This is a genomic window from Pseudomonas sp. TWP3-2 (assembly GCF_049897765.1).
Taxonomy (GTDB): domain Bacteria; phylum Pseudomonadota; class Gammaproteobacteria; order Pseudomonadales; family Pseudomonadaceae; genus Aquipseudomonas.
Genome location: NZ_JAFCWW010000017.1, coordinates 55,280 through 111,903, shown reverse-complemented (window position 1 = coordinate 111,903; position 56,624 = coordinate 55,280). Strand labels below are relative to the sequence as shown.

Genomic DNA, 56,624 nt, shown 5'->3' with positions numbered 1-56,624 from the left:
AAATATTCCGCTTCCCCGACCTTGGCCGCATTGAGGATTTCCGGACGCATCGGGTCGCCGTAGAACACCGGCACGCCGCCAAAACTGCGCGACAGTTCGATGGTTTCCACCGAGGTATCCAGCGCCACGAACTTGATGTTCTGCGCGCGCAGGATCCGCGCCACGATCTGACCCATCCGGCCCATGCCGGCGATCACCACGCGCGGTGCATCGGTGTCGATCTGACGGAATTGTTCCGGCACTTCCACAGGTTGCACTTTCGGGCTGACCAGCCGCGCGCAGATCAACAGCAACAACGGCGTGACGGCCATCGACAGGGTGATGGTCAGCACCAGCAGGTCATATAGACGTGGTTCGAACAGGCCCTGATCGCGGCCGATCTTGAACACCACAAACGCAAACTCTCCGCCCGCCGCCAGCACAATGCCGAGACGGATCGCGCTGACCTTGTTCAACCCACCGGCCAATCGCCCGACCACGAACAACAGCGGCAATTTCAGCGCGATCAACAGCAGCGTCAGACCCAGCACGGTGATCGGTGCGCTGAGCAGCAGACTCAAATTCGCACCCATGCCGACGCTGATGAAAAACAGCCCGAGCAGCAGGCCTTTGAACGGTTCGATCTGCGCTTCCAGCTCATGCCGGTATTCCGAATCGGCCAGCAGCAGACCCGCAAGAAACGCGCCGAGCGCCATCGACACGCCGACCTGATCCATCAGCCACGCCGTGCCGATCACCACCAGCAGCGCGGTCGCTGTAGAGACTTCCGGCAAGCCGGTTTTTGCCACGATGCGGAACACCGGACGCAACAGATAACGCCCGCCGATCACCACCACGGCGATGCTGCCGAGCACGCGCAAGCCGTGGTTCAGATCCTCGGCAGCGCTGGTTGTGTGGTCGCCGCCGGCCAGCATCGGCACCAGCGCAATCAACGGGATCGCGGCGATGTCCTGGAACAGCAGAATCGCAAACGCCAAGCGGCCGTGGGGGCTGGTCAGTTCCTTGCGCTCGGCAAGGCTTTGCAGGCCGAACGCAGTCGACGACAACGCCAGACCGAGGCCGAGCACGATCGCACTGTTCAGCGACTGGCCGAAGACAAACAGCGCCAACACACCGATCACCGAGCCAGTCAGCAGCACCTGCGCCAGACCAACACCGAACACCGCTTTGCGCATCACCCACAAACGTCGTGGCGACAGCTCCAGACCGATGATGAACAACAGCAACACCACGCCCAGTTCCGAGATATGGCTGACGCTTTGCGGGTTGCCGATCAGGCCCAGCACCGACGGGCCGATGATCACCCCGGCAAACAGATAACCGAGCACCGCGCCCAATTGCAGACGTTTGGCCAGCGGCACGGTGAGCACAGCGGCGAAGAGAAATACGACGGCGGCTTGCAACAGATTGCCTTCATGGGGCATGAGCGGGACTCCAGACACTCGGTACGGCGGGGGCGACAAGGATAAAGGCTGATCCGCCGGCACACCACATACTCCTGGAGATAGGGTGCGTCTGTCGCAATACTCCACAGAAAAATCAGCCATTCACAAGGAATGTTTCCAGCGCTCCGCAGTCGGAGTTCTGGTACTTAACACTCAAGAGGTTGACCCATGAACAGCAAAACCCTTATCGCCAGCCTGGCCCTTGTCGCAGGCATCGCCGGGATCACCCCGATCGTTCAAGCGGCCGAAACCTCAAACGACACCGTTCAACATTCGCCTGCCGGCGGGCGTGAACTGAAAGCCAACGACCGCGCGCCGGACGTTTATCAGCGTGAAGACAAAGCGCTGAAAGACTGGAAAAAACGTGGCCTCAAGGCACCGGTCGAGCAATCGCAGTGGGTGCAGATCAACGACAAGTACGTGATGGTGATGATCACCAACGGGACGATTGTCGAGATTCAGCCGGTGGTGCGTTAAGCCGGTTGCAACAATTGGCCATGGATGGCTGATTGCATTCGAGCACTGTTCGGGTAAAAACGTCGCCCTGATCTGTTGCTGCAGTAGTGCACGGCCACTTATATCCTGATTCAATAGCAGGACATACGGTCGCCGTTATTGCCCGGATCCAATAGCTGAAACGGAAAATCGGACTTTCCCTAAGGTAATGACGTGAAACGTGATACCCGCCTCGTTGTGCTTTTGCTGCTGGTCATCGGCTGTTCCCTGGCCTCGCTGACTGTCTGGAAGGTGCTGGCCTCTCGCGATCGAGCGCTGGAGGAAGTCGATGTCCACGGGTTGAACCTTACCCAAGCGCTTTCCACTTACTCCGAAGGCATCGTCCGCCAAAGCTCGCTGCTGTTGCTCGGACTCGTCGAACGCCTGGAAACCGAAGGCAGTGGCCCCATGCAGATCGAGCGGCTCAGGGCGTTAGTTGACCGCCAGGAACCGCTGATGCCCCAGCTCAGTGGCATCACCATCTACGACAATCAGGGACGCTGGCTGATGTCTTCCAATCGGCCGATTCCGTCCGGGGCGAACAGCAGTGACCGTGCCTATTTCATTCATCATCGCGATGACCCATCCCGCGAAACCTTCATCGGTCCGCCCATCCAGAGCCGTTCCAATCTGGAATGGGTAATCACCGTCAGTCGCCGTTTCAATGATGTTCACGGGGAGTTTGCCGGGGTCGTGGCGGTGACTCTGGGGGTGGAAAACTTTCTGCGCCTGTTTGGCAAAATTGACGTTGGGCAGGACGGGGCCATCGGGTTGTCTTACACCGACGGTACCTTGCTGGTGCGCTATCCGTTTCGCGAGCAGGACATGGGGCGCAACTTTTCCAAGTCGCCGATTTACGCGAAATATCTGGTGGATCGATCCGTTGGTACTGCGTCGTTCACGTCCAGTCTGGATGGCGTCGAGCGACTTTACGCCTTTCGCAAGAGTGAAAAACTGCCGCTGATCACGACCGTCGCGCTCGGCAAGCGTGAAGCCCTCACGGCATGGCGGATGGAGGCCTTGCTGTCGGCAGTAGTGGTCACGGGACTGCTGGGGCTTACGGGCCTGATTGGTTGGTTTTTGATGCTGGATATCCGTCGGCGCACCGAAGTAGAGGGGCAGCTGAGGGGCGCTCAACAACAGTTGCTTTCATCTAATCGGCAATTGGAGTTATTGGCACTCAAGGATGCGCTGACAGGTTTGGCGAATCGGCGCTGCTTTGATGAGACGTTGGCCCTGGAGGCGCGACGTGCTCAGCGCGAAGGCACGTATTTGGCGCTTTTGATGATTGATATCGACTACTTCAAACTGTTCAACGATTCCCTTGGGCATGTTGCCGGGGATGCTTGCCTGCAGAAAGTCAGTCAAGCGATTGAGGAGTGCGTACGTCGACCGTCGGATCTGGTAGCGCGTTATGGCGGTGAAGAGATAGGCGTGATCATGCCCAATACGGACAGTGAGGGCGCGCAGGTTGTGGCGCAACTTATCCTCGACCGTTTGCGCCAGGAGAACATTAGCCACGACACCAGCCCATTGGGTCGCGTGAGTGTCAGCATAGGGATTGCCGCCGCCACTGGTTCGCGTCTGGACCCGGTGCAAGGTTTGATCGAAGCGGCAGATCAGGCGTTGTATAGCGCCAAGGCGCTTGGGCGCAACCAGCTTGTAACAAGCTAAAAGGGCAGAGATTTATGCATGAATAGTAAATCTCTGCCCTGTGGCACTTGTGGTTGGTAATCCCAACCCCTTATAAGAGCAACCTTTCACTCGCCCTATGAAGGATGCACGTATGAGCAACGCCTGGAATGAAGGTTATTTCACCGATGAGGGCTACACCTACGGGTATAGCCGGGAAATCAACCCGGTTTTTCAGCGTTATTGCTTGTTGCTGCGTGGTTTTGCCAGTCTGGAGAGTACGGATGGCTATCACTGCGAACTGGGTTTTGGCCAAGGTGTTTCGATCAACATCCATGCCGCAGCCAATCCGGGCTCCTATGTAGGCACCGACTTCCATCCTGGCCAGGCCGCCCACGCAAGTGCATTGGCAACTGCCTGCAACAGTAATGCACGGCTGTATGACGACAGTTTCGAGCAGTTGCTGGCGCGCAATGATTTGCCGCAATTCGATAGCATCAGTCTGCATGGCATCTGGAGTTGGGTCAGCCGTGACAACCAGAAGCTGATTGTCGAATTCGCCCGGCGTCACCTCAAGCCAGGAGGGTTACTGTACGTCAGTTACAACTGCTTCCCGGGCTGGTCGCCTTCGGCTCCATTGCGCCAGCTGTTCAGCCTGCACGATCGCTTTGCCAGTCAGGCCTCGGCGCGCCCGGATCAGCGTATCGATGCAGCGCTGCAATTTTCCGAAGCGCTGCTGGCGGCCAATCCGAAGTACGCCCACTCAGCGCCGAGCCTTGGTGCCAAGTTGGAGAACATCAAGGGCCAGAATCGCCAGTACGTCGCCCATGAGTACTTCAACCGCAGCTGGGACTGCATCTATTTCACCGACATGGTGGATGCCCTCGCTGGGGCCAAACTCGACTACGCCACGACTGCCGTGCCGCTGGATTCGGTAGCCCCGCTCAACTTGAGCGCAGAAGGTATGGATTTTCTCGAGGGCATCGAGCACCCGATCATGCGCGAGCAGGCGCGGGATTACTTCGTCAATCAGAATTTCCGCCGAGATCTGTACGTGCGCGGCGCCACCCGACTGTCTGCCCCGGAGCATCGCGAGAGCATGCTCAACACCCGGTTTGTGCTGCTGCAAGTAGTTGCAAACGTGCCGGGTTCGGTCACCGGTCCTGCAGGCGAAGCTTCGTTGCAGGAAGAGATCTACGGCCCTGTACTGGAAGCGCTGGCGGCCAAAGCCTACGCACCGAAAACCCTGCGTCAGTTGTTGGGGGCGCTGCCTTCGATGGCTTATGACGACCTCGAACAGGCCATCAACGTGTTGATCGGTATGGGCGCTGCCGCCCCGTGCCAGAGCGAAGCGGCCGAGAAACTGGTGCAGGACCAGTGCAACACCCTCAATTTGCAACTGTGCAGACGCTCGCTGTTCAACAACAACATCCAGGTATTAGCCAGCCCGGTCACGGGCGGCGGCGTGCCGGTCAGCCGCTTCCAGCAACTGTTCCTGATATCCATCAAACAAGGCAAAAAGCTGCCAGGCGAATGGGCGCAGTTGGCTTGGGGCATTATCGGCAACCAGGGCACAGTGATCCTCAAGGACAACCAGCCGCTGAGCACGGCCGAAGAAAACATCGCCGAACTGACCGAACAGGCGCGAGTGTTTGCCGAGACGTCGTTGATCATTCTGAAGGCGTTGAAAATCGCGTAAGAGGTTGTCTGGTCCTGAAATAAAAAAAGGGGGACAAAAAAAGCAAAAAAAGGGGGACAGATTTATTTTATAAATAAATCTGTCCCCCTTTGGTTATCAGTTCTCGGAAGAAACGACTGTTTCTGAAAAAAGGGGGACAGATTTATTTTATGAATAAATCTGTCCCCCTTTGGTTATCAGCTCTCGGAAGAAACGACTGTTTCTTGACCGCCTTCAGCCTCTAGCTTCGCCCGATCAGCTTTGCTGATGTACTTGTCTTTGCTCTTTGGCGCGAGTTTCGCGCTGGCCTTTTTGGCGTTGGCTTTGAGGATCTGGTTCAATTTCTTGCGACGGTTCATGCGTTTTACTCAGCTTGTAAATTCTCGAATGGCGCCAGTTTAAACGTTAACCGGATCTCGTGGCGCGTCCTACAGCAACTGGCCTTTGTCCCACAGGTGCACCAGTTCCCCCGGCGCCTGATCTTCCGGGACTTTCAGGGTCATTTCGCCCGTGCCATAGCGCACTTCGATCTGATAAAAGCGCTGATCGCCACGGCCGGACTCGCTGCTGTCGAGCGTCAAGCAACCCTCCAGCACCGAGCAGATGCGCGTGCGCTGGGTGATATCGCACTGCGCGAACTCGATTTCCCGAGGTCGGGTCAGGCTGTGAATCGCCGCCATGCCGCCCTGACGCGACACGCGCACTACCGAATCGTCGCCCAGTTCGGGCAGGGTTTTCATACGGCCTCCTCGGATAATTCGATGCCGACCTGCGCCCAGCTCTGACGGACTGCCGCGACCTCTCTGGCGCTGAAGCGCCTGGCGGCGTGTGCGACGGTGAGTTGGGCGAACGCCTCGAACGTGGCGTCGCGGCTCAAGCGCTTGTCGCAGAGTGTGTCGTACCAGATACGCCCGGCCTTTTCCCAGGCGAAACCGCCCATGGCCCTGGCCGTGAGATAGAACGCGCGGTTGGGAATCCCGGAGTTGATGTGCACGCCGCCGTTGTCTTCGGTGGTGATGACGAATTTGCGCATGTGATCCGGTTGCGGGTCTTTGCCGAGTAACGGATCGTCGTACGCAGTGCCGGGGTGGGACATCGAGCGCAGGCCTTTGCCTTTGATCTTCGGTGTGAGCAGGTCAGCGCCGATCAGCCAGTCGGCTTGTTCGACGGTATGGCTGAGCGCGTACTGTTTGGTCAGCACGCCGAACACATCCGAGAGCGATTCGTTCAGTGCGCCGGATTGGTTGGCATAGATCAAACCGGCTTCGCTTTCGGTCACGCCATGCGCCAGTTCGTGGGCGATCACGTCCAGCGATCGGGTGAAGCGCTGAAAGATTTCGCCATCACCATCGCCGAAGACCATTTGTGCGCCGTTCCAGAATGCATTTTCGTAACCCTGGCCGTAATGCACGCTGCCGATCAAGGCAAAACCCTGATTGTCGATCGAGTCGCGGCCGAGCACCTTCCAGAAGAAATCATAGCTGGCGCCCAACGCGTCATAGGCTTCGTCGACCGCTGGATCGCCCGAGGCCGGTTGGCCCTCGGCGCGCACCTGCACGCCCGGTAACAACATTTTGTTTTGCGCATCATGCACGCTGCGCTGGGCCAGGCCGGGTTTGCCGTGTTGCTGCAGAACTGCCCGCTCCGGGAAACGCGACGTCGGGCCGGGATTGGGCAGCAGGCTGCGGACATGATTAAGGGTGACCATCGCCGCTGCACGTTGCGGCTCCGAACCGTGTGCAATGATTCGGTTGAGGATGTAGGGCGGGATGAAGCTGCGCAGCAATCTGGAGTCGGTCATCAGAGCTTCCCTGGCTTAAAACGATGTCGATAAGCATGTGAGCAGCGGCGAGAGTTTCCGTTCCGTGGATTGCCATCGGCGGCGGTTTCTGCGAAAAAGTCCGCCCGCGTCCCGACCGGGCCAAATGAATCGAGTAAACAACCATGACAGACGAACTGCAAATCATCGACCTGCAAATCGGCGAGGGCAAAGCCGCCGTCAAAGGTGCGCTGATTACCACCCAATACACCGGATGGTTGGAGGACGGCACCGAGTTTGATTCTTCGTGGAGTCGCGGCAAGCCATTCCAGTGCGTGATCGGGACGGGGCGGGTTATTAAAGGCTGGGATCAGGGGATTATGGGGATGCAGGTCGGTGGCACGCGCAAACTGCGGGTGCCGGCGCATTTGGGCTATGGCGAGCGGACAATGGGCAAGATTCCGCCGAATTCGGATTTGGTGTTTGAGATTGAGTTGTTGGAGGTTTTGACGCGGGAGGATTGAGGAAGGTGGTGATGAGAGGTCAGGCTGCTCATCACCATTCCTAATCGGGCGCTCACTTGGTCAGGTAAAAGCGTGAATATCGTCGAGCGTGTCTTCAACAACTCCTGCCAAGGCTGAGAAAGTTGTTTTGACGGTTTCGAGCGCAGGGATGACCGATTCTTTATCTACCTCGCCGTGCCTGCGCGCTATGTGCCCGAGCGCGGTCACGGCTGCTGCCACAACCAATTCGCTTTCGGCTTCGAGGTGTTTCAGGCACGTGTTCTGCGCCCAGATTCTGTCGGATTCGTTTAAGCCAATTGAAATTAATGCGGCGGCAGTTTCCGCATCCGAGCCACTGGCCAAGAGCCTCAGTGCTCGATCATGGGTCATCGTTGGGTCTTGATAGATCAGGCTCACTTTTAAACTCCCGCGAAAACAAATCACCCGCTGCATTCGTAAATGAACGCATCGGGTGTTTTTATCTGCTCTGCTGGTTAATCAGGCAACCATCGCCAAATTACCCAACACCGCAGCCACCGTTCCAGTCAGCCCCGGAAACCTGCGTTTAACTCTATCCAGCGCTGGCAATACGCGCTCCCGATCCAGTTCACCTCGATTCCGGGCAATTTCGCCGAGGGCGGTGACGGCGGAGGCGACGATGGATTCTCGTTCGCTGTCGACGAGGATCAGGCAGGCCTTCTGCGCCCATTGGCTATCTCGATCATTGAGGCCGATGGAGATCAGCGCGGCGACGACGTGTGCGTCGGTTTTTATTGTCACGGTGATGTCCTCAGTTTGATGGGTCGATGTTGTCGAGGGCGCGGTTGACGGCGAGTTCGCCGCCCATGACCACCTGGGCAATGCCCAGCACGGTGTTGCGGTAGGGTGCGTCGAGCAGGGCGGCGAAGTCGCTGAGCATGACGCTGGCCGAGGCCATGGATTCGCAGGCGTGGGCGAGGAGGGTTTCTTGATCGGTTTCGGGGGCGATCAGGAACATGGTGCTGGGTCTGCGCCGTTTCGGGGCTTGGGGTTTCAGGTAGTGGTCGAGTGCGCGTTCGGCGGCGTCGTGGAGTTTGCTTGAATCGAGGGTGGAGTAGGGCGAGGCTGGATCGGCTTCGGTTGGGGTATCCGCTTCAGGCGGATTTGGTGTCGGTTTGATCATGAGCTTAGAACCTTTAATTGAGGCCGGCACCGTCATTGCGACTAAACAAATATGGGTGGCAGCTATGCGCAGGTTAGTCGACCGGTGGTTCTAAGCATTCCCGGCGCGCCCGAAGACGCCCTGCGCACGGCTACCATTGAGCGCAGGCGAGTGAACACCTGATCAAAGGAGCTGCATGCAACTTAAAACCTACCGAGCGACTAAACCCGTTCACTGACCATTCAGTGATGCGATTCAAGTTACCGGCAGGCTCCAAGCCGCACAATCGGCGGATTCTGGCGTAGTTGTAGGCAAAGGCGCAAGGCGATGTAGCCTGCCGGATGATGCTGAAATGATGCTGCGTTTTTCCGGGCCTCATCGCGGGCAAGCCCGCTCCCACAGGATTCGGTGCTGTTCCCACATTCCAGGTACGACGCAAAATACTGTGGGAGCCGGGCTTGCCCGCGATAGCGGACTGTCAGGCGCCCAAGACGCTGAACAGCGGAATCCGGCCATTGAGCGAAGGGCGGTACTGCCAGCTCAGACGATCTAGATCAATGCGCTGCGCGAGGATCTGACCAAGCGTGGCGCTGGCGATGGCCATCGCCAGCATCTGCCCGGGACATTGATGCCGCCCGCTGCCGAAACTGAAACTGCGACGGTTCGGCCGATCCAGCAGAAACTCGTCGGGATGTTGATTGATCGCCGGATCACGATTGGCCGAGGCCAGCAGCACCAGAATCACATCACCTGCTTCGAGCCGAACGCCATCAATCTCGCAACTTGCCGCGACAAAACGCCGGGTGTTCTGCACCGACGGATCGAAGCGTTGCACTTCGGCCAACAGCTCATCCGGCGCTGCGCTGCGCAATCTCGGTTCGCGATGCAGGGCGAGCAAGGCATTGCCGATCAACCCGGCGCTGGCTTCGAACGTCTGCGAACACAGGCCAATCAGGTTGGCGATCAGCGCGTCCTCATCCCCGGAGAATCGCTGCTGAGTATTCGCAACGAACACATTCGGCTCGGCCAACAACTCAACGAAATACCCGCGCAATTGCTCCGCCGCGCGGTGCGCCGCGTCCAATTGCAGATCGTTGCTCAATGGCGACAGACACGCGACGAAATCCGCCGTCAGTTCACTGATCAGCCGAGCCTGCGTCGGGTTGAAACCGAGCAGCGCCGCAACCACGCACACCGGGCCGCGAAACATCGCCTTATATAAGCCGTCAGCGTCGGGCGTGATCAGCCGCGCGGCAACCAGTGCCTTGATCGCATCCATATCAACCAAGTCCAATTGCGGCTCGATCGCCGAACGTGGGCAACGCTGGCGCGCGCCGTCATTCATGCGCATCAATTGGCCGAAGACTTCACCGGCCGGTCCGCCAGCGATGGTTTTGGGTACTGGTTCTTGTGTAGGACGCACGTGGCAATCGGCGTGAGCCAACACCGCGCAAACCGCGCGCGCACTGCTGGCGACCCACAGCGTCAGTCCATGATGAAAGGTCAAACCGCCCTTGACGCGCAGCTCGGCGTAATAAGGGTAGGGATCGGCATGAGTCGCAGCGATGATCGGATCCATTGTTCGCAGCCTTGTCGGTGGGAAAGTGTTGCTACTATCTCCAGTCCGTCAGGGCCTTGATTCGTTCGGGAGCGAAGTATGTATGCACAACAGCACGACATCGGCGTCTCGCAGGTGGCCGCCGCCATCGCCGAGCCGGCGCGCACCAAAATTCTTTGCTCGTTGATGGACGGCCACGCGCGCACCAGTACGGAGCTGGCCGCCATCGCCGAAGTCAGCGCTTCGACCGCCAGCGCGCACTTGGCCAAACTTAAAGAGCTGGAGTTGGTGCGCTTGCACGTGCAGGGTCGGCATCGTTATTACAGCCTCGCCGACCAGCGCGTGGCCCGGGCATTGGAGGCGCTGATGGTGATCGGCCACAACCCTGCGCCGACTTTCAAGCCGCATACGCCGGATCGGCTGCAATTCGCCCGTACTTGCTACGACCACATGGCGGGGACGCTGGCGGTGTTGCTGCATGACCGCTTGCTGGCGGCGGGATGGCTGGTGGAGACCGATGAGCGGGCGTATCGCTTGAGCGAGAGCGGTGGGGCGCTGTTTGAGGGGCTGGGGATTGAGGTTGCGGACTTGTCGACGATGCGGCGCAGGTTTGCTTGCCCGTGTCTTGATTGGAGCATGCGCCGGCCGCATTTGGGCGGGTCTCTGGGGGCCGCGTTATTGCAAGTCGCGTTGAAGCGTAAGTGGGTGGTGCAGGATCTGGACAGTCGGGCGTTGGCTTTAACGGCGGTGGGGCGCAAGGAGTTGGTTTTGCGGTTTGGGGTTGAGGTAGCGGATGAAGGCAAGATCAAAAGATCGCAGCCTTCGGCAGCTCCTACGGGGGATTTGCGATCTAACTGACGAAGGGTCGTTTTGCATCTTGTCGAATTTGACTCGGCTCTATACTGTATATGCGAACAGTATAGAGTCAGTGCCATGCAAATCATCGACAAGCTCAGCATCCTCGCCGACGCCGCCAAGTACGACGCCTCCTGCGCCAGCAGTGGCGCGCCCAAACGCAGCTCGGAAGGCAAAAGCGGCTTGGGTTCGACCGATGGCATGGGCATTTGCCACAGCTATACGCCGGACGGTCGTTGCGTTTCGCTGCTGAAAATTCTCCTGACCAATTTTTGTCTTTACGACTGCCAATACTGCGTCAACCGCCGCTCAAGTGACGTGCCACGCGCACGCTTCACGCCGGAGGAAGTGGTGGCGCTGACCATGGATTTCTACAAGCGCAATTGCGTCAGCGGGTTGTTCCTCAGCTCCGGGATCATTCGCTCGGCCGACTACACCATGGAGCAGCTCAACCGCGTGGCCAGGTTGCTGCGCGAGGAACACGAATTCCGCGGCTATATTCACCTCAAGACCATTCCTGAGGCCGACCCGGCATTGATCGCTGAGGCCGGCCGCTATGCTGATCGACTCAGCGTCAACATCGAATTGCCTACCGACGCCAGCCTGCAAGTCCTCGCGCCAGAGAAGGACATCGGGTCGATCAAGCAAGCGATGAGCACCATCTATACCGGCGTGCAGACTGTATTGAATGAACCACGCTCGGCGAAGTTCGCCCCGGCCGGGCAGAGCACGCAGATGATCGTCGGCGCCGATGACACCGACGACAGCACCATCCTGCACAGTGCGCAGGCTTTGTACGGCAACTTCCGCCTGCGCCGGGTCTATTATTCGGCGTTCAGCCCAATCCCCAACAGCCCGAAAAGCGTGCCACTCGCGGCGCCGCCGCTGATGCGCGAACACCGTTTATATCAGGCCGATTTCTTGTTGCGCAGTTACGGCTACAGCGCTGGCGAATTGTTCAAAGGGCCGGGGCATCTGGCGCTGGATATCGATCCGAAACTGGCGTGGGCGCTGCAGAATCGCGAAGTGTTTCCGCTGGACTTGAACCGCGCCGAAGCCTCGTTGATCTCGCGCATCCCCGGCATCGGCCTGCGCACCACCGAGCGGCTGGTGGAGCTGCGCCGGCAGCGGCGGATTCGCTATGAAGATCTGACTCGCATGCGCTGTGTGCTGTCGAAAGCGAAGCCGTTCATCATCACCAGCGATTACCACCCGCAGCAGGCCGAAGTCACCAGCCAGATGCTTTATCAGCAGCTGCGCGACCGGCCGATGCCGCAACAGATGGGGTTGTGGGGATGATCAATCTCGATTGTGACGACCTGTTCGAGACTTGGCGCCAGCAGGCGCGTTGGCTGCTCAGCCATGAAGTCGACCCGAGTCTGGTGGGCTGGGCCACCGAAGGGGTCAGCGATCTGTTTGCCAACGATCATCACGTGCCCGAAGGGCAGGGGCCGTTTCAGGCGCGGATCCCGCGCGCACTGCTCGACACCCTCGAGCGTGCCGCTCGTTACCGTGGCGATCAGCGCTGGAGTCTGTTGTATGAGGTGCTGTGGCGCGTCAGCCATGGTGACCGCACGGCGATGATGGCCGGCGACAAACTCGGCAGCGAATTGCAGCGGCGGATCAAGCAGGTGCAACGCGAAGCCCATCATTTGCATGCGTTCGTGCGATTCATCGAGCGGCCGCCAGGCAGTGCGGGTCCGGAGTACGTGGCCTGGCATGAACCGGCCCACGACATTTTGCATAAGGCCAGCGAGCATTTCATTGCGCGCATGGGGCGTCATCGCTGGTTGATCGCTACGCCGCGTGATGGGGTTTATTACGATGGTGAGCAACTGGTGCATCAACGCGAGTGTCCGGTGGAGTGGCAGCAATTGGCACAGAACGTCGAGGATCCGCATGGGGAGCTTTGGCTGACGTACTACAGCCATATCTTCAATCCGGCGCGGTTGAACCCGAAAGTGATGCAGGGGCATTTGCCGGTGCGCTTCTGGAAAAATCTGCCGGAGGGGGAATTGATTCCGGGGTTGATTACGCAGGCGCGGATGGGCAAGCAACAGAATGGGCAGGCGAGTGGGATTGCCGGACGTTCCGGTAAGCGGATCGCCATGAAAGGCAGCGAGCGAAGCTAATAAAAAGCCCCCACCGGTTTTCCGGTGGGGGCTTTTGTACATCTGGTGTCAGATCAAACCTTAACAATCCAGCCCGCCGGCGCTTCAATATCGCCAGTCTGCACACCCGTCAGCTCTTTATAGAGCTTCTGGGTAACCGGACCCACTTCGGTCTCGCTATGGAACACATGCAGGTGATCGTTGTAGCTGATCCCGCCAATCGGCGTAATCACCGCAGCGGTACCGCAAGCACCGGCTTCTTTGAAGTCCGACAACTTGTCGATCAGCACATCACCTTCAACCACTTCCATGCCCAGACGGGACTTGGCCAGTTCGATCAGCGACAGACGGGTGATACCCGGCAGTACCGACGGCGAGTTCGGGGTGACGAACTTGTTATCGTGGGTGATCCCGAAGAAGTTGGCCGAACCTACTTCTTCAATTTTGGTGTGAGTCATCGGGTCCAGGTAGATGGCGTCGGCGAAGTTGGCTTTTTTCGCTTTCGAGCCTGGCATCAGGCTGGCGGCGTAGTTGCCACCGACCTTGGCTGCGCCGGTGCCTTGTGGGGCCGCGCGGTCGTAGCTGGAGATCTGGAAGTTGTGCGGGGTCAGGCCGCCCTTGAAGTAGGCGCCGACCGGGATGCAGAAGATCGAGAAGATGAACTCCGGTGCAGTGCGCACGCCGATGTTGTCACCCACGCCGATCACGAACGGACGCAGGTACAGCGCGCCGCCGGTGCCGTAAGGCGGAATGAAGCGCTCGTTGGCGCGAACCACGGCTTTACAGGCTTCGATGAACTGCTCGGTTTCGACGAACGGCATCAGCAGACGCGCGCAGCTGCGTTGCATGCGCAGGGCGTTCTGGTCCGGGCGGAACAGGTTGATCGAGCCGTCCTTGCAACGATAGGCCTTCATACCTTCGAAGCACTGCTGGCCATAGTGAAGGGCAGTCGAGCCTTCGCTGATGTGCAGCACGTTATCTTCGGTCAGGGTGCCTTTGTCCCACTCGCCATTGCGAAAGTACGACAGAAAACGTTTGTCGGTCTTGATGTAGTCAAAACCCAGCTTGTCCCAATTGATGCTCTCGTTACCCATGACACCCTCTATCACTGAACAACCGCCGGAACGGTTCAAGGCTTCTGACGTTTTTTTGGATGGGCACAACAATACTTCATTCTTGAGCGCTTGTGGCGAGGGAGCTTGCTCCCGCTCCAGTGCGAAGCACTGGCAAAACCGGTAACGCAGTGCACCGGATATTCGGTTTTGGCCGATTTGGGGCTGCTGCGCAGCCCAGCGGGAGCAAGCTCCCTCGCCACAGGGGTTGGCGTTTACAGATGTAAAGCGTGCCCCAAAGCACGCAACGCCGCTTCCTGCACCGCTTCACCCAAAGTCGGATGGGCGTGAATGGTGCCGCCGATGTCTTCCAGTCGCGCGCCCATTTCCAGGCTCTGCGCGAACGCTGTCGACAATTCAGACACGCCAACCCCGACCGCTTGCCAGCCGACAATCACATGATTGTCCCGACGAGCGACCACCCGCACGAAACCGGTTTTCGATTCCAGCGTCATCGCTCGACCATTGGCGGCGAACGGGAAGCTCGAGACGATGCAATCCAGTCCGGCAGCCGCAGCTTCGTCCGGCGTTTTGCCGACCACCACCAGTTCCGGATCGGTGAAGCACACCGCAGCAATAGCCGTCGGATTGAATTCGCGGGTTTTGCCGCTGATCAGTTCGGCGACCATCTCGCCCTGAGCCATGGCGCGGTGAGCGAGCATTGGCTCGCCGCTCAAGTCGCCGATGGCATAGACGTTGCGCATGCTGGTCTGGCAACGGCTGTCGATCTTGATCGCCGAGCCGTTCATGTCCAGATTCAATGCTTCGAGGTTGAAGCCTTGAGTATTGGGCCTGCGACCCACGGCAACCAGCACCTGATCCGCTTCCAGATTGAGCGTGTCGCCGTTTGGATCGCGCACTTGCAAGCTGCCGTCGAAACCTTCAACGCTGTGCTTGAGGTACAGCTTCACGCCAAGGTGCTTGAGCGCTTCGTGCACCGGTTGGGTCAGTTCGGCATCGTAAGCCGGCAAAATCCGCTCCTGCGCCTCGACAACGCTGACTTCGGCGCCGAGTTTGCGATAAGCGATGCCCAGTTCCAGACCGATGTAACCACCGCCGACCACGATCAGGCGTTTTGGCACAGAAGTAGGTGCCAGCGCTTCGGTGGAGGAGATGATCGGACCGCCAATCGGCAGCATTGGCAAGTTGACGCTTTTCGATCCGGTCGCCAGCACCAGATGCTCGCACTGGATGCGCGTGTCGCCAACCTCAACAGTCTTGCCGTCGATAACCTTGGCCCAGCCATTGATGACTTGAACCTTGTGCTTTTTCAGCAACGCGGCGACGCCGGTGGTGAGGCGATCAACGATGCCGTCCTTCCACTCGACGCTTTTATTGATGTCGAGGGTTGGCGCCGAGACGCTGATACCCAGCGCCGAATGCTGGCTGTGATGCTGCGTCTGATGAAACTGTTCAGCCACATGGATCAGCGCTTTGGACGGAATGCAGCCGATGTTCAGGCAGGTGCCGCCCAACGACTGGCCTTCAACCAGAATGGTCGGAATGCCCAATTGTCCGGCACGAATCGCTGTCACGTAACCGCCAGGCCCGCCGCCGATGATCAGCAGCGTGGTGTTCAAAGTTTGCATGCGTTACTCCACAAACAAAGTGGCAGGTTGTTCGAGCAGGCCGCGAATGGCCTGGATGAAGAGCGCTGCGTCCATGCCGTCGACCACGCGGTGGTCGAAGGAACTGGAGAGGTTCATCATCTTGCGAATCACCACCTGACCTTTGACGACCATTGGTCGCTCGACGATTTTGTTCACGCCGACAATCGCCACTTCCGGCAGGTTCAGCACCGGTGTGCTGACAATTCCACCCAATGCGCCGAGGCTGGTCAGGGTGATGGTCGAGCCCGACAGTTCGTCGCGGCTGGCCTTGCCATTGCGCGCGGCGCTGGCCAGACGCGAGATTTCAGCAGCGCTGTCCCACAAGCTGCGCGCCTCGGCGTGACGCACCACCGGCACCATCAGGCCGATATCGCTTTGCGTGGCGACGCCGACATGCACTGCGCCGAGGCGCGTGATCACCTGGGCTTCATCGTCGTAACGCGCGTTGATTTGCGGGAAGTCACGCAGGGCAACCACCAGCGCTCGCACCAGGAATGGCAACAAGGTCAACTTGCCACGGCTGGCGCCGTGTTTCTCGTTGAGGTGCGCGCGCAGCTCCTCAATCGCGGTGACGTCGATTTCTTCGACGTAACTGAAGTGAGCGGCGCGTTGGGTGGCGTCCTGCATGCGCTGGGCAATCTTGCGGCGCATACCGATCACCTGAATCTGCTCTTCATCGTTACGCTGGGCGTAAGCGGCAGATGCAGGCGCGGAGGCGTTGGACTGACCTTGCGCCAAATAGGCTTCGAGGTCGTCATGCAGCACGCGACCGGCCGGGCCACTGCCGCGCACAAGGCGCAATTGAATGCCAAGATCCAGCGCGTGTTTACGCACGGCGGGTGAGGCCAGTGGACGCTCATTCGCTTCGCGGGCAACCATCGGGCCTTGGCATACAGCAGCCGAACGCGGCGCGGCGGCTGGTTTGCTTTCAACGACGGCTTCAACTTTAGAAGCTGCCAGTGGCGCGGGAGCCGCAGTTGCCGGCGCGGCAGACTCTTTAAAATTGCCCGCGCCTTCAACTTCAATGCTGATCAGAATACTGCCAACCGCCATCACCTCACCTGGCTGACCGCCAAGCGCAATGACTTTGCCATGTACCGGCGACGGAATATCGACCATCGCCTTGTCGGTCATCACGTCCGCCAACACCTGATCTTCAACCACCAGGTCGCCGACCTTGACGTGCCACTGTGACAGTTCAACTTCTGCGATGCCTTCGCCAATGTCCGGCATCTTGATTACGTGCGTGCCCATTCAGACCTCCATGACCCGTTTCAGCGCCGCACCCACTCGGGACGGCCCAGGGAAATACGCCCACTCTTGCGCGTGCGGGTAGGGGGTGTCCCATCCGGTGACGCGTTCGATTGGCGCTTCCAGGTGATGGAAGCAATGCTCTTGCACCAGCGACACCAGTTCGGCGCCGAAACCGCAGGTGCGGGTGGCTTCGTGAACAACTACGCAGCGGCCGGTTTTCTTCACCGAGTTGACGATGGTTTCCAGGTCCAGCGGCCACAGGCTGCGCAGGTCGATGACTTCGGCATCGACGCCGCTTTCTTCAGCAGCCACTTGCGACACATATACGGTGGTGCCGTAGGTCAGCACGGTGACATCTTTGCCCGGACGAGTGATCGCGGCGACGTCCAGCGGCACGGTGTAGTAACCGTCCGGAACTTGCGCGGCAGGGTGTTTCGACCAAGGGGTTACCGGGCGGTCGTGGTGGCCGTCGAACGGCCCGTTGTACAGGCGTTTCGGCTCGAGGAAGATTACCGGGTCATCATTTTCGATGGAGGCGATCAGCAACCCTTTGGCGTCGTATGGGTTGGATGGCATGACAGTGCGCAGACCGCAGACCTGAGTGAACATCGCCTCGATGCTCTGGCTGTGGGTCTGGCCGCCGTAGATGCCGCCGCCGCAAGGCATGCGCAGGGTCATCGGCGCGGTGAACTCACCCGCCGAGCGATAACGCAGACGCGCTGCTTCGGAAATGATCTGGTCGGAAGCCGGGTAGACATAGTCGGCGAACTGGATTTCTGCTACCGGGCGCAGGCCATAAGCGCCCATCCCGACTGCCACACCGACGATGCCGCTTTCGGAGATCGGTGCGTCGAACACCCGCGAAGAACCGTACTTGATCTGCAGGCCTTCGGTGCAACGGAATACGCCGCCGAAGTAGCCGACGTCCTGGCCAAACACCACGACGTTGTCGTCGCGTTCAAGCATCACGTCCATGGCCGAGCGCAGGGCCTGGATCATGGTCATGGTGGTCGTGGTCATGGCGGTTTCCAGCTGAATATTGTTGTTGTGATCGTTCATCTCAGACCCCCAACTGCTGACGCTGGCGCTTCAAATGCTCCGGCATCTCTTTGTAGACGTCTTCGAACATGGTCGCCGCGCTCGGGATCTGGCCGCCGGCGAGGGTGCCGTACTGTTCGGCCTGTTTTTGGGCGGCAATCACTTCGGCTTCAAGTTCGGCGCTGACGGCAGTGTGTTCTTCTTCCGACCAGTGGCCCTGCTTGATCAAGTGCTGCTTGAGACGGGCAATCGGGTCGCCCAGCGGGAAGTGGCTCCAGTCATCGGCAGGACGATATTTCGATGGATCATCGGAAGTCGAGTGCGGGCCGGCGCGGTAGGTGACCCATTCGATCATGGTCGGGCCGAGGTTACGGCGGGCGCGTTCGGCAGCCCAGGCCGAGGCGGCGTAGACCGCGACGAAATCGTTGCCATCAACGCGCAAGGACGCGATGCCGCAACCAACGCCGCGTCCGGCGAAAGTGGTGGCTTCACCACCGGCGATGGCCTGGAAGGTCGAAATTGCCCACTGGTTGTTGACCACGTTGAGGATCACCGGCGCGCGGTAAACGTGGGCAAAAGTCAGGGCGGTGTGGAAGTCCGATTCGGCGGTGGCGCCGTCGCCGATCCAGGCTGAGGCGATTTTGGTGTCGCCCTTGATCGCCGAGGCCATGCCCCAGCCCACGCCCTGAATGAATTGGGTGGCGAGGTTGCCGGAAATGGTGAAGAAACCGTAGTCCTTGACCGAGTACATGATCGGCAACTGACGGCCCTTGAGCGGGTCGCGCTCGTTGGACAGTAACTGGCAGATCAGGTCGACCAGCGGCACGTCGCGCGCCATCAGAATGCTTTGCTGGCGGTAGGTCGGAAAGCACATGTCGTCGACGTTCAGCGCCAGCGCCTGAGCGCTGCCAATGGCTTCTTCGCCGAGGCTCTGCATATAGAACGACATTTTTTTCTGACGCTGGGCGACCACCATGCGGTTGTCGTAGATGCGCGTCTTGAGCATGGCGCGCATGCCTTTGCGCAGGATCTCGACCGGCACATTTTCAGCCCATGGGCCGAGAGCGTTGCCCTGGTCGTCGAGCACGCGGATCAGACCACGAGCGAGGTCGGCGGTGTCGGCCGGTTCAACGTCAATTGGGGGTTTGCGCACCGTGCCGGCATCGGTCAGATGCAGGTAGGAGAAGTCGGTTTTGCAGCCTGGACGGCCCGATGGTTCGGGAACGTGCAGACGCAGCGGTTCATACGCTTGGGTCATGGCTTCTACGCTCGATCTTGTGAATTTCTTGTAGTGAGCTGGCAGTCATTCTCTTGTAGGAGAAATCTTGTCCTACAACAATCATAGGCGCGGGCAAGAAGAATATTTCTCTCTGTTTCGTTGCACTGGAGACGATTTGCAGATAGAAATTCTGCATAAACATAAAAAACAGGTGGTTTTGTCTCATGCGCAAACTGGACCGTACCGATATCGGCATTCTCAACAGCCTCCAGGAGAACGCGCGCATCACCAACGCCGACCTCGCCCGATCGGTGAATCTGTCGCCAACGCCGTGCTTCAATCGGGTCAAAGCCATGGAAGAACTCGGCCTGATCCGCGAGCAAGTGACCCTGCTGGATGCCGATCTGCTCGGGCTGCATGTCAACGTGTTCATCCACGTCAGCCTGGAAAAACAGGTGGAAGAAGCCTTGCAGCATTTTGAGGAAGCCATCTCCGATCGCCCGGAAGTCATGGAGTGTTACTTGATGGCCGGCGACCCGGATTACCTCATCCGGGTGCTGGTGCCGACCATTCAGTCGCTGGAACGCTTCATGATGGACTTTCTGACCAAAGTCCCCGGTGTGGCGAACATCCGTTCAAGCTTTGCACTCAAGCAGGTGCGCTACAAGACTGCATTGCCGTTACCGGCCAATGGTCTGATTCTCGGGAGCTGAACGTTCGGTTTGGGTCAGAGGTCGTCATAGCCGTAATCCAGATTGGCAGTGCTGAGTGTCTCCCCGACCGTAAAAGGCTGCAGCCAGGGTGCAGGCTCATTGTCTGGATTGAAAATCAGCGTTGAGCCAAGCATTCCATGCGGCGCGTTTTCGGGAAAGTTGATGACTGGCTCCGTCGGATGTCTGCGTTTCCAACGCTCCCACAAATAGTCGAGATAGCAGTGGTGCAAGAAGAAAACCGGGTCGTTTGGTGAAGAGGCTTCGCCCATATTGCCGCCCACCCAGCCATGCACGACGTTGTGCATCAATTCAGTAAGGTTCTCCCAGCCGTTCGGTACGGACCAGTAGGGTGTCAATTCCCGGACCGACTCGACATCTTGTGCCGATGGCAGTGGCGGGCCATCCGCGCCGAAATTCCGGCGCAGGCCCGCATCTCCCGGTTCGCCATCCCAGACCTTTATTCCAAATAAACGCTGCTCGAAGGCAAACTGGCCAAAGGTCACTCGCTGGCTTTGTGCGGGGTCGCCATCTCTGCCCATGAAATCATCGGTGAACGGATCGTCTGACCCGCTCATGCTCCAGTTCCAGTAAGGCAGGGTGATGCTCGGGTTGTCGGCCGCGGCTTGAAGTTCCAGTTCAAACTGGCGAATCAGGATGCGATGCCAAGGGAAAAACAGGGGAGTGCGGTGCGGGTTGGGAAAGATCGGGTTGCCTCGCCCCATGGAATTTTTGTGAATCTGCACAAAGTCATCGTAGCGATTCTGCTGGCCAGGACGCAGTACGCTAGGGGTGTGGTTTTTCAGGATCAGAACGGCATTTACGAAAGCGCGTTTCTGCTCAAGCGTCATGTCACGGTGGTTACGGCGAATATCCATATTGCCAAATCTCCAGTGGTTGATTGCCCAATGAAGTCTGCCTGTTGGCTGAAACTGCGAACAGTTCATGGCATTCGACGCGAGGTGTAAGAAAAGCATCAGCCGCAATAACGGCGATGTTTTTTCTTACACTGAATTGATGGGGATCTTCAGATACACCACGCCATTTTCCTCAGCGGGCGGAAGATTCCCCGCCCGAACATTCACCTGAATCGCCGGCAGTAACAGGGTAGGCATGCCCAACCCGGCATCGCGTCGGGTGCGCATTTCAACGAACGTCGCTTCATCGATGCCGTCATGCACATGGATGTTGCTTTTGCGTTGCTCGCCGACCGTGGTCTGACATTGCGCCTGACGACTGTCGGGCGGGTAGTCGTGACAAACGTAAAGCTTCACGCCAGCCGGGAACGCCAGCAGTTTGCGGATCGAGTTGAACAACTGATGCGCGTTGCCACCGGGGAAGTCGCAGCGGGCGGTGCCTACATCGGGCATGAACAGGGTGTCGCCCACCAGAATCTGTTCGCCGTCGATCAAGTAAGCCATGTCCGCCGGCGTGTGGCCGGGGACGTGCAGCGCGGTGGCCTTGAGGTTGCCGATCAAAAACGACTCGTCAGGCGCGAACAGGTGATCGAATTGCGAACCATCGACGCAAAATTCCGGTTCCAGATTAAACAGCGCCTTGAACACGTTCTGCACTTTGCTGATCGATTCGCCGATGGCGATCTTGCCGCCCAGCTCGCGGCGCAGGTAAGGGGCTGCTGACAGGTGATCGGCGTGGGCATGGGTTTCCAGCAGCCATTGCACCTGCAACTGATGCTCGCGGACGAAGGCGATGATTCGGTCGGCCTGCGCAGTGCAGGTGCGGCCGGCCGCGCCGTCGTAATCGAGCACCGGGTCGACGATTGCGCATTGCCCGCCATCAGCTTCGTAGACCACGTAGCTGTAGGTCGAGGAGGCGGGGTCGAGGAAGGCTTCAATCAACGCGGGCATGGACATGAACCTGTGCAAGAAGGGCGAAAAATCAGTCAGGGTTGCAACACTTTATGTTTACACATAATGTCCGCAGCTTAAGTGACGTTGAAGGCATCGTGCAAATGCAATCCAGTCTGACCGAATGTGAAGTCGCCCAACTGCGTGCGTCGGCCTCCAAGGCCTGCTCGCTGCTCAAAGCGCTGGCCAATGAGGATCGGCTGCTGATCCTGTGTCAGTTGACCCAGGGCGAACGCAATGTCGGCGAACTGGAGAAAATGACCGGCGTGCGCCAGCCGACCCTGTCCCAGCAACTGGGCATATTGCGCGATGAAGGACTGGTCGCGACCCGTCGGGAAGGCAAGTACATATTTTACGGTCTGGCCAGTCACGAAGTGATCCAGGTGATGAAAACCCTCTCCGGACTCTACTGCGGGGCCGTGCTCAAAAGCTGGGCGTAACTGACCCGGCATCCCTTGCGTGCAGCAAAAGGAACAAGCAATGAACGATCAACACTGGGGCCCATCCATCAGTGCGGACATCGTGGTCATCGGCGGCGGCACTGCCGGCATCGGTTTCGTCGCCAGTCTGCTCAAGCGCGAACCACATCTGAAGATCACTGTGATCGAGCCAAGTGCCGAGCATTACTATCAGCCAGCGTGGACGCTGGTCGGTGGCGGTGCTTACAACGTGAAAGACACCGTACGCCCCATGGGCTCGGTGATGCCACGTCAGGCCAAATGGTTGCAAGCGTCTGTCACCGGCATCGACCCGAACCAGCGGCTGCTGACCCTCGATGACCAACGCAGCGTCAGTTATCAAAACCTGATCGTCTGCCCCGGCCTGCGTCTGGCCTGGGAGAAGATCGAAGGCTTGCAGGAAAGCCTCGGCCAGCACGGCGTGACCTCCAATTACAGCTTTCAGCACGCAAGCTACACGTGGGAACAGGTACAAAAACTCAAGTCCGGCAAGGCGCTGTTCACTCAGCCCGCGATGCCGATCAAATGCGCCGGCGCGCCGCAGAAGGCGTTGTACCTGTCCTGCGATCACTGGCACAAACGTGCTGTGCTGAACAACATCGACGTGGAATTCAACCTGGCCGGCGCGGCTTTGTTCGGCGTGGCGACCTTCGTGCCGCCGCTGATGAAGTACATCGAAAAGTACAACGCACGACTGGCGTTCAACGCCAATCTGGTCAAGGTCGACGGCCCGGCGCAAACCGCATGGTTTGACGTCAAGGACGCTGATGGGAATGTCACGCGCCAAGCGAAAACCTTTGATCTGTTGCACGTCGTACCGCCGCAAGTGTCGCCGGATTTCATCGCAAACAGTCCTCTGGCCGACGCTGCAGGTTGGTGCGAAGTCGATCCGCACAGCCTGCAACATCCGCGTTATCCGGACGTCTTCGCCCTCGGCGATATCTGCGGCACGACTAATGCGAAAACCGCCGCCGCGGTGCGCAAGCAAATCGTGGTGGTCGCTGAAAATCTGCTGGCCTTGCGCAAGCAACGACCGCTGCCGCTGAAATACGACGGTTACGGTTCCTGCCCGCTGACGGTGGAGAAGGGCAAGGTGATCCTCGCCGAGTTCGGCTATGGCGGCAAACTGCTGCCGACCTTTCCCCTCGACCCGACCGTGCCACGCCGTTCGGCCTGGTGGCTGAAGGCGACGTTGCTGCCGTGGTTCTACTGGAACGGCATGCTCAAGGGCCGTGAGTGGCTGACGCGCGTGTCCAGAGTCGATTGAGAAAATCCTATGTTGCTGGCAAGTCTGTTTGGCGTGTTGATGGGATTGATCCTCGGGCTGACCGGGGCCGGTGGCGGCATTCTCGCGGTGCCGGCGCTGGTGCTGGGACTTGGCTGGAGCATGACGCAAGCGGCGCCGGTGGCGTTGTTTGCCGTGGGCAGTGCGGCGGCGGTGGGCGCCATCGACGGCTTGCGCCATGGTCTGGTGCGCTATCGGGCGGCGCTGCTGATAGCAGGACTCGGCGCGGTGTTTTCACCGCTGGGCATCTACTTCGCCCATCAGTTGCCGGAAAAAATCCTGATGATTCTGTTCAGCCTGCTGATGGTGATGGTTGCCTGGCGCATGCTGCGGCGTGAACGTCAGGCGCCGGGGCCGAGTGACCATGGCCATGCCAGTTGGGGCCAGAAGAATTGCATGCTCGATGAAGAAACCGGGCGCTTCGACTGGACTGCCAAATGCACCGCGACTTTAGCGGCGTTAGGCGCGGTGACCGGCGTGGTCTCGGGTCTGCTCGGGGTTGGCGGCGGCTTTCTGATCGTGCCGGCGTTCAAGCAACTGACCGATGTGCAGATGCGCGGGATTGTCGCCACGTCGTTGATGGTGATTAGTCTGATTTCGGCGATCGGGGTGATCGGCGCGTTCCATGCCGGGGTGCGGATTGATCGACTCGGGGTGGCGTTTATCGTCGCGAGCATTGTCGGGATGATCATCGGCAGAAAGCTGTGCGCGCGGGTGCCGGCGCGGGCCTTGCAGGTCGGGTTTGCAAGTGTGTGTCTGGTGGTGGCGGGGTATATGCTATTTCGAGCTTGAAGCAACCCTTGTGGCGAGGGAGCTTGCTACCGCTGGACTGCGCAGCAGGCCCTTTTTTAAAAGAGCGGCCGCTGCGCGCCCGAGCGGGAGCAAGCTCCCTCGCCACAAAAACAGCGCTACAACACCAGATGCGGCAACCACAGCGACAGCGCCGGCACGTACGTCACCAGCATCAGCACCAGGAACAGCACCGCGTAGAACGGCAGCAAAGCCTTCACGGTGCTTTCAATACTGACCTTGCCTACCGCTGATCCGACGAACAACACCGCACCCACCGGTGGCGTTATCAATCCGATCCCGAGGTTGACCAGCATGATCATGCCGAACTGCACCGGGTCGACGCCGATGCCGAGGATCACCGGCATCAGGATTGGCGTAAGGATCAGGATCAGCGGCGCCATGTCCATCACCGTGCCGAGCAACAGCAGCATGACGTTGATGCACATCAGGATCACGTAGCGGTTGTCCGACAGGGTCAGGAACATCGTGGTGATCTTCGCCGGGATCTGCATCAGCGTCATGATGTAGCCGAAGCTGGCGGCAAAACCGATCAGGATCATCACGATGGAAATGGTGCGCACCGTGCGGTGCATCAGCTTGGGCAGTTCACTCCATTTGTAGTCGCGATAGATGAACATCGTCACGAAGAACGACCACAGCACAGCGATGGCCGCCGACTCGGTGGCAGTGAAGATCCCCGAAAGAATCCCGCCGAGGATGATTACCATTGCCATCAGGCCCCACAGCGCTTCGCCGCAGATTTTCAGCGCGTGACGCATCGGGATGACTTCGCCTTTGGGGTAGTTGCGTTTACGCGCGAAGATCAGGCACAGCACCATCAGGCACGCGCTCATCAGCAGGCCCGGAACCACGCCGGCCATGAACAGCGAAGCAATGGAAACCGTGCCACCGGCCGCCAGCGAGTAGAGCACCGAGTTGTGGCTTGGCGGCGTCAGCAATGCTTGCACCGAACCGCTGACTGTCACCGCGGTGGAGAAGTCGCGCGGGTAGCCCTTGCGCTCCATTTCCGGGATCAGCACCGAGCCGACGGATGCGGTGTCCGCCACCGATGAACCGGATATTGCGCCGAAAAATGTCGAGGCCATGATGTTGACCAGTGACAGCCCGCCACGCACAAATCCCACCAGCACCCCGGCGAACGCCACCAGCCGCCGCGACATGCCACCCTCGGCCATGATCGCCCCGGCCAGCACGAAGAACGGGATCGCCAGCAGCGAAAACTTGTTCACCCCGCCAGCCACTTGAATCATCAGCGCCTGAAACGGGATGTCGATCCACCACGCGCCGATCAGCGCTGACAGGCCGAGGGCGTAGGCCACCGGCATGCCGATCAGGATCAATGCGATAAAACTGCCGAGCAGAATCAGAGCGTCCATTAAGCGGCACCTTCACTTTCTTCAACCAGATCGAAACGCACGACCCGCCGATTGCTCTGATCACCGAGCAAGAGTTTTTCCAGCACGAACACCAGCGTCAGGGCGCCGCCAATCGGGATCGGCATGTAGGTGATGCCGACGCGCAGAGTGGGCAGGGCGCTCATGAACTGGTTCCAGGTCGACATGCACAGTTTGGCGCCCCAGATGGTCATGAACAGGCAGATGGTCGCCATCAGCAATTGCGAGAAAATGCTCATGGCTTTGCGCAGATTCGGTGGCATGCGGTCGGTGAGCATGGCCACCGCCATGTGCGCGCCGGCGCGGTAGCTGGCGGCGGCGCCGATGAAGGTAAACACCATCATCAGCAGGATTGCAGTGGGCTCCGGCCAGCTTGAACCGGTGCCAAGCACGTAGCGGGCAAACACGCCCCACGGGATCATCAGGGAAATGGCCAACACCGACAGGCCGGCGACCCAGATGCAGGTCATGTACAGCTTGTCGTTGAAGCGCAACAGCAAATTCTTCATTGGGGTCCACCGTAACCGGGCACTCACGGGCGTCAGTCAACGCCAGCGGTGCCGGGCCTTTGCTTGAGGGGAGGGCGGGTTACTGCACGGCTTCGATGCGCTTGATCAGGTCGGCATAAGGCGCGCCGTATTTCTCGCGGACCGCTGCGGTGGCCTCGTAGAAGGGTTTCTTGTCGACGGTGATGAACTCGACCCCGGCAGCCTTGAGTTTTTCTTCGCTGCTGGCCGACTTGGCATCCCACAGCGTGCGTTCCTCAGCTTGCGCAGCCTTGGCGGCTTTCTTCACCAGCGTCTGCTGATCGGGGGTAAGTTTTTCCCAGGTGATTTTCGACATCACGATTGGCTCGGGCAGGATCAGGTGCCCGGTCAGGCTGTAGAACTTGGCGTTCTGAAAGTGGTTGTGTTCGAGCAGGGTCGGCGGGTTGTTTTCCGCGCCATCAATGACGCCGGTTTGCAGGGCGCTGAAGATCTCGCCGGTGTCCATGGCGATGCCGTTGCCGCCCATGGCGTTGATGGTGTCGATGAACATCGGGTTGCCCTGCACGCGGATTTTCATGCCCTTGAGGTCTTCCAGTTTGCGCACCGGTTTCTTGGTGTAGATATTGCGCGTGCCGCCGTCCATCCAGGCCAGGGCTACCAGGCCAAATTCGGAATTGGTGATCTTGTCGAGAATCGCGTCGCCAACTTCACCGTCGATGACTGCGCGCATGTGCGCCTGGTCGCGGAAAATGAAGGGCATGTTGAACACGTTCACATCCGGCACCACCGGACCGACGATGCCGAGGCTGACCCGGGTCATTTGAATCGCGCCGACTTGCGCCTGTTCGATGACTTCTTTCTCTGACCCCAGAACACCGCCCGGGAAATATTTGAAGGTCAGTTCGCCATTGGTCTCCTTGGTCAACGCCTCGCCCATGCGTTGTTCAGCGACCACGGTTGGATATCCGGCGGGATGAATATCGGCGAACTTCATTTCCAGTGCATGAGCAGCACTGGCGAAGGTGAAGGCGAGCGGAAGTGCAGCGGCGAGCAAGGTGCGTTTGAAGTCCATGGGGCGAGTCTCCAGTCTTGTTATTTTTGTGTTCAAGGCACAGCAATGCAGCAGAAGCGGTTACAGCGAATCGTTGAAAGTCGGCTCCGGCAAGCCTTTGACGCCGGGGCTCAAGGCGAACACGCCGCCGGCCAGCGATTGCGGATCATGGTCATCGCCGGGGCGGATCGAGGCGACGAACAGGGTGTCCATCTGGCTGCCGCCGAAGGCGCACATGGTCGGCTTCCTGACGGGGACCGGCAGCGAGTAATCGAGGCGCCCATCGGGGGTGAAACGGTGGACGAGACCTGCGTCGTTGGCGCAGATCCAGTAGCAACCTTCGGCATCCACGGCGGCGCCATCCGGGCGGCCGAGGAAATGATTCATGTCGACGAACACCCGGCGATTCGAAGGCGTGCCAGTTGCCGTGTCGTAATCGAACGCCCAGATCAGTTGCACATTGGGGTGTGAATCCGACAGGTACATGGTTCGGCCATCGGGGCTGAAGCCGAGGCCATTGGGCACGATAAAACCATCGAGTTGCGCTTCGATCACATCGAGTCCGGCGCCGTAGCGATACAGCCGACCTTCGGGCGCATTGAGGCCCATGTTCAGCACCATGCTCCCGGCCCAGAACCGGCCCTGACGGTCGCAGCGTCCGTCATTGAGGCGCATATCATCGCGCGCATGCTCGACCCGGGCCAGACGCTCGCTATCGAGGCTGCCATCGTTATTCGGTTGCAGATGAAAGAAACCGCTCTCCATCCCGGCGACCCAGCCGCCACGTTTGTGACGGGCGATGCAGGCGAGCATTTCCGGGGCTTTCCAGGCGTGGACGTGGCCAGTCTCGGCGCTCCAGCGTTGCAGACCGCCGTTGGGAATGTCGACCCAGTACAGAGCGTTTTCCTCGGGCACCCAGACCGGGCTTTCACCGACGGCGTTGCGTGCGTCGACGATCAATTCAGCTTGCATACTCATTCCCTTGGTTCTTATTGGAGGGGATCAAGTCACCAGTGAGCGCGTCAGTCGCCGAACGGCCCGGCCGCGACGAAAGCGCCGCCCTGATAGATTCGCGCCGGGTCATCGACGGCCGGCATCGGCTGCGCTTCGACCTTTTCGCGAAACACTTCGGAGCTGTCGCGAGCCTCGAAACCGAGGTGGCTGGCGAAGCGGTTGTCCCACCACACGTCCTTGTTATCCGACATGCCGTAGACCACGGTGTGGCCGACATTCGGGGTGTACAACGATTTTTCGAGTAGCTGAGTGAGGTCGTCGAAACTGAGCCAGGTGTGCATCATTCGGCGGTTTTGCGGCTCCGGGAATGACGAGCCGATGCGGATGCTCACGGTCTCGATGCCGTAGCGATCGAAGTAGAAACTGGCCATGTCTTCGCCGTAGGACTTGGACAAACCGTAATAGCCGTCCGGCCGGCGCGCGGAGCTGGCGTCGAGCTGTTCGTCCTGCTTATAAAAGCCGATGACGTGGTTAGAGCTGGCGAAAATCACGCGCTTCACGCCATGGCGACGCGCCGCTTCGTAGATGTGGAACACGCCGCAGATGTTGGCGCCGAGGATCTCTTCGAACGGCCGCTCCACCGAGACGCCGCCAAAGTGCAGGATCGCGTCCACGCCTTCGACCAATTGGTGCACGGCGTTTTTGTCGGCCAGATCGCAGACGACGATTTCTTCGCGCTCATCAACAGAGGGGGCGAGGGCGGCGATGTCCGACAGACGCAAAACATTGGCGTAACGGCGCAGGCGTTCGCGCAGGACTTTGCCCAGACCGCCAGCGGCACCGGTCAGCAGCAGGCGGTTGAAGGGCGTTCGATCTGTGGGGGTGGTCGTCATGGCAATCCCTGAACTTGTTGTTTTGGATTTGTTGTAGGTTGTCGTATGACTGTGTCGAAGTATCGGTAGGGTTTCCGGATCTTGTCAACGCGACTTTTGGTGTAAATGACGGAAGGGGCATTCCCGTGCCTTCGGCTGAATATTTTCCCGTGGCGAGGGAGCTTGTCGGATCGCCGCACCGTCCCGCTCGGCTGCGTAGCAGTCGTGGCTTTTCTATAAAAAAGCAGGGGCGGCTTCGCCACCCAGCGGGAGCAAGCTCCCTCGCCACAGGTCTGTGATCGAACACGCCTTTCAATGAGTTACAACAACGAAATCGGATAGCTGATAAAGATCCGGTTCTCATCAAACTCGTTGGTGCTGAAGTCGCGGCGAATGCTCGCGTTGCGCCATTTGACGTTGAGATTTTTCAGCGCGCCGCTCTGCACGGTGTAGGCCAGCTCTGACTCACGGCCCCATTCCTTGCCATCGCTGGTGGCGGCGGTATGCACGTTATCGCCGCTGATGTAGCGGTTCATCATGGTCAGGCCGGGGATGCCGAGGGCGACGAAGTTGTAGTCGTGCCGTATTTGCCACGAGCGCTCTTTGGCGTTGTCGTAACTGGCGTTGTAACTGTCGTTGGCCAAGGTGCCACCGCTGGTGCCGTTGACGCGCATCCAGGCATCTTCGCCGCTGAGTTTCTGCAGGCCGACGTAGAAAGTGTTGCCGCCGTATTTCGCCGAGAGCATGGCGAACGCGGTTTTATTGTCGAGGTCGCCGGCCTGGGCGCTGCCGTCTTCCTTGCCGGTAAAGAAGCCGAGATTGGCGCCCAGTGTCCAGTCGCCGAGCGGCTGGCTGTGGCTGAAGTTGAAGTACTGCTGCTGATAGATATCGCTGAGTTCGGCGTACCACACGCCGACCATGGTGCGTTTTTCGTTGAAGCTGTATTCGCCGCCGCCGAAGTTGAAGCGATCGGATGTGAACGCACCGCGGCCGTTCATTGACATGTCTTCCATGCTCGCGTCGTTGCGCGGGCTGTTGCCACGAAACTGGCCGCCGTAGAGGCTCAGGCCATTGACCTCGGTGGAGGTGATCTGACCGCCGCGAAAGGTCTGCGGCAGGGAGCGGCCGTCGTCGGAGCGCAGGATCGGCAGCACCGGCATCCATTCGCCGACCTTCAGTTCGGTCTTCGAGACCTTGGCTTTCAGCGCTACGCCGAGCCGGCCGAAGTTGTCCGCCGGGCGTCCGTCATCATGGATCGGCAACAGCTGAGTGCCGCCAGTGCCCTTGCCGCCATCGAGCTTCTGCGAGTACATGCCGAGCAGGTCCAGGCCGAAGCCGACGGTGCCCTGGGTGAAGCCGGATTTGGCGTCGAGGATGAAGTTTTGTGTCCACTCTTCAGCCTTGCCCTGAGCGTTGTCCGGGTTGGTGAAGTTGCGGTTGAAGTAGGCGTTGCGCAGGTTCAGCGTGGCTTTGCTGTCTTCGAGAAAACCTTCGGCTTCGGCGTTCATCGGCAGGGTGAGGGCGAGGCTGCCACAGCTGATCAGGCTCAAGGTGCAACGGTTGGCGAGGCTGGAACGGGAAGGGCGGACGGAATTACAGACGAGTGTGCTCACTGTGACGCTCCCTTTTTCGATTGTTATTTTTATTTTTGTCATACGTCGTCGTACAACATTGAGGCGGATATTTGCGGGGTTTTCCGCGAATGTCAACTGGAAGTTATACGATGACTTGAATCGGAAAAATCTCGGTCCAACACAGAACCCGGCGGGAGCTGTTGTTGCCTACGCAGATGTGTGTTGCCGGTGAAATTGCGGCAAACTTCAGCCATCTTTCGTACAAGGCTTGGCAATGGATCAATACGCCCCGCGCAACTGGCAGCCCCACGAGCGGCCCAGCTTGCCCGGTTCCCCCTCGACGCCGTTGCACTCCAACCCCAAGCGCATCGCCTATGCGCTCGTTGGATTGCTGGTGGCATTGACCGGTGGCCTCGGTAATTCGCTGGTGGTCGCTAATCTGATCTACCTGCAAGGCGCGCTGGGGGCGACCACTGCCGAAATGGCCTGGCTGCCGGCGGCGTACGTGATGACCAATGTGTCGATGAACCTGTTGCTGGTGAAGTTTCGTCAGCAGTTCGGCTTGCGCGCGTTCACCGAGGTGTTTCTGGTGCTGTATGCGCTGGTGACCTTCGGCCATTTGTTCGTCAACGACCTGAGTTCGGCCATCGCGGTGCGGGCGGCGCACGGCATGGTCGGGGCGGCGCTGAGTTCGCTGGGCCTGTATTACATGGTGCAAGCGTTCCCGGCGAAGTGGCGGATGAAGGCGCTGGTGCTCGGGCTGGGTGCTTCGCAGTTGGCGTTGCCTATGGCGCGGCTGTTTTCTGAGGACTTGTTGCAGATTGCCGAATGGCGTGGCTTGTACCTGTTCGAGCTGGGCATGGCGCTGATCTCGCTGGGCTGCGTGTTTCTGCTGAAACTGCCGCCGGGCGATCGCTTCAAGACCTTTGAAAAACTCGACTTCCTGACCTTCGCGATTCTCGCCAGCGGCGTGGCTTTGCTCTGCGCGGTGCTGTCGCTGGGGCGTATCGACTGGTGGCTGGAAGCACGCTGGATTGGCGTTGCGCTGGCCGGCTCCATCGCGCTGATTTTTGCCGGACTGGCGATCGAACATAACCGCAGCAACCCGATGCTGATGACCCGCTGGCTCGGCAGCGGCACGATGATTCGGCTGGCGCTGGCGGTGGTGCTGATCCGGATGGTCACCTCGGAGCAATCCACCGGCGCCGTCGGCTTCATGCAATACCTCAATATGAGCAGTCAGCAGCTGCACAGTCTGTACGTGGTGATGCTGATCGGCAGCGTCGCCGGGCTGTTGACCAGTGCGCTGACCATCGACCCGAAACACTTGCTCCTGCCGCTGATCATTTCGCTGGCGCTGATGGCCACCGGTTCGGTGATGGACAGTTATTCGAACAACCTGACGCGCCCGCAAAACCTGTATTTCAGTCAGTTTATGTTGGCGTTCGGCAGCACGTTTTTCCTCGGCCCGACCATGGTTTTGGGCACGCGCAACGTATTGACCAATCCGCGCAATCTGGTGAGTTTTTCCGTGTTGTTCGGGATTTGTAATAACCTCGGCGGCTTGCTGGGTGCGGCGCTGCTGGGGACGTTCCAGATCGTGCGCGAGAAATTTCATTCCAGCCACCTCGTTGAGCATCTGACGTTGTCCGATCCATTGGTGGCGGCGCGGGTGCAGAGCGGCGGCTCGGCCTATGGCTCGTTGCTGGCCGACCCGGGCCTGCGCAATCTGGCGGGCATTCGCAGCCTCTCCAATGCAGCCGCTCGCGAAGCCAACGTGCTGGCCTATAACGATGTCTTCATGCTGATCGCGGTGATTGCGGTGCTGACCATGATCTGGATTTCCATCCGTGCGCTGTGGCTGATGAGCACCACCAAAGCCGTCGCCGCGACACCTTCTTCCGTACCTTCCAGCGGTGTCATTTCTTCATGACCGAACCGACTACCACGACCACCAATGCGATTGCCGCCACCCCCGAAGGCGTAGCGCCGCCGTCCTCGCCGAATACTGAACCGCGCTCGCTGCGGGTGCGGATCATCTCGTCGTTGGGTTTTGCCGCGATTGCCATCGTCGGTGTGTTGATCGTGCTTTACGCGTGGCAATTGCCACCGTTCAGCAGCGCGGTCGAGACCACCGAAAACGCCTTGGTGCGCGGGCAGGTCACGGTCATCGGCCCGCAACTCGCCGGCTATGTTTATGAAGTGCCGGTGCAGGATTTCCAGTTTGTGAAGGCCGGGGATTTACTGGTGCGCCTGGACGACCGCATCTATCAGCAGCGCCTCGACCAGGCGCTGGCGCAACTGGCGGTGCAGAAAGCCGCGCTGGCGAATGTGGTGCAGCAGCGTAACAGCGCCGAGGCGACCATCAAGTTGCGTCAGGCAGTATTGGCCGACAGCGAAGCGCAGGCGCGCAAAAGTGATGCGGATCTGCGCCGTAACAAAGAGTTGGTCAGCGACGGTTCGGTGTCGAAGCGCGAGTTTGACGTGACTCTCGCGGCCAGTGCGCAGACTGCCGCGTCGGTGGCGCAGGCCAAGGCCAATCTGGAAATCGCCCGCCAGGATCTGCAAACGGTGATCGTCAATCGTGGTTCTCTGGAAGCTGCGGTGGCCAGTGCCGAGGCGGCGGTGCAACTGGCGCGGATTGATTTGTCGAATACGCGGATCATCGCGCCGCGTGACGGTCAGCTTGGGCAGATCGGCGTGCGCCTCGGTGCCTACGTCAACTCCGGCGCGCAGTTGATGGCGTTGGTGCCGGACCAGAAATGGGTGATCGCCAATATGAAAGAAACCCAGATGGATAACGTGCGGGTCGGGCAACCGGTGCGCTTCACCGTCGATGGCTTGAACCACCGCAAATTCACTGGGCGGGTGCAGCATATTTCGCCGGGCACCGGTTCGGAATTTGCCTTGTTGCAGGCGGATAATGCCACTGGCAACTTTGTGAAGATTGCTCAGCGGGTGCCGGTGCGGATTACGATTGATCCGGATCAGCAGGAGATTGAACGGTTGCGGCCGGGAATGTCGGTGGTGGTCAGCATCGACACAGCGGCAGGTGACACTCAGCATCACTGATGCACCTTCATAGCCTGTGGGAGCAGCGGTGCGACGATTCGACTTGCCAGCGATGGCGGCCTTATAGCCGACCAATCGCTTTCGGATGTACCTAGGTTCACTGTGGGCCAGCCTGCTGGCGATTGCAGGCGACACGGTCTGACTGAAACACCCTTGCAAGCGTGTTAACATCGCCGCTTTTGAACGATTGACCCCGTTGAGAGCTGAACACTGATGGCCACCAGATCCGTTTTCTTCCTCCGCTTTTGGTGGAGATTTGTAAACGTAAGCATTCTCGCCATCAAGTCCCGGTAGCACTGGGCTCCAGGCCGGTATCATTACCTAGGACGCTTCTTTACGAGAAATTATGTAAACCGTGAGCTGAATTTACGTGTCATGGTTTACATTTTCTCCAGCTCCCATCATCCCCGCCCCCAAATGCACGCAAAGCAGATCACGTCCGGCGGTATCCTGCGTCGCGCAGCTTTTTGCATAAATTGCCACGCCGTCTACGCTTGTGCGGCTAATCGCTATCACGCGATCGCATTACGGTTAGGCAGACGCTCCATTGCCTAGACCCTTCAGAATTGACTGAGCAGCGGCCAACCAAGCGCCGCTGCGCGCAGGGATGCCCCGCCATGATCGAGTCGATTAGTCTCTCCAACATCGCCACCTACAGCGCCGCCAAGGCAGAAGTTATCAACCTCAAACCGATCAACTTCATTTATGGGGCGAATGGGGCTGGCAAGACCACAATCAGTCGGCTCATCGAAAAGCCTGGCATCTCAGCAGACTCCAGCATCACTTGGCTCAGAAATACGCCAGTACCAGCAATGATCTACAACAACGACTTCATTGCCGCCAACTTCATAGATTCCAAAGAGTTTCAGGGGGTATTTACACTAGGCAAGGCCGAGAAGGATCAGCTTGATCGACTCAAAGACCTCAAGGATGAAAGAAAGCGTCACGAGCAGCTGAAGGCCAAATCAATAATTTCTCTGGATGGCGAAGATGGAATGCCCGGAAAAAATGCTGAACTGGCCTCTTTGGAAACAAAGCTGGTGGGCCGATGCTGGGAGCAGAAGGTAAAGCATGATGAGCATTTTAAAGGCGCATTCACTGGTCTAAGGAATAACAAAGAAGCGTTCAAGGAAAGGGTTCTGCAGGAACATACGAGTAATAAGTCCGTCTTGGTGGAATTGGCTGATCTCCAAGCTAGAGCGGCAGTTCTATACGGCGATCAACCTTCGAAAATAGCGCCTGTTTCGATTTTGGATTTATCGCGACTGATCGCCTTCGAGACAAGTCCAGTTCTCTCCAAGAAAGTTATAGGTAAAGATGACGTAAGCATATCAGGCATCATTCAGCGGTTGGGCAATAGCGACTGGGTCAGGCAAGGTATGAAGTTCTTGGGGCATACGCACGAACAGTGTCCGTTCTGTCAGCAGGATCTACCTCACGACTTCGAAAGAGAACTTGCCGAATACTTTGATGAGACCTTTGAGGCTGATGCAAAAGCAGTATCCGCTCTGCGTAACAATTATTACCAGGCTGCAGAAGACCTATTGATCCAGGCGCGTGCTCTGCTGGCTTTGGATTGTGCTGAGTTGGATAGGGAAAAGCTTAGCCCAGAAATTCAGGCGTTGGAAGCTGTCATTCTCGTTAATAAAGGGCGAATGGACAACAAATTGGTTAGTCCAAGCACTGAGGTCGATCTTGAAGGGGTCGCAGATATCCATGCTAGTGTTGACAGTATTATCAGCGCCGCGAACGCGAAAATCATCGAGCACAACCGCCTTGTTGCTAGTTTTACTGCTGAGCAGAGCAAGCTCACTGACGAAGTGTGGAGGTATATTTTAGATGTCGAGCTCAAAAATACTTTGGCTGACTATGCCTCTGAGAAAGTAGTATTACAGAAGGCCGTTGCCGGAATTGCATCGAGTCGAGATAGGGCTTCGAGTAGCATTGGTACTGTAGATGTCGAAATTGACAAGATTGAAACCGAGCTCACAAGTGTGAAGCCGACAGTGACTGCCATCAATAAGATTCTCAGGGATTTCGGCTTTCGAGGCTTTTCACTCGATCCTGCCTGTGTGGGTAATTCGTATAGGCTGATCCGAGCAGATGGGAAAGATGCAAAGCAAACTCTGAGTGAGGGCGAGAAGACCTTCGTAACATTCCTCTATTTCTACCACCTGTTGAGAGGGAGTGTTACGACCTCGGGTATCACCAGTGATCGAATTGTAGTCATTGATGACCCTGTTTCGAGCCTTGATAGTGATGTGCTGTTTATAGTGAGTAGTTTAATCAAAGAGCTATTCGCTGAAGTCAGGAAGATTGGTTGCCATATTAAGCAAGTTGTGGTTCTTACCCATAATATACATTTCCACAAGGAAGTTACATACGATCAGCGTCGTAAGTCAGATCGATCTCTCGGTGATGAGACGTTCTGGATAGTCCGTAAGCCCAATGAGCATTCCTTGATTGAGTTTCACCAAAGCAATCCCATCAGAACCTCTTACCAGTTGCTCTGGGCGGAGTTGAAGAGAGTACCGTTGCCAGTGCTTACTTTGCAGAACTCGATGCGTCGGATTTTGGAAAACTATTTCAAGATATTGGGTGGTGTCGATACGTACCATTTGGTCGATCAGTTTGAAGGGATCGAAAAAACTCAATGCCAGTCGTTGATTAGCTGGGTGAATGACGGCTCTCATTACGCTCCGGATGAGCTCTATGTGGCTATCAGCGACACGATGGCTGCGAGCTATCTGAAGATTTTCTTCAAAATATTCAAGGCTGCTAAGCATGATGCGCACTACAAAATGATGATGGGCGATGCTTATGTCGATCTAGATCCGGATGAGCCTGCAGAGCATCAGGCGCAGATTGAGGCTGAGACTGGGGGAGATGAGGCGATTGTCGCTAGTGATGCAGGTGCTGCTGAGCTACCCATAGTCGTTTCTGGGCCAGCTCCACTCCCAGCCAGCATTGCCGTAGTGGCACCAACTACCGTGCCGATTGCTGCTAAGCCTGAGACCGACCAGCTTGGGCTCGATGGGGACATACCGTTTTAACGCCTGAACAGCCTCGGCGCGACGTTTGCGTTGAGGCTTTCAGTATACGAGCTTCTTTGTGGCTCATGAGCGCGGCTGTGTGCCTCGCCCAATTATGGCGGCAACTAGCGATCGTTGTATGATTCGTCCTTTTGGGAATGTATGAATCTTAGTGCTTTATATTTTCAGCGATGAATTGACCGATATTTTTGGTGAATCCTTCTCTGAAGCGTTGCGTGTAAATTTGCTTTGTTGCGCTGTTAAGTAATTCCAGACTTTCGTAGCTTAGCTCTGGCTTGGTTGCTGTTGATTCATAGAAATTTAGTTGGGGGACTGAGGGCAGGTCTAGCCTAGGTGAATTTAATAGAAGCCCACCTAGGATTTTCGCTACTTTTGCGTTGTCTCCTACGTTTCCTCGCAGAAGTCGGTTAATGCTAGAAATTACTAGGTCAGCAACCTGTATTCCTGGTGTTTTTTTGGAGTCGTGAAAACCGGAGCTTTTATTTAGTAGCTTGTTGAAGTCAAAACCGATCGATGAGCTGGAAACTTTTGAATAATCTGCTCCGTAAAGTTCTTTTCTTTTTTGTAGTTCGTCGCTGGGTATGCCGGGTGAGCTGAGATTGTCGCCGTAATTTTTTAAGAAATAGTTGTAGCCGTTTTTTATGTAAGGTATTCCTCTGGGTTCCTTTATGAAGCTGACTTCAACGGAAGCGGGCATCGTTTTAAAAAAAAGCTCCTCAAATACAGCAGGGCCCTTTTTCTTTATGTCAGTTTTTCTATCGTATATCCAAGTAAGTCTGGATAGTTCGCGAGGGTCAGTGTTGGCGTAGTAGGTCAGTGTTTTGTCAAGCATGAACGAGATTAATGCTGACTGAAGTATTATTTGGTTGTACTCTTGGGCGCTTGATTGCTCGATAAGGCTTGAAATGTTGTTTAATTCGCCTTCCAAGAGTGCAATGTCTTCTTTGCTGCGTTGGTCTTTTATACGCGTTATGTAGTTTTTTCTGGCCTGTATCTGTTCTGCTTTATGCTGCCCTGTCTGCTGGTCGTTAAGCAAAGAGCCATTTGTCGTCATTGCATGTGCAGTGCAGTTGGCGTTTTTGAGTTTTTCGATGAACTCGATAAAATATGAAGATTCGAGGCTTGGTATTTTTTCGATTTCTTCTTCAGGTTTTACGTTTAAACATTTTTTTAGATCCAGAAGAGCGTTTCTAACCTTTTTTTCGGCGTGGTGCGGTACGGTGACGGCTCCGACTGTGCACCATGCTTTATTTATTTTTTTGGGGTCTGTTTGTTCGCGAAATAGCCCTGATTCATCTATATATATGTTCATTGCTTGGAGTCTGTCCTTGTCATGTTGTGCGTCCTGGGTAATAAGTGGTTTTCGACTGGTTCGAGGTTGGAGCCTTTTGAGGTTAGAGAAGAGGTCAGCCAAGCAGATCCTTGACCCAGTACCTTCGAACGGTCGCCTCAGGCAAATTCAGCTCCCCACCAACCTGAGCTTTGGTCATGCCGCCGGCCTTCAATTCCAGCACTGCTCGGATCTTGTCAAGATTTGTAGGTTTGCCACGGGTGCGCTTGATCAGTCTTTCACCGGATTCCCAGTGCTGCTCCAAGCCCTGCAAACCTCCCTCAGCAATGAACCCCTCCAAATCCTTTGAGGCCTTCGCCATGACTTCGGTAGGTGATGACCCATCCTGAAGGGATTGGCATAGAGCGACAAGAGCGACTAGGTTGAAATCTAGAGTGATTGCGATTTGCTCAGCTTGGCCAAAGATGCCTGCGTTTTCCCTCGCTCCAGTCGCGAAAAATTGGCTTGGGAGCTGATCTCGGCGAGCTCTTCCTGAGCAGACCCTCGCAAATCGCGCAGGGCTCGGACGATTGCGGCTGTCTCGTTCTGCATGCTGACAACTCCCAAAACGAAGGATAGGGCCACAGTCCAGTGCCGGCAATAAATATCGAAATCAGGCAATAATGGCGGTCATCGTTTATGGTGACCGCACTGACGACAGTCTCGCTGCGCCTCGTCTGCATGGGAGGTGGGTTACTCTTGGAGATCTGGAGTTCGTACAGGGCTCCTATCATTTCACGGATATCCCTGACGCTTCACTTGTAGCTCGCGCAAGACCTGAGGCCACTCCTCAACGGTCGTGGCTTAAATCGACCGCTGCGGGTGACGGCGCAGTCTTCAGGCCAAGTCAAGCGTCGATTCCCGTTACCTATCCCAAGCCCGGAATGTCAGGCATTATCGAGCCAGATCGCTATGGCGATTTGCCCGTGGACCAGGTGAGGCGGAGGGTAAGGATGAAGGACTCATTTTCAAGGCGTCACGGTTTCTCGCAGGTCGATGAAGCCGAAATCACTGTCCGGGAAGACGCACCGCAAGCGCTGCAGGAGTATCTGATTCAATTGTGCTACGAATGTGGTCTCAAGCCATCAGACCTGCGCCAAATAGTCTGCCAGACATTGAAGGTCTTGCCCGACAAGCAGAACTGGAGCGAGAGGCCCAATATCCATGACGAGAACGTCCAGCTGCTTGAGCAATGCAAGTGGTTCAAGGTGTATGACGTCATTGAACGGCTCGATGACTACTTCGGCAATCGCAATTACGACGGCGACGTCTACGAGCACTTCACTACTGAGCTGAACGAGTTCTTCATCGAGCACGGCATAGGCTGGAAGCTGCTGGGTGGCCGCATCGAAATGCGTGGCTCTGAATCCTTTGAGCAGGTTTTGACCTCGGCGAAAGAAACTGAGCATCAACATGGGCACGTCACGGCCAACAAGGAATTGCACCAGGCGATTGCTGATCTCTCACGCCGACCGTCTCCAGACCCGACGGGGGCGATACAGCATGCCATGGCTTCGCTGGAGTGTGTCGCTCGGCAGGTCACTGGTGACCAACAAGCGACCCTCGGGAAGATCATGAATGATTCCCGAACGCTGATTCCAGCTCCATTGGATCAGGCTGTTATCAAAACCTGGGCGTACGCCTCGGAGTTCGGACGGCACATCCAGGAAGGGCGTGAGCCGTCTTTCGAAGACGCAGAGCTCGTAGTTGGCCTGTGCGCCTCGGTCAGCAGCTATTTGATCAAGAAATCGAAGTGACTTAAAGGACGCACAAGATGATCTGGGAGAGCTGGTACTGGAAGCAACCGCTGTTGGAAATGGCAGATCGTCTTGCGCACTTTAAGGCCTCCAATGATCTGTCCGACGAAGAAGTTGCCCAAGTGGAGCGCGACATCTTTATTGGCTTCTACTCCGTCAGGAAGCTCCTAGAGGCCCCAGCCAAGATCACAGACAAGACCCGCAGCCTTTCTATTCCCCTTCGCAAGCACTCAAATCTGAAGCGCGTGACTTGGCGTAACAACCACCGGCTTGAGGAGCTCTATGACCTATCCAAGGGTGGCCACGAGGTGCGAGACGTGTTGTTTGTTTGCGGGCGGATCATTCATAGCTTCGTCTTCGCGCCCTGTCAGTCCGAGGATGGTGGGCTGTACGGAGCATTTTTCAGCTCCGATCTCGACAAAGACAAACACTTGTACTTCATCAGTATTGATGAGGTGATTTCGTTATTCCGCGAAGTCGGAAATGATGACCCTTGCGACATTAAGTGGTCTCGTGACACTAATACTGGTGAAGAGACGCTAATCGTCAAGTGAACGCCGTAGCTAGGTGCTAGGTGGCCGGGGTTTAGGTCGATCGCGTAGAGACGGTCGGTAGATGGTTCTGCACCCTTTGAACATTTCCTGATAGACCTAGCTGTTTGATAGGAACGGTTGCCGGGCGAGCAGTACGATCCTCAGTTAACTTGCAGCAGGAAGATGATGTGATAGGGAATATTTTCAACGTTTTTTCCCGCAGGAAGGAAAACCAGGCAGCAGCCAGAAAACCACTGACCCCAGGATTCAGGCAACGGACGCTCATGCTGCTGCGCGACGCTGGCGACGGGAACCTTCTTCTGGCTCTTGAACATCTTCATGGAAAGCTGACCTACTTGGTGGGTCGTGTCTCTTTGAGCCAGCGTCAGGGCATGTCTCCTCAGGACGATACGCTGCAGTTCCTAACCACGTGTAGTGATGCCCACTTTCTGGACGCAGTTGAGTACATCCTGCAGGCAGATGCACACATGTGCCTGGGCGGGCGGCAAGAGGACGTCGTGACTCGACTGAACGAGTTCTTGAGCATTGATGACCTGCCTTACTTTGTCACCAAACAGGTATGGGAGCCTTGGCAGAGCGACGATTTTCGCAGTAGCCAGAGAATAAGGCTTCTTGAAGAATCGAAGGTGATCACCAAGGACAGTCAGGTGATCCATGAAACGGCAATTGAGCCGGCACTTCAGTTGCTCCGGCAACCCGCATTTCGCTATGCCAACACCGAGTTCATGGCCGCGCTTGAAGACTACAGGCATCGGAAATTCGGTGACTGTGTCACCAAGTGCAACGCCAGTTATGAGAGCGTCATGAAAGTGATCTGCGGCCAGAAGCGTTTCGGTTACAGCGAGGGCGATAGCACTGCAAAGCTTTTGAGAACCATCATGGCCCAGACGCAGATGGAGGGCTTTTGGGAGACACCGCTGATGGTTGTGGGCACGCTTCGCAACAAGCTGAGCTCAGCCCATGGCGCAGGAGAAAACGCGAAGGTAGTGCCTGAGCATGTTGCCAGGTATGCGATGAACATGACGGCGTCGGCTATCGTCTTCCTTCACGACCAGGCCTACTCAGGCAAGTAGGCTCTGAATGTCTGCCTAGAACGCCGGGGCCAAGATCTGTGCGCGGATTGAGGCTCGGGCCTAAGCAAGCTCGGAGGCTGGTGGGCAGTGATCACATCGCACCGTCTTGTTGATGTAGGTAGGGATGCAGTGATGGAAGTCCCGAATCCTTGCCGGATGGTAATGCGCTTTGATGCACTCTGCAGGAATGTCTGAGCGCACTACGTAGCACGGTGACGAGGATATCCCCAAAGGGCGTTTTGTCCGAAGCTGCCCCCATTCCGACAGTATCATTTTCGCTACTTCCAGCTTCTGCGCAGGTGGAATGAGCTCGATGGGAATGTCGACCTCCAGTACGGTCGGAATGCCAATTGTCCGCAACCGGAGCCTGTAGTCCTCCTCATAATGTCCTCCGCTCAGCTTCGCCGCCAGTGCCAAGAGGTACTCGCTGCCGTTGATAATGTAGTGACCGAAGTCCCTAACCATCTGGCGGTCATCCCCGGACAGCCAAGTCTTGCCCCGTTCACTTGACTCACGGTGCTGCATCTTCTCAATGGCCCGGTCGAGGCTGGCCGGCGGGAGATCTGCAAAAAGCTGTCGAAATTTCTTGATGATCGAGTCGGCGTTTTGTCCCCGAAGCCCATGGTCGTAGTAGCTCGAAAGCGACTCTGGGCGGCAGCCATGAAAGGCTTTGAAATGTGTGTAGTACGAGGACATCCGGTCGCAGAATTCAGGCACCAGGTCATGGTGATCCGGGAGCCATTCCATGACGTCCGACCAGCACTGTGGCCTGCGCCGCTCCAGTACCGCTACTAGTTTCGGCGTCAGCAGCAGCGGTTTTGCGTATGACCGGATGTGTTGTAACCATGCGCGTCGATTGCGCCAATCCAAAACTCTATGCGTCATCTCAACCTTCAACTCCCTGATCCTTCAGCTTCGGCACTCTACGTCTCGACCACTCTTTGGTACAGGGCTGCAACAGGATGCATGGCCATCAAACCGTGGATAGTCATGCCCAGTACCGGCTCTCGCGTAGCTGTCGATATTGTGGCATAAAGCTATCAACGTGACAGGTATTGGACTTGGCGGGTTAGCTTTCCAGGCACCATTTGGCGGCTAGGTGACATGCCATAGGCGCGCTATGCGCTTGGGATTACGGAGTAGCTGCGTGGGAAGGACGTTCGCATTTGTCGATGAGTCGGGCAATCACGACTTGGATACCTCCAAATCGGGTAGCTCAGGTTTTTTCGTGGTGTGCTCGATTATCATTACCGAGAAGGATCTGCCTCGGGCTTACGAGCTTGCTGGCGGGGTGAGATCCACGCACTTCCAATCTGGGGAGATCAAGTCCAGCAGGCTTAAATCTAAGGACGCGGATCGCCGCAAAAGGATTTTGGTGGATCTTGCCGAGCTGCCGCTCAAGCTATATTTCACCGTCGTCGATAAAAGCCGGGTCTATCAAGACGGTGGCCTGCAATTCAAAAAATCCTTCATCAAGCACGTGAATAATCTCTTGTATTCGCGCCTGTTCGACCATTGCCCGGATCTGCACCTGACCGTCGATGAGCATGGTGGCCCGGAGTTCCAGACCAGCCTGAGGAAGTATGTTGCTGAGCGATACTCGGGCGATCTCTTTCGTGACTCGGCATTCACGACTAAAAGCAGCAAGGACGATGTTTTGATCCAGGTTGCAGACTTCTTCGCCGGCACAGTCGCCCATATCTACGAGGGGAAGGCCAGCGGCGAGGTCGTTGAGGTATACAAGAACATCTTGCGCCACCGCACGATAGGCCTCCTGGAATGGCCGCCGCGCTACCAGTCGCTGATTCCTCCCCCCATGGATGAATCAGCGTATGCAGACCATCGTGTTCATCAGCAGGCGCTGAAGCAGGCGGATAAATTCCTCACCAAGGTGGGCAAGCATCCCGACGAGGACGAGCGCCTTCAGCTCTGCATCCTGGACTACCTGCGCTTCAGAAGCGAATTCGTCGGCGATGAATACGTCTCTACCGGGGACATCGCCAAGCATCTTGCTGAAAGGGGCTTCCAAGGGCTTTCCGAACAGAAGATCAGATCCAGTGGGATCGCGAAATTACGTGATGCTGAAGTGATTATCGCCAGCGCCCCTAAGGGCTACAAAATTCCCCGGTCGAGGGCTGACATCAACGATTTTCTGGAGCTGGCATCGAGTCAGATTCTTCCGCTTCTTGATCGGGTCAAAAAGGCCCGCGATGTATATAGACTTAGCAGTGTTGGGGACTACGACATCCTGGGGTCAGACAAATTTTCTGAAATCAGAAAGCTGCTGCTGTCGCTTGAGGCGCTTTAGTGGTGATTTGGTTAGAGAAGTGGCCGGCTTCGCCTGCCTCTATCGGTCACCAGCAATGGCTGTAGCGCCCGCCGTCGCCTAGTCAATGCATCTTGCTCAGAGCTTCTCTACCCCATGCCAAATGGAATTGCCATGCAACCGAATGACCAGGCCCCTCACGACGACGTACTAGACCCGGCACAGCTTAAGCGCATTGAGTCTGTTCACAAGGGCTTTCTTTATCAGCATTTGTATGCTGTGGGCTGCCTACTCCTGGCGCAATCTTCCGGCGTACGTGAAGTGCTGGTCGAGCGGGACGAGGATGTGGAACTCAACACTGAAGCTGGCCAGGTGTACGTCCAGGTAAAAACGCGCTCGAAACCCATTATGCCGGTTGACGTTTCTGGGGCGCTGGAGCGCTTCGCGCTCATCAAGCAGGAGCATGAGGCAGGGCGGCGGCCTGGTGTAGCCCAATTCGTCTTCGTCGCGAACCAAGTGTTAGGGGACACCCTCCGGTCTGAGGTTGACGAGCAGAAGACACCTGCTGACTTGCTCTACCTTTCCCCTGGTTCAAACGCGTCGCGCCCAGATTGCCTTCCTCCTGCCTGGGCATCTCTGGAGGAGGCTGCTCAGTGGTGTACGGCAGAGGCTGAAAAGCTGAATTTTTCGCTCCTATCGCCTTCCTCCCTGACCTGGAAGATGGCGGGCCTAGTGATGCTCGCGTGTGCTGCTGGGGACGGAAACGCTCGGCATGTTTTCCACACCTCAGAGTTGCCGGCCCTCTTTGAGCAGTTGATTGTGCAACTGCAGGACTTTCCAACTCCGCCTCCCTCTTACAGGCCGCAACAGAATGAGCCTGAGCTCTCTTCAGCGGAGCGAGTGCGCATAATCTGTGGGTTGTCCGGTGCTGGTAAGACCACCTGGGCTGCTCATGCTGCTCTGCACAGTCCTGAATCATGCGCTTATTACGATGTAGGTGACCTACCAGGGCCCGCTCTCGCAAGCTCGATTGTGCGGGAGCTCGCCTCCAAATACATGAAGCGAGCCCCAGATGGTATTCGGAAGATACTGTTGCCAGGGGCGAGTGGTTACGAGGCGATTCGTTCGTTCGACAGGTTCTTGGAGCAGGCTGAGGCGCCTCTGGTTGTTGTTGTAGACAACGCCCATCGTGTACCTGCAGCGAACATCCGCGATCTCTTGAACGCGACTCGGCACATCCGCTTCATTCTTCTTTGCCAGCCTCATGAAAATGTACGTGAACTCGAAGCCGTCATGGCGTTACGTCGTGAGACTTTGCAGGGCTGGGATCTCGATACGGTTGCTCAGGTTGCCAATAGCGCGGGCGCTTACGGCAGTCCTCAGGCACTCGAACTGCTCCGGGCCTATTCTGGTGGTCTCCCGCTGTACGTCGACAGTGCCATTGCGGTTGCCCAAGCTGAATACGATGGAAACATTGGAACGCTCTGCGTTGACCTTGCCCAGCAGGCAAACGTCGCTGAGACCGCTCAGGAGATTATCCTGGCGCGTGTTTACGACGGTTATGATGCAGTCACGCAGAATGCCTTAGCAGTCGTCAGCTTGGCCGACACCGGGTTAACGCAAGAAGAAGTAGTTCGCCTGCTCCAAGCGACCCTCAAGCTGTCACTAGGTGGCGCAGCTGCGGCAATCAAGAAAATCCAGGCCACAGGGACAGTTGAGGTGTTTGGAGCCAAAACACTCAAAGTCCATGATGCCGTCCGTGCTCTAGGTTTTCGTCATCTGGAGCTCATGGGTGAGTCCGTGGTCACTACCGCCTTGCTGACGTTGAAGGAATTGCTGATCCAAGGCCTGGAAAAAAACCGTGACACCTCGCGGTTTTCACTTCTGACTCGGGTGTTCATTAGGCTCAACGACGTAATGACGCTCATTGGTCTGGCTGGCGAAGAACTGTTCTACGAGATGGGTATATCAGTGGATATCACCTCAAACTTGAAGCACGCGCTTGAGTCTGGTGATCTGAACCCCCACCAGGCTTTCTGGGCGCTTGATGGGCTTGTGTTTTCCACCATGCGAGAAGGACGCTTCGATGAGGTGGCTGATCCCTTGCTCGCGATGGAGCAGCTTCTCAGCGAACACGGATTCGAGTTCCGCGAGCAGGTCGCATGGGCGATGCGAAAAATACTGTTTGCCTCAGATCAAGGTCGTGAGGACGAGGTGAGGCAGGGAGTGGCGTACGCCACGCCAAAAATCCCTGACGCTGATTACCAAAGGGTATTTGACTACAACCACGCGGTCGCTCTGTGGAAGTTGAAGCGCCACAAGCAAGCCGAAGCGTTGTGCAAGAAAGTAGTTAATGAGTACTTTGAGATTTTGGGTCTGACGCAGAGGGAGGTCATGGGCAAGAACTCCGATGTGCTATGGAAGGTGATCAAGCAACCTCCACAAGTCCATGAGCACATCAAGCACCTTGCCGATGCCTTGGAGGTGTATGCCAATGCCCTAGACGCTCAGGGGTTGGACGCGCGTATTCAGCGCATCCATGCCATGAAATTTTATGGAATGGTAGAGGGATACGAGTCCATTGTGCGGGTTGGTCAAGACTTGGCGGATGAGTTTGTAGGGGCTGAAGACTTCGTCGGTGCCAAAGAAGTCATGGAGCAGCATGTCCTGCCGGTCGTTGCACAGGCTGGCCTAATCGGCAGGATGGTTCAGGTCAGGAGCCAGTATGCAGTAATACTGGCGTTATCAGGTGACCATCGGGGTGCGGTCTCTGAAATGGAACGTTTGCAGCCTTACCATGAAGGATTAGAGGAGCACCAGCGGAAAGAGATTGAGCACCAAACTGCCTATATCGGCCACATAATCCGTGAAAGTAGGCGCCTATCGGTTAGGCCCATGATGAGGGCCGTAGGCCGCAATGAGCCGTGTCCATGTGGGTCTGGGGTGAAGTTCAAGAAGTGCCACGGGAGATAGCGCGAAAGGCTTGCACTCTTTGACCAGGCGACGGGGATTTCCAACGGTTCTAGTCTGGAACTGGCTCTGTACGGGCTTTGTGGCGCCCTGGCATGGTGCCGGCTTGGGGCGTCAGGAGCGTTGAACACCAATCATCACCTCAATTCGCCCTCCAGTACGATTGTTAGATTGTGTGGACGGCAGGGCCTAACTCATTCAGCTTTGAGGTGCGCGGGCTCGGCGCCAGGCTGGGCCATTCTCGCAACACTCGATTGCGTCTTCTAGGGGCGTGAACGTTCCCCACATGGAAAGTCGATCTCAGCTGCCGCCATCCAGGCTGCGCAGCATGTACTTAGTACCCCTTGGGTTGACGCTGTGAAAAGCGGTCTTGGGAGCTTCGATTTCAGCTTCAGCCTCGGCTGTACTGAGATCGCCGCCTCGCGCCTGTAGAGCTCGACGAAGGTCTGATTCAGTGTCTTGCCATGTTTTAGATTCGATAAAAGGCAGATCCCACCAGTCGGCTACTTCCAGTGCCTCTCAATGATCATTGGGCGTGTTGAAAAAATTGTCGCGCAGCATAGGGTTGAGCACGCCCAGGTACTCGTAGATTGCCCGCACCTTTTCTACAAACGCCTCGTCTGGCGATCGCCCCCTCGCATGGTGCTTTCAATGGACTGCGATGATTATTGATGAGCTTCCATCAATGGTATGAGTGATTTTAAGGAAATTAAGGGGGCAATTAGAGATCGACGAAACCATCATTCAGCAGGGCAAAGCAAGAAATTTCAGGACGAGTTTCGGATCGTCTATCAGCTTTCCCGTTTCCAGATCCGTCCCACCGTCGACGTTGAAATGCCCAACGTGTCGGATGCTTGTTTTTGAGTCATGCCATCCGCCTTGCAGCGAAGCACCGCTTCTATCTGTTCTTCAGAGGTACGTCGACCGGCGATACCCGGTATCAGAGCACCCTTATCAAACTGGCCAGGTAACCCATCGACGACTCCCAACTCCAGGAGTGTCTTTGCTTCCTTCCCAAGCTGTTTGAGAAAGTCCTCGGGTGAAAGCTGCTTTTCATAGCTTGCCGCGATGACGAGAAGAGTGATGGGGTCAATGTCTAGCCCGGACGCGAGTGTTTCGAGGGTATCCAGTGTGATGCTGCTTTTGCCGTTCTCTACGTTATAGACGTGTCTGGCATCAACAAGACCAAGGAAATCTTCTCTCGCGAGCCCGCGCGCAGATCTGACCAAGCGGATGACAGCGGCGAGCGGATCTCTCAATGGCATTACAAATCCTCAAATTCAAGGATAAAGCCACGCCGAACAATCCCAATCCATGTAATATACTTCCGGTGTGGGATTTTGGCTGAGAGCCCGCCCATTTTTTCAGAACTGCTCATGTGCCAAATCAGTAGCATCCCGCAAGCAGCTAGTTGTCTTGCCACATACGCGGGGGGCATAGGTCGCACGCAATGCCGCAGAGCTGTATTCAATATACAGTCAAATCGGGACTAGTCGCTTGACATGAAAATTCAGATTTACTCAGACCTGCACAACGAATTCGCTCCGTTCACCCCGGCTACAACAGACGCAGACATCGTTGTTCTGGCTGGCGACATCGACATCCAGGCGAGAGGCGTCAGTTGGGCAAACGAGGTGTTCAGCCAACCCGTCATTTATTGCGCCGGCAACCACGAGTTTTACAAAGGCCACTTCGACCACACGCTTCGCAAAATGCGAGAGTCAGCTGCACCGCACGTGCACGTTTTGGAAAATCAGGTTTGGATTTGCAACCAAACGCGGTTTTTGGTCGCAACGTCCTGGACGGATTTCTCCTCCACCGGAGACGCCGTGGAAGCCATGGTGACCTGCGCCCTGTGGATGAATGACTTCCAGGTGATCAGAGCGGAAGAAAGTTTTCGCCGCCTACGCCCCGCAGATGTGATTGCGCGAAACCATGAAGCTTTTGATTTTTTGGTCGCCGAGCTCGCCAAACCGTTTGTAGGGAAAACCGTCGTGGTGACGCACCATTGTCCGGTTCCAGAAGTCGCAGGTGATAAGCATGACGGCCATTTGAGTGCGGCCTATACAAATCGGTGGAATGCACTTTTGCCGATGGTGGACGTTTGGATTTTTGGACATACACATCGTGCCGTGGATACGGAGTTAGGCGGATGCCGGCTCATCTCAAATCCGCGTGGTTATCCCCAAGAAGAAACAGGCTTCATCTCGGATTTCACGATAGAGATCTGATCGGTGATGGAGGAGGGGCAGGATGTACTGGATCAAAACGTACGGAGCAAAATTGTCCGACTTCAGGTTTCACAGGTATCCAACGGTCATTAGGAGAGCGCGGGTGGCCGTCGCTGATCCAGACGTTGTCGGGTACCTTTTGTGCGCTCTGGAGCGCCCTCCAAAAATTACAGGTCTTCTGTTCTGTGACCCGGCGCAAAAGTACCCAGAAGGTTTACCCTTACATGCGCTACCCGTTGTAGATCGAAGTCAGCGTGCAGGCTACGACGTTTTTACGACTATCGATGGTGGGGTTTTTGTCGTCGCTCACTGGCTGTTTGAGAACGGTGCCTTAGATCGCTTCGACCGAGTTCATTGAGGTGCTTTGTGGGTTGCTCGTGGTCGATAACAGAGGCTTAGGAAAGAAGGTATGGGGCTCCCAACATGCGTTTTGGACGCCAAGAAAATTGATTTCGGCGTCCAAGTGACAGGCTACCTGTGCTGCGCCGAATTTCAGCCTCCCTGCATGATCGGAGTGGTTTTTTCTGAAGCACGTGGGCGGTTTTCGGATGGCAAAACAATCCGGACTTCCCAGATAGAACGAGTGGTTGAGCTGCAGGGGTATCAGCTATTCGAGACATACAACGGTAGTCGATATGTGATTTGCCACTGGTGGCATGAAAACGGCGCCATGCCTGAGATCAATATGATCCACTAGCGAACAACAGGCTTTGCAATCGGCATCCCAGGTAACCCAAATCCACGATGCACGGCTCCCATATGTCTGGAACCGTGTCGCTTTGAAAGTCTTAGAAAACAAGGCAACAGTGTGCAAGCAGATTTGATTGAAGATGTGCTGTACGGCCCCGCCCAGATGCTCGGTGGCTCTCAGCTTGAAGATGGTGAGCTCATTCAAATGGCGCGTGAGGAGTTCGAGGGGCGGCCATTTTGCATTGTTCGGAATTGGATGCTGCTCGATCTCCTGCTCGCCGAGGCCCAGGAGCGTGAAGTGAGGAAGCAGGGACTTCAGCCCACTGTCCTTTTCATCAACCACGCTGTGTTCGACAGCGATACCCTCGTCCCAACTGGCGATGGTCTGATAACTGGCTATCAAAAAGACTTTCATGGCTGCTTTTTTGAAAGCAAAGACAAGCTGTACATCCTGGCTGGCCGTGGTGCAAGAAAGCACGTGAGTGTGCCTGCGATCTCAGCGCTGCATGAAAATTTGTCGCGGCCCGTCAGGTAGTGGCGAGATTGGGAATAGCTTTATGTTTGGACGGAGTGCTTCGCTCGCGATTGGAGTGATTCAGCGACGCTGATAAAGAAATTATTCCCCGCTGTCCAGGTGCTCGGACAACATCCCAGAAGCTCTTCGGACTCAGATTTATCAAGGCAAAGTGAGGCTTCGGCAATTTGCCGAAATGTATGGAATCCATCACTCTTCAAATTCACGCGGGTGGCCATTGGCACGACGCAATGGTGGTCAGCTTCGATTCCCCTGGAGATAGTCTACGAAGTCGCTGCAACATCAACTATGTGCCCGAATACCTTGTGGATCAGTACATTCTACTGGATACGGTAAAAGCGCCTGCCGTCAGTGCGACTATCCCACTGGAATGGGATATTCGGCGTGAGACTGCCCCAGCTTTTTTGCACGATGTCATCCCGGCTGGTGCTGCACGTCGGCACATCTTGTCGAGATCGGTAGTACCGCCAGGGATGTCGATTGATTTCTTTCTGTTGCAGCAATTTGCTGCTGCTCCCATTGGACACCTGCGCATAAAGAGCGCGGCAGAAACGCTGTATTCCGCAGGCAAAGTGCCTAATGGGGCTAGCCGAGAGGAGGTTGTCCAAAAAGGCATGGGTTTTCTCGACCATGCCAAGGAGAACGGGATGGCAATAACCGGCGCTCTCGGGGCCGGCGGTGAAGCTCCAAAAATGCTGTTGGTCGAAGATGCTTCGGGGCAGCTTTATCCCGACGGGGTGCTAAGCGACGCGGAGGTGTGCCGGCATTGGTTTGTTAAATTCCCGCGTAACACCGCAACCAGACTAGACCGAGACATCCTGCATTCCGAATACTGCTATTACCGCGCGCTGGGCAAGTTAGGGGTCGACACGATCGCCGCCGATGGTCTGGCCCACGAAGCAACGAAGATGCCTAGCATTTGGATGCAAAGATTCGATCGGAAGGTCTCTCCTGGGGATGTGGAGCGCATCGCAGTCGAGTCAATGTATTCATTAGGTGGCGTCAGGCATCGAGGTAGTTGTTTGAGTCATTTCGATGTCGTGGATCGGCTAGCGGAAACATGGATTGCGGCTGGCCAAGAATCTGAAATACCGGACATGGTTAGCGAATACTTGCGACGGGATTTAATCAATCAGATCGTCGGGAACACTGACAACCATGGTGGAAATCTCTCGATCCTCCGGGGCAAGGAGCGAGTGAGCTTTGCACCCATCTACGATCTTGCGCCCATGGTGATGGATATCGAGGGTGTTGTGCGGATCACTCGGTGGTCAACAAATATTGAACGATTAGGTTCGGTCGATTGGGGGTCTGTATGTGCTCGCTTCGCGCATAGGGCAGATCCGGAATGGTTGTTCGATCGGTTACAGGCGGATGCCCGGTTGTTGCTGGCGCTACCGGATTTGCTTCAGGATCTAGGGCTGCCCCAGGAAGCTTGGTGCTCGCCGATGATTCCGCTCAGGTGTCTCGAAGATACGTTTCGCATGTGGAAGTTGATGTGATTGATCCACTTCCAGTTAGTCATGCACGTTCTCTCGTTTGTAGATGAAGTGGATGTTAATCTTCGAGTATCGCTATTACCGGACGATGAGTGACACATTTTTGGTGTCGCTTGATTCTGCAACGGGCCGGTCGGCCACAATTGAGCTCAAACTGACCGACAAACCCTGTAGGCATGCGCTTGCAGGGTTTTCCTCGTAGTAGCGGGAGGAGCTTGCATGAACACGTTTATGCTTTTCGGTAACGACCGGGGTAGCGTAGAAGAGCGAATCGCTTCTTCGCGACGTTTGTCGCACTAGATTTTGCCACCATGAAAGCTTGGCCACTCTGCTGCGTGCCATCGATCGCGAAGGGCGCGTTGGGTTACTCAAGCAGCGTCTGATCAATCTGGCGTCATTAGCACCGCCAGCGTCATGTTAATGAATTCTTCGTTCTTGGAGATCGTGTCCAAAGCGCCCCGAACGTTGGAGGCAACCTCCGCTGTGCCGCGTTGTTCGACCCACAGCGTGAGCTCCATGATTGCCGCTTCAAGCGCAAGTTGGTTCTGATTGATCTTGTAGAGGAGGGAAGGGAGTAGGTCTGCATTGGACATTGGAATTTCCAACATGCAAACAGAGAAGCGTAGCCGTTTAGAACCTGCTCGTTACTCGCTGTCTCCATTTGGGCGATCTCCCCTGAGTACTTAATCGGTCGGCTGCTATCCCTCTTGCCATCGCTTCTTCGGGGCAAAGCTCGGCTCGTACCGCACCATACGCTGGTTCTTCGGAGGCTAACCAACACGTAGGGATCTGCGGAAGCACAGTGTCAGATGATCTTACTTCCCCTTTATCAACTCGCGTCTGAAGGGAGCGATATGGAGACGCTCGTGTAACGTTTGGCGGCATGAGGCTGAGGTGATGCGTTGGTCGAAGTCTGATTGCCGGATCGTCTGGCGTTGGAGTGGGGCAGTGGAGCACACTCTGCCCATTATGCAGTCAAGGGCGCAATGGAAGGCGTGGGCCGAGCAATACCTAATGCATACTTGATTGAGGCGCCTTATTGCTTAGGCTGATCGACCAGAGAATCCACTTTTTATAATGGGGAGCACACAATGCGCCTAGCTGACTTCATTCTACAGAACATGGAACCGATCCTTCAGCAGTGGGAAGATTTTGCCAAGACGCTAACTCCCGCAACGGAGGGAATGAAAGCTCTGGCCCTGAGAGATCACGCAGAGCACATGCTACGAGCAATTGCCGCTGATCTCCAAACTCCACAGAGTCATGAAGCAAGGATGTTGAAATCCCACGGAAATGCGCCTCGGTTAAACGGTATCACCTCCGCAGAAACACACGCTGAGCTTCGACATGCTTCAGGTTTTACCATCGGACAAGTGATCGCAGAGTACAGAGCCCTCCGTACCAGCGTGCTAGCGTTGTGGCTGCCGCCTGACCATGTGTCCAAGGATCAGGAAGTTACTGATGTCATTCGATTCAACGAAGCTATCGATCAGGCGCTTGCAGAGTCTGTAGTGACTTATGCGACTGCGGTAGAAACAGCGCGAAACGTATTTCTTGGCGTACTCGGTCACGATCTGAGAAGTCCGCTCGGTGCTGTATTACTCAGCGCTGAGGTTCTATTGCGTGCAGGGGATCTCCCGCCCAAGCCTACCAAGAATGTGTCGCGTATTTATACGAGTGTGAAACGGTCTATAAAAATTGTGGGTGACCTATTAGATTTCACACGTACTCAGCTCGGTTCAGGAATACCAATCAGCATGGCGCGCGACGACTTGGTGCAGACCTGCAGGGGCATGGTTGAAGAAGCTAGAGCCTACCACCCGGATCGACAGATAGATTTGGTATCTGGATACACCCTGCCCTGGAGGTTTGATAAATCCAGGATGGAGCAGGTCATTGCTAATCTTATTGGGAATGCTATTCAGCACGGCGACGGTAGCAGCCCAGTCACCGTTACTTTAAAAATCGTTGGTGGATTCGCAGAGCTGTCCGTCCAAAACGCTGGGCCTCCGATTGAAGACAGCGCAAAGGCAGGCCTCTTCAATCCGTTGATTCGACATCTACAAGGCGGCGTCGAGTACGGTGCTGAAGCGGGGCTCGGGCTGGGGCTGTATATAGCATCTGCTATCGTAAGCGCCCATCACGGAAGTATTGAAGTCGAATCTCAAGCGGGAAGTGGCACCACTTTCATAGTTCGCCTTCCATCAATCTCCGCTTAGGAGATGTGTAGTTGGACTGAGGACGGACATCAGCTAGAAAGACTGGGTGCGAATAGATCGACGAGTCCATGCGCCGATAAGCCAGCCTTCGCACGCGAACCAACCATACTGCCTCCTTGTTCGATGGCGATTCACCGTATCTCCACTGGGGCTCGCTCCTTCGGGGTACGGCTGTCGTGAACCGACCCCTAGCTTTGCCAGGTTCTCGCCCTACGGGCGCCCATCTTCATCCCTCTGGCCCATCGTGGGCCTCGACGTACAAGGGACAAACGGATGGCTCAGTCAGCCGCCTAGCTAGGTCACCCAAGCCGGCTACATCGATTTAACCGATACCACCTCGACATACCTGTACTTCTTCCTAGCAGCCTTCACAGCCTCCTGTCCGGCAAGTAACGAGCTCAAGGTGTCGGCCTCATGAATCAACTCTCGCATTTTTCCTTCAAATTCGTTTCCAACCCGGAGCGTGACCCTAAGCCTGGGTGTGAATGCTTTCGCCACCTTCTGCATGGCAGTTGGAGCGGCCACCAGTTTCGTGAACACAACCTCTGGCACAGGCTCTTGTACTAGAGGAGCAGACGCTTTTTCTTCGGGCTGAGGCGTTCCGAACAGGGCGCGACGCATTTCTTCTTCAGTTAACTCAGAGTTCATAGAACATCTCAAAAGGGACGGCACGTAGCTGGACAAATTCTACTAGGATTGTTGCTGACTCGCCTCCTCGGGGAGCCTGCATGAACGTCAAATCCCTAGCGCGATTTCAGTACGAGAGCCTCGCAGGGCTTATAAAGCTGCTCCGGCGGCAGTCGTACGATGAGCCCATCTACGAAGTCACTAGCGTGACGAGCGTGCAATGTGGCCGGTACGAAGGCACCGACTCGTTCCTGGGCATTTTCAGTATGTTAGGGACTTCCTGGCTCACCTTGTCGGTGGATAGGTGCTCAACGACTGGTCTGGGCAGAGGGGCGGCGCGACTCCACATATCTATGACCGCTTGGAGCCGCCCGTCTGAGCCCAGATGCTCAAGGGCCATTTCCCACGGGTCTACGCTCGGACGGCACTTAACCTACATGCCTCTTGACTCTCAGTGAGCACTAGGCCTCGGAGCACCTACGTTTTATGGTCAGTGTTGCTCTTGCCAACTACGAAAGGGCATCGCGTAGCGCCTGTAGCCAAATCATCAGTCGGGCAGATTATTAGCCAGCGCTGTCGGTTCTCCTTTTGAAGGTAAGGCCTTGCGCATATAGCAAGCCGAGCCTGGACAGAGTCCCATGAACTGCCCCGTTCGAAAAATCATAGGCGGCGCAGTATCTCGTTGACTAACTGCATATCCCTGGTGCTCAAAAAATCCTGATGCTGTTGTCGTCAGTAGATGAAGCCGAGCAATCCCCTGCTCGGCGGCTATCGATTCAATGACCCGAAGCACTGCGACCCCGACTCCTTTCGACCTGTGTGCCGGCACTACCATCAGCGAGCGAAGCAACCCATCTGCCCCATGCGTTTCAAACCCTCCCCATCCGACGGTCTCACCGTCTATAGCGAACTCAAAAAAGGTTCGGCCAGGGAGGTCAATATCGTCTGCAGGCAGATTGGCGGATTCCAATGCAGCGCGAAAACGTTGCCACTGCGCCCCGGCAATTTTATTTGCCTGGATCGTCATGTCACTTCCCATCCCTTCAACTCCTTGACGTCCCGCGTTTGGACAACGACAGCCTCAACCAAACTAGCAGAAAGTAATATTCGCTTTACCGAATATTCGATAATCCGTATATTCGATTTTCCATATGCGTGCGGGGCAACCTTGAGCACAGCCATCAAAGTGCTTTTCATCTACGTTTTGGTCAAGACCAAATGCCTGGAGGATCTATGACAGAACCCATGACCCCCACCACCTTATTCAAATGCCTGGCGGATGACACCCGAGCCAAAATATCCCTGCTCGTCGTGAGTGAAGGCGAGCTGTGTGTCTGCGAGCTAACGGCGGCACTCGACCTCAGTCAGCCGAAGATTTCTCGTCATCTGGCATTGCTGCGCTCTGCCGGTTTACTGATGGATCGTCGGCAAGGTCAGTGGGTGTACTACCGACTGAATCCCGATTTGCCTGCGTGGGTAATTACGGTTTTGAAAGAAGTCGTAGACGCCAATCAGCAATGGATGGAAACCGAAGCTAGACGTCTATGCGGCATGAACGACCGTCCCATCAATCAGGCCGTGTGTAACTGATTCACGCCCCCAATCGGATTAACGAAATGCTGATTGCTGTATTGATCTTTATTACCACCATAGTGCTCGTCATCTGGCAACCCAAGGGGCTCGGAGTAGGTTGGAGCGCATTGTTGGGGGCCATCGTTGCGTTGCTGGCAGGCGTCATTACCCTTGCTGACATTCCAGAGGTTTGGCGAATCGTCTGGAATGCCACCGGGACGTTCATCGCTGTCATCATCATTAGTCTGCTGCTTGATGAGGCAGGCTTTTTCAAGTGGGCTGCATTGCACGTGGCTCGC

General features: G+C 56.6%; 53 protein-coding genes (2 of these 53 running past the window's edge). 25 read left to right on the top strand and 28 right to left on the bottom strand.

What is annotated here, in order from left to right; translation table 11 throughout:
- Positions 1-1,424 carry the 5' portion of a monovalent cation:proton antiporter-2 (CPA2) family protein gene (locus ACP7EE_RS21535; RefSeq protein ID WP_420648907.1) on the bottom strand. The gene continues 385 nt to the left of window position 1, outside the view, so only the first 1,424 of its 1,809 coding nucleotides appear in the window; its start codon is at positions 1,422-1,424; its stop codon lies off the left edge, out of view.
- Positions 1,425-1,613: 189 nt separating this feature from the next.
- Between ACP7EE_RS21535 and ACP7EE_RS21530 the strand changes: the two genes are divergently transcribed.
- The 3 genes from ACP7EE_RS21530 (at position 1,614) to ACP7EE_RS21520 (ending at position 5,271) form a co-directional block, all read left to right on the top strand.
- Positions 1,614-1,922 carry an RcnB family protein gene (locus tag ACP7EE_RS21530; protein ID WP_420648906.1) on the top strand — a complete coding sequence of 103 codons (309 nt, stop codon included), beginning with the start codon at positions 1,614-1,616 and terminating at the stop codon, positions 1,920-1,922.
- 192 nt (positions 1,923-2,114) lie between these two features.
- Positions 2,115-3,614, top strand: a complete 1,500-nt coding sequence (locus ACP7EE_RS21525; protein ID WP_426236609.1) for a diguanylate cyclase — start codon at positions 2,115-2,117, stop codon at positions 3,612-3,614.
- A gap of 112 nt (positions 3,615-3,726) precedes the next feature.
- Positions 3,727-5,271 carry a class I SAM-dependent methyltransferase gene (locus ACP7EE_RS21520; protein WP_426236607.1) on the top strand — a complete coding sequence of 515 codons (1,545 nt, stop codon included), beginning with the start codon at positions 3,727-3,729 and terminating at the stop codon, positions 5,269-5,271.
- Between the two features lie 176 nt (positions 5,272-5,447).
- Here ACP7EE_RS21520 and ACP7EE_RS21515 read toward each other — a convergent pair whose 3' ends face one another.
- The 3 genes from ACP7EE_RS21515 to ACP7EE_RS21505 all read right to left on the bottom strand — a co-directional run bounded on the left by ACP7EE_RS21515 (position 5,448) and on the right by ACP7EE_RS21505 (position 7,051).
- Complete coding sequence (locus ACP7EE_RS21515; RefSeq protein ID WP_426236605.1) at positions 5,448-5,609, bottom strand: DUF2986 domain-containing protein; 162 nt, start codon at positions 5,607-5,609, stop codon at positions 5,448-5,450.
- Positions 5,610-5,678: 69 nt separating this feature from the next.
- Positions 5,679-5,990 (bottom strand): protealysin inhibitor emfourin, encoded by a 312-nt coding sequence (locus ACP7EE_RS21510; RefSeq protein WP_426201543.1) that lies wholly within the window; start codon positions 5,988-5,990, stop codon positions 5,679-5,681.
- Entirely contained in the window at positions 5,987-7,051 is a 1,065-nt protein-coding gene (locus ACP7EE_RS21505) for a M4 family metallopeptidase (protein ID WP_426236603.1), read from the bottom strand. The genes ACP7EE_RS21510 and ACP7EE_RS21505 overlap by 4 nt, the downstream gene beginning before the upstream one ends.
- 143 nt (positions 7,052-7,194) lie before the next feature.
- Between ACP7EE_RS21505 and ACP7EE_RS21500 the strand changes: the two genes are divergently transcribed.
- Positions 7,195-7,533: an FKBP-type peptidyl-prolyl cis-trans isomerase gene (locus tag ACP7EE_RS21500; RefSeq protein ID WP_426236601.1), complete on the top strand. Its 339-nt coding sequence runs from the start codon at positions 7,195-7,197 to the stop codon at positions 7,531-7,533.
- Between the two features lie 60 nt (positions 7,534-7,593).
- On the opposite strand, the gene ACP7EE_RS21495 is transcribed toward ACP7EE_RS21500, so the two are convergent.
- From ACP7EE_RS21495 to ACP7EE_RS21480, 4 genes are all read right to left on the bottom strand, one after another.
- Complete coding sequence (locus ACP7EE_RS21495) at positions 7,594-7,929, bottom strand: hypothetical protein (RefSeq protein ID WP_426236599.1); 336 nt, start codon at positions 7,927-7,929, stop codon at positions 7,594-7,596.
- Positions 7,930-8,010: 81 nt separating this feature from the next.
- Positions 8,011-8,292: a hypothetical protein gene (locus tag ACP7EE_RS21490; RefSeq protein WP_426236597.1), complete on the bottom strand. Its 282-nt coding sequence runs from the start codon at positions 8,290-8,292 to the stop codon at positions 8,011-8,013.
- Positions 8,293-8,302: 10 nt separating this feature from the next.
- A complete protein-coding gene (locus tag ACP7EE_RS21485) occupies positions 8,303-8,674 on the bottom strand; it encodes a DUF6124 family protein (RefSeq protein ID WP_426236595.1) in 372 nt (123 codons plus the stop codon).
- Positions 8,675-9,131: 457 nt separating this feature from the next.
- Positions 9,132-10,232, bottom strand: a complete 1,101-nt coding sequence (locus ACP7EE_RS21480; protein WP_426236593.1) for a cytochrome P450 — start codon at positions 10,230-10,232, stop codon at positions 9,132-9,134.
- Positions 10,233-10,310: 78 nt separating this feature from the next.
- On the opposite strand from ACP7EE_RS21480, the gene ACP7EE_RS21475 reads away from it, so the two are divergent.
- The 3 genes from ACP7EE_RS21475 (at position 10,311) to ACP7EE_RS21465 (ending at position 13,198) form a co-directional block, all read left to right on the top strand.
- The gene (locus ACP7EE_RS21475) at positions 10,311-11,069 is read left to right on the top strand and encodes an ArsR/SmtB family transcription factor (protein WP_426236590.1); all 759 of its coding nucleotides are present in this window, start codon (positions 10,311-10,313) and stop codon (positions 11,067-11,069) included.
- A 75-nt stretch (positions 11,070-11,144) separates the two neighbouring features.
- Positions 11,145-12,365, top strand: a complete 1,221-nt coding sequence (locus ACP7EE_RS21470) for a putative DNA modification/repair radical SAM protein (RefSeq protein ID WP_426201529.1) — start codon at positions 11,145-11,147, stop codon at positions 12,363-12,365.
- Positions 12,362-13,198 (top strand): TIGR03915 family putative DNA repair protein, encoded by an 837-nt coding sequence (locus ACP7EE_RS21465; RefSeq protein ID WP_420648893.1) that lies wholly within the window; start codon positions 12,362-12,364, stop codon positions 13,196-13,198. Before ACP7EE_RS21470 ends, ACP7EE_RS21465 begins: the two co-directional genes overlap by 4 nt.
- A gap of 53 nt (positions 13,199-13,251) precedes the next feature.
- Here ACP7EE_RS21465 and ACP7EE_RS21460 read toward each other — a convergent pair whose 3' ends face one another.
- From ACP7EE_RS21460 to ACP7EE_RS21440, 5 genes are all read right to left on the bottom strand, one after another.
- Positions 13,252-14,271 (bottom strand): branched-chain amino acid aminotransferase, encoded by a 1,020-nt coding sequence (locus ACP7EE_RS21460; protein ID WP_420648892.1) that lies wholly within the window; start codon positions 14,269-14,271, stop codon positions 13,252-13,254.
- Positions 14,272-14,504: 233 nt separating this feature from the next.
- Positions 14,505-15,878, bottom strand: coding sequence for a dihydrolipoyl dehydrogenase (gene lpdA, locus ACP7EE_RS21455; RefSeq protein ID WP_426236588.1), 1,374 nt, complete (start codon positions 15,876-15,878; stop codon positions 14,505-14,507).
- 3 nt (positions 15,879-15,881) lie between these two features.
- A complete protein-coding gene (locus ACP7EE_RS21450) occupies positions 15,882-17,153 on the bottom strand; it encodes a dihydrolipoamide acetyltransferase family protein (protein WP_426236586.1) in 1,272 nt (423 codons plus the stop codon).
- Entirely contained in the window at positions 17,154-18,212 is a 1,059-nt protein-coding gene (locus ACP7EE_RS21445; RefSeq protein WP_426236584.1) for an alpha-ketoacid dehydrogenase subunit beta, read from the bottom strand.
- 1 nt (position 18,213) lies between these two features.
- The gene (locus ACP7EE_RS21440; protein WP_420648889.1) at positions 18,214-19,449 is read right to left on the bottom strand and encodes a 3-methyl-2-oxobutanoate dehydrogenase (2-methylpropanoyl-transferring) subunit alpha; all 1,236 of its coding nucleotides are present in this window, start codon (positions 19,447-19,449) and stop codon (positions 18,214-18,216) included.
- A gap of 185 nt (positions 19,450-19,634) precedes the next feature.
- Here ACP7EE_RS21440 and bkdR point away from each other — a divergent pair, with 185 nt between their 5' ends.
- Entirely contained in the window at positions 19,635-20,123 is a 489-nt protein-coding gene (gene bkdR, locus ACP7EE_RS21435; RefSeq protein ID WP_420648888.1) for a Bkd operon transcriptional regulator BkdR, read from the top strand.
- 14 nt (positions 20,124-20,137) lie between these two features.
- On the opposite strand, the gene ACP7EE_RS21430 is transcribed toward bkdR, so the two are convergent.
- Both ACP7EE_RS21430 and ACP7EE_RS21425 read right to left on the bottom strand, forming a co-directional pair.
- Positions 20,138-20,998 carry a tyrosinase family protein gene (locus ACP7EE_RS21430; protein ID WP_426236582.1) on the bottom strand — a complete coding sequence of 287 codons (861 nt, stop codon included), beginning with the start codon at positions 20,996-20,998 and terminating at the stop codon, positions 20,138-20,140.
- 126 nt (positions 20,999-21,124) lie between these two features.
- Entirely contained in the window at positions 21,125-21,988 is an 864-nt protein-coding gene (locus tag ACP7EE_RS21425) for an MBL fold metallo-hydrolase (RefSeq protein ID WP_426201519.1), read from the bottom strand.
- A gap of 104 nt (positions 21,989-22,092) precedes the next feature.
- Here ACP7EE_RS21425 and ACP7EE_RS21420 point away from each other — a divergent pair, with 104 nt between their 5' ends.
- Genes ACP7EE_RS21420 through ACP7EE_RS21410 form a run of 3 tightly spaced genes read left to right on the top strand, consistent with a single transcriptional unit; the run spans position 22,093 to position 24,523 of the window.
- Positions 22,093-22,428, top strand: a complete 336-nt coding sequence (locus tag ACP7EE_RS21420; protein WP_420648885.1) for an ArsR/SmtB family transcription factor — start codon at positions 22,093-22,095, stop codon at positions 22,426-22,428.
- 40 nt (positions 22,429-22,468) lie between these two features.
- On the top strand, positions 22,469-23,713 hold the full coding sequence (locus ACP7EE_RS21415; RefSeq protein WP_426236579.1) for an FAD-dependent oxidoreductase: 1,245 nt from the start codon (positions 22,469-22,471) through the stop codon (positions 23,711-23,713).
- Between the two features lie 9 nt (positions 23,714-23,722).
- The gene (locus ACP7EE_RS21410; RefSeq protein ID WP_426236577.1) at positions 23,723-24,523 is read left to right on the top strand and encodes a sulfite exporter TauE/SafE family protein; all 801 of its coding nucleotides are present in this window, start codon (positions 23,723-23,725) and stop codon (positions 24,521-24,523) included.
- Positions 24,524-24,639: 116 nt separating this feature from the next.
- Here ACP7EE_RS21410 and ACP7EE_RS21405 read toward each other — a convergent pair whose 3' ends face one another.
- From ACP7EE_RS21405 to ACP7EE_RS21380, 6 genes are all read right to left on the bottom strand, one after another.
- Positions 24,640-25,920, bottom strand: coding sequence for a TRAP transporter large permease (locus ACP7EE_RS21405; protein ID WP_426236575.1), 1,281 nt, complete (start codon positions 25,918-25,920; stop codon positions 24,640-24,642).
- Positions 25,920-26,447, bottom strand: coding sequence for a TRAP transporter small permease (locus ACP7EE_RS21400; protein ID WP_426236573.1), 528 nt, complete (start codon positions 26,445-26,447; stop codon positions 25,920-25,922). The genes ACP7EE_RS21405 and ACP7EE_RS21400 overlap by 1 nt, the downstream gene beginning before the upstream one ends.
- 79 nt (positions 26,448-26,526) lie before the next feature.
- Positions 26,527-27,498: a TRAP transporter substrate-binding protein gene (locus ACP7EE_RS21395; RefSeq protein WP_426201513.1), complete on the bottom strand. Its 972-nt coding sequence runs from the start codon at positions 27,496-27,498 to the stop codon at positions 26,527-26,529.
- A 60-nt stretch (positions 27,499-27,558) separates the two neighbouring features.
- Complete coding sequence (locus tag ACP7EE_RS21390; RefSeq protein ID WP_426236615.1) at positions 27,559-28,449, bottom strand: SMP-30/gluconolactonase/LRE family protein; 891 nt, start codon at positions 28,447-28,449, stop codon at positions 27,559-27,561.
- Between the two features lie 50 nt (positions 28,450-28,499).
- A complete protein-coding gene (locus ACP7EE_RS21385; protein WP_426236571.1) occupies positions 28,500-29,324 on the bottom strand; it encodes an NAD-dependent epimerase/dehydratase family protein in 825 nt (274 codons plus the stop codon).
- Positions 29,325-29,623: 299 nt separating this feature from the next.
- Entirely contained in the window at positions 29,624-30,916 is a 1,293-nt protein-coding gene (locus ACP7EE_RS21380; protein ID WP_426236568.1) for an OprD family porin, read from the bottom strand.
- 235 nt (positions 30,917-31,151) lie between these two features.
- On the opposite strand from ACP7EE_RS21380, the gene ACP7EE_RS21375 reads away from it, so the two are divergent.
- The 3 genes from ACP7EE_RS21375 to ACP7EE_RS21365 all read left to right on the top strand — a co-directional run bounded on the left by ACP7EE_RS21375 (position 31,152) and on the right by ACP7EE_RS21365 (position 37,002).
- Complete coding sequence (locus ACP7EE_RS21375) at positions 31,152-32,810, top strand: MFS transporter (protein ID WP_426236566.1); 1,659 nt, start codon at positions 31,152-31,154, stop codon at positions 32,808-32,810.
- Positions 32,807-33,949 carry an HlyD family secretion protein gene (locus ACP7EE_RS21370; RefSeq protein ID WP_426236564.1) on the top strand — a complete coding sequence of 381 codons (1,143 nt, stop codon included), beginning with the start codon at positions 32,807-32,809 and terminating at the stop codon, positions 33,947-33,949. Before ACP7EE_RS21375 ends, ACP7EE_RS21370 begins: the two co-directional genes overlap by 4 nt.
- Positions 33,950-34,566: 617 nt before the next feature.
- Positions 34,567-37,002, top strand: a complete 2,436-nt coding sequence (locus ACP7EE_RS21365; protein WP_426236562.1) for an AAA family ATPase — start codon at positions 34,567-34,569, stop codon at positions 37,000-37,002.
- A 148-nt stretch (positions 37,003-37,150) separates the two neighbouring features.
- Here the strand turns inward: ACP7EE_RS21365 and ACP7EE_RS21360 are convergent, their stop codons facing one another.
- Complete coding sequence (locus ACP7EE_RS21360) at positions 37,151-38,416, bottom strand: DUF3800 domain-containing protein (RefSeq protein ID WP_426236560.1); 1,266 nt, start codon at positions 38,414-38,416, stop codon at positions 37,151-37,153.
- Positions 38,409-38,654, bottom strand: coding sequence for a hypothetical protein (locus ACP7EE_RS21355; protein ID WP_426236558.1), 246 nt, complete (start codon positions 38,652-38,654; stop codon positions 38,409-38,411). The genes ACP7EE_RS21360 and ACP7EE_RS21355 overlap by 8 nt, the downstream gene beginning before the upstream one ends.
- Before the next feature lie 631 nt (positions 38,655-39,285).
- On the opposite strand from ACP7EE_RS21355, the gene ACP7EE_RS21350 reads away from it, so the two are divergent.
- The 3 genes from ACP7EE_RS21350 to ACP7EE_RS21340 all read left to right on the top strand — a co-directional run bounded on the left by ACP7EE_RS21350 (position 39,286) and on the right by ACP7EE_RS21340 (position 41,716).
- Positions 39,286-40,089 carry an AbiJ-NTD4 domain-containing protein gene (locus ACP7EE_RS21350; protein ID WP_426236556.1) on the top strand — a complete coding sequence of 268 codons (804 nt, stop codon included), beginning with the start codon at positions 39,286-39,288 and terminating at the stop codon, positions 40,087-40,089.
- 17 nt (positions 40,090-40,106) lie between these two features.
- Positions 40,107-40,643 (top strand): hypothetical protein, encoded by a 537-nt coding sequence (locus tag ACP7EE_RS21345; protein WP_395598892.1) that lies wholly within the window; start codon positions 40,107-40,109, stop codon positions 40,641-40,643.
- A gap of 149 nt (positions 40,644-40,792) precedes the next feature.
- Positions 40,793-41,716 (top strand): abortive infection family protein, encoded by a 924-nt coding sequence (locus tag ACP7EE_RS21340; RefSeq protein WP_426236554.1) that lies wholly within the window; start codon positions 40,793-40,795, stop codon positions 41,714-41,716.
- 60 nt (positions 41,717-41,776) lie between these two features.
- Here the strand turns inward: ACP7EE_RS21340 and ACP7EE_RS21335 are convergent, their stop codons facing one another.
- Entirely contained in the window at positions 41,777-42,613 is an 837-nt protein-coding gene (locus tag ACP7EE_RS21335; RefSeq protein WP_426236552.1) for a hypothetical protein, read from the bottom strand.
- Between the two features lie 250 nt (positions 42,614-42,863).
- On the opposite strand from ACP7EE_RS21335, the gene ACP7EE_RS21330 reads away from it, so the two are divergent.
- Positions 42,864-44,024 carry a DUF3800 domain-containing protein gene (locus ACP7EE_RS21330; RefSeq protein WP_426236550.1) on the top strand — a complete coding sequence of 387 codons (1,161 nt, stop codon included), beginning with the start codon at positions 42,864-42,866 and terminating at the stop codon, positions 44,022-44,024.
- 132 nt (positions 44,025-44,156) lie between these two features.
- The gene (locus ACP7EE_RS21325; protein WP_426236548.1) at positions 44,157-46,955 is read left to right on the top strand and encodes an SEC-C metal-binding domain-containing protein; all 2,799 of its coding nucleotides are present in this window, start codon (positions 44,157-44,159) and stop codon (positions 46,953-46,955) included.
- A 788-nt stretch (positions 46,956-47,743) separates the two neighbouring features.
- Here ACP7EE_RS21325 and ACP7EE_RS21320 read toward each other — a convergent pair.
- The gene (locus ACP7EE_RS21320; RefSeq protein WP_426236546.1) at positions 47,744-48,217 is read right to left on the bottom strand and encodes a helix-turn-helix domain-containing protein; all 474 of its coding nucleotides are present in this window, start codon (positions 48,215-48,217) and stop codon (positions 47,744-47,746) included.
- Between the two features lie 237 nt (positions 48,218-48,454).
- On the opposite strand from ACP7EE_RS21320, the gene ACP7EE_RS21315 reads away from it, so the two are divergent.
- From ACP7EE_RS21315 to ACP7EE_RS21305, 3 genes are all read left to right on the top strand, one after another.
- The gene (locus ACP7EE_RS21315) at positions 48,455-49,183 is read left to right on the top strand and encodes a metallophosphoesterase family protein (RefSeq protein ID WP_426236544.1); all 729 of its coding nucleotides are present in this window, start codon (positions 48,455-48,457) and stop codon (positions 49,181-49,183) included.
- An 808-nt stretch (positions 49,184-49,991) separates the two neighbouring features.
- Positions 49,992-50,408 carry a DUF6957 family protein gene (locus ACP7EE_RS21310; protein WP_426236542.1) on the top strand — a complete coding sequence of 139 codons (417 nt, stop codon included), beginning with the start codon at positions 49,992-49,994 and terminating at the stop codon, positions 50,406-50,408.
- A gap of 179 nt (positions 50,409-50,587) precedes the next feature.
- Positions 50,588-51,910: a type II toxin-antitoxin system HipA family toxin gene (locus tag ACP7EE_RS21305; protein ID WP_426236540.1), complete on the top strand. Its 1,323-nt coding sequence runs from the start codon at positions 50,588-50,590 to the stop codon at positions 51,908-51,910.
- A 380-nt stretch (positions 51,911-52,290) separates the two neighbouring features.
- On the opposite strand, the gene ACP7EE_RS21300 is transcribed toward ACP7EE_RS21305, so the two are convergent.
- The gene (locus tag ACP7EE_RS21300; protein ID WP_426236538.1) at positions 52,291-52,500 is read right to left on the bottom strand and encodes a hypothetical protein; all 210 of its coding nucleotides are present in this window, start codon (positions 52,498-52,500) and stop codon (positions 52,291-52,293) included.
- A gap of 498 nt (positions 52,501-52,998) precedes the next feature.
- Here ACP7EE_RS21300 and ACP7EE_RS21295 point away from each other — a divergent pair, with 498 nt between their 5' ends.
- The gene (locus ACP7EE_RS21295; RefSeq protein WP_426236536.1) at positions 52,999-54,126 is read left to right on the top strand and encodes a sensor histidine kinase; all 1,128 of its coding nucleotides are present in this window, start codon (positions 52,999-53,001) and stop codon (positions 54,124-54,126) included.
- A gap of 312 nt (positions 54,127-54,438) precedes the next feature.
- Here the strand turns inward: ACP7EE_RS21295 and ACP7EE_RS21290 are convergent, their stop codons facing one another.
- On the bottom strand, positions 54,439-54,774 hold the full coding sequence (locus ACP7EE_RS21290; RefSeq protein WP_426236534.1) for a hypothetical protein: 336 nt from the start codon (positions 54,772-54,774) through the stop codon (positions 54,439-54,441).
- Between the two features lie 526 nt (positions 54,775-55,300).
- Positions 55,301-55,792: an arsenic resistance N-acetyltransferase ArsN2 gene (gene arsN2, locus ACP7EE_RS21285; protein WP_426236532.1), complete on the bottom strand. Its 492-nt coding sequence runs from the start codon at positions 55,790-55,792 to the stop codon at positions 55,301-55,303.
- A gap of 194 nt (positions 55,793-55,986) precedes the next feature.
- On the opposite strand from arsN2, the gene ACP7EE_RS21280 reads away from it, so the two are divergent.
- Both ACP7EE_RS21280 and ACP7EE_RS21275 read left to right on the top strand, forming a co-directional pair.
- On the top strand, positions 55,987-56,343 hold the full coding sequence (locus ACP7EE_RS21280) for a metalloregulator ArsR/SmtB family transcription factor (RefSeq protein WP_426236530.1): 357 nt from the start codon (positions 55,987-55,989) through the stop codon (positions 56,341-56,343).
- A gap of 26 nt (positions 56,344-56,369) precedes the next feature.
- Positions 56,370-56,624 carry the start of an arsenic transporter gene (locus tag ACP7EE_RS21275; protein ID WP_426236528.1) on the top strand. Its footprint extends 1,029 nt past the window's final position, so only the first 255 of its 1,284 coding nucleotides appear in the window; its start codon is at positions 56,370-56,372; its stop codon lies beyond the right edge, outside the window.

Bases quoted from the DNA above. Each gene is read 5' to 3' on its own strand.
- ACP7EE_RS21400 (WP_426236573.1), bottom strand. From the start codon at position 26,447: ATGAAGAATTTGCTGTTGCGCTTCAACGACAAGCTGTACATGACCTGC.
- ACP7EE_RS21305 (WP_426236540.1), top strand. From the start codon at position 50,588: ATGGAATCCATCACTCTTCAAATTCACGCGGGTGGCCATTGGCACGAC.
- ACP7EE_RS21370 (WP_426236564.1), top strand. From the start codon at position 32,807: ATGACCGAACCGACTACCACGACCACCAATGCGATTGCCGCCACCCCC.
- ACP7EE_RS21465 (WP_420648893.1), top strand. From the start codon at position 12,362: ATGATCAATCTCGATTGTGACGACCTGTTCGAGACTTGGCGCCAGCAG.
- ACP7EE_RS21425 (WP_426201519.1), bottom strand. From the start codon at position 21,988: ATGCCCGCGTTGATTGAAGCCTTCCTCGACCCCGCCTCCTCGACCTAC.
- ACP7EE_RS21450 (WP_426236586.1), bottom strand. From the start codon at position 17,153: ATGGGCACGCACGTAATCAAGATGCCGGACATTGGCGAAGGCATCGCA.
- ACP7EE_RS21520 (WP_426236607.1), top strand. From the start codon at position 3,727: ATGAGCAACGCCTGGAATGAAGGTTATTTCACCGATGAGGGCTACACC.
- ACP7EE_RS21405 (WP_426236575.1), bottom strand. From the start codon at position 25,920: ATGGACGCTCTGATTCTGCTCGGCAGTTTTATCGCATTGATCCTGATC.
- ACP7EE_RS21395 (WP_426201513.1), bottom strand. From the start codon at position 27,498: ATGGACTTCAAACGCACCTTGCTCGCCGCTGCACTTCCGCTCGCCTTC.
- ACP7EE_RS21365 (WP_426236562.1), top strand. From the start codon at position 34,567: ATGATCGAGTCGATTAGTCTCTCCAACATCGCCACCTACAGCGCCGCC.
- ACP7EE_RS21315 (WP_426236544.1), top strand. From the start codon at position 48,455: ATGAAAATTCAGATTTACTCAGACCTGCACAACGAATTCGCTCCGTTC.
- ACP7EE_RS21420 (WP_420648885.1), top strand. From the start codon at position 22,093: ATGCAATCCAGTCTGACCGAATGTGAAGTCGCCCAACTGCGTGCGTCG.
- ACP7EE_RS21515 (WP_426236605.1), bottom strand. From the start codon at position 5,609: ATGAACCGTCGCAAGAAATTGAACCAGATCCTCAAAGCCAACGCCAAA.
- ACP7EE_RS21460 (WP_420648892.1), bottom strand. From the start codon at position 14,271: ATGGGTAACGAGAGCATCAATTGGGACAAGCTGGGTTTTGACTACATC.
- ACP7EE_RS21350 (WP_426236556.1), top strand. From the start codon at position 39,286: ATGAAGGACTCATTTTCAAGGCGTCACGGTTTCTCGCAGGTCGATGAA.
- ACP7EE_RS21295 (WP_426236536.1), top strand. From the start codon at position 52,999: ATGCGCCTAGCTGACTTCATTCTACAGAACATGGAACCGATCCTTCAG.
- ACP7EE_RS21345 (WP_395598892.1), top strand. From the start codon at position 40,107: ATGATCTGGGAGAGCTGGTACTGGAAGCAACCGCTGTTGGAAATGGCA.
- lpdA (WP_426236588.1), bottom strand. From the start codon at position 15,878: ATGCAAACTTTGAACACCACGCTGCTGATCATCGGCGGCGGGCCTGGC.
- ACP7EE_RS21410 (WP_426236577.1), top strand. From the start codon at position 23,723: ATGTTGCTGGCAAGTCTGTTTGGCGTGTTGATGGGATTGATCCTCGGG.
- ACP7EE_RS21415 (WP_426236579.1), top strand. From the start codon at position 22,469: ATGAACGATCAACACTGGGGCCCATCCATCAGTGCGGACATCGTGGTC.
- ACP7EE_RS21445 (WP_426236584.1), bottom strand. From the start codon at position 18,212: ATGAACGATCACAACAACAATATTCAGCTGGAAACCGCCATGACCACG.
- ACP7EE_RS21485 (WP_426236595.1), bottom strand. From the start codon at position 8,674: ATGATCAAACCGACACCAAATCCGCCTGAAGCGGATACCCCAACCGAA.
- ACP7EE_RS21300 (WP_426236538.1), bottom strand. From the start codon at position 52,500: ATGTCCAATGCAGACCTACTCCCTTCCCTCCTCTACAAGATCAATCAG.
- ACP7EE_RS21440 (WP_420648889.1), bottom strand. From the start codon at position 19,449: ATGACCCAAGCGTATGAACCGCTGCGTCTGCACGTTCCCGAACCATCG.
- ACP7EE_RS21510 (WP_426201543.1), bottom strand. From the start codon at position 5,990: ATGAAAACCCTGCCCGAACTGGGCGACGATTCGGTAGTGCGCGTGTCG.
- ACP7EE_RS21290 (WP_426236534.1), bottom strand. From the start codon at position 54,774: ATGAACTCTGAGTTAACTGAAGAAGAAATGCGTCGCGCCCTGTTCGGA.
- ACP7EE_RS21430 (WP_426236582.1), bottom strand. From the start codon at position 20,998: ATGGATATTCGCCGTAACCACCGTGACATGACGCTTGAGCAGAAACGC.
- ACP7EE_RS21390 (WP_426236615.1), bottom strand. From the start codon at position 28,449: ATGCAAGCTGAATTGATCGTCGACGCACGCAACGCCGTCGGTGAAAGC.
- arsN2 (WP_426236532.1), bottom strand. From the start codon at position 55,792: ATGGGAAGTGACATGACGATCCAGGCAAATAAAATTGCCGGGGCGCAG.
- ACP7EE_RS21320 (WP_426236546.1), bottom strand. From the start codon at position 48,217: ATGCCATTGAGAGATCCGCTCGCCGCTGTCATCCGCTTGGTCAGATCT.
- ACP7EE_RS21480 (WP_426236593.1), bottom strand. From the start codon at position 10,232: ATGGATCCGATCATCGCTGCGACTCATGCCGATCCCTACCCTTATTAC.
- ACP7EE_RS21385 (WP_426236571.1), bottom strand. From the start codon at position 29,324: ATGACGACCACCCCCACAGATCGAACGCCCTTCAACCGCCTGCTGCTG.
- bkdR (WP_420648888.1), top strand. From the start codon at position 19,635: ATGCGCAAACTGGACCGTACCGATATCGGCATTCTCAACAGCCTCCAG.
- ACP7EE_RS21475 (WP_426236590.1), top strand. From the start codon at position 10,311: ATGTATGCACAACAGCACGACATCGGCGTCTCGCAGGTGGCCGCCGCC.
- ACP7EE_RS21500 (WP_426236601.1), top strand. From the start codon at position 7,195: ATGACAGACGAACTGCAAATCATCGACCTGCAAATCGGCGAGGGCAAA.
- ACP7EE_RS21375 (WP_426236566.1), top strand. From the start codon at position 31,152: ATGGATCAATACGCCCCGCGCAACTGGCAGCCCCACGAGCGGCCCAGC.
- ACP7EE_RS21470 (WP_426201529.1), top strand. From the start codon at position 11,145: ATGCAAATCATCGACAAGCTCAGCATCCTCGCCGACGCCGCCAAGTAC.
- ACP7EE_RS21325 (WP_426236548.1), top strand. From the start codon at position 44,157: ATGCAACCGAATGACCAGGCCCCTCACGACGACGTACTAGACCCGGCA.
- ACP7EE_RS21505 (WP_426236603.1), bottom strand. From the start codon at position 7,051: ATGACCGACTCCAGATTGCTGCGCAGCTTCATCCCGCCCTACATCCTC.
- ACP7EE_RS21280 (WP_426236530.1), top strand. From the start codon at position 55,987: ATGACAGAACCCATGACCCCCACCACCTTATTCAAATGCCTGGCGGAT.
- ACP7EE_RS21355 (WP_426236558.1), bottom strand. From the start codon at position 38,654: ATGGCGAAGGCCTCAAAGGATTTGGAGGGGTTCATTGCTGAGGGAGGT.
- ACP7EE_RS21530 (WP_420648906.1), top strand. From the start codon at position 1,614: ATGAACAGCAAAACCCTTATCGCCAGCCTGGCCCTTGTCGCAGGCATC.